General features: G+C 59.5%; 59 protein-coding genes (2 of these 59 running past the window's edge). 12 read left to right on the top strand and 47 right to left on the bottom strand.

The genetic code is table 11. The features are described 5' to 3' along the window. From IC37_RS06235 to IC37_RS06220, 4 genes are all read left to right on the top strand, one after another. Positions 1 to 656, top strand: partial view of an HD domain-containing protein gene (locus IC37_RS06235; protein ID WP_030131989.1) — the 3' portion only. 7 nt of this gene lie to the left of the window's left edge; only the last 656 of its 663 coding nucleotides appear in the window; its start codon lies off the left edge, out of view; it ends in the stop codon at positions 654 to 656. Between the two features lie 87 nt (positions 657 to 743). After that, a complete protein-coding gene (locus IC37_RS06230) occupies positions 744 to 1058 on the top strand; it encodes a hypothetical protein (RefSeq protein ID WP_030131988.1) in 315 nt (104 codons plus the stop codon). Between the two features lie 54 nt (positions 1059 to 1112). Further along, positions 1113 to 1367 (top strand): hypothetical protein, encoded by a 255-nt coding sequence (locus IC37_RS06225; RefSeq protein WP_030131987.1) that lies wholly within the window; start codon positions 1113 to 1115, stop codon positions 1365 to 1367. A gap of 97 nt (positions 1368 to 1464) precedes the next feature. Continuing rightward, positions 1465 to 1845 carry a Rho termination factor N-terminal domain-containing protein gene (locus IC37_RS06220; RefSeq protein ID WP_030131986.1) on the top strand — a complete coding sequence of 127 codons (381 nt, stop codon included), beginning with the start codon at positions 1465 to 1467 and terminating at the stop codon, positions 1843 to 1845. Between the two features lie 113 nt (positions 1846 to 1958). On the opposite strand, the gene IC37_RS06215 is transcribed toward IC37_RS06220, so the two are convergent. From IC37_RS06215 to IC37_RS06170, 10 genes are all read right to left on the bottom strand, one after another. Next, on the bottom strand, positions 1959 to 2888 hold the full coding sequence (locus IC37_RS06215; RefSeq protein ID WP_030131985.1) for a PfkB family carbohydrate kinase: 930 nt from the start codon (positions 2886 to 2888) through the stop codon (positions 1959 to 1961). Further along, complete coding sequence (locus tag IC37_RS06210; protein WP_030131984.1) at positions 2881 to 4347, bottom strand: cytosine permease; 1467 nt, start codon at positions 4345 to 4347, stop codon at positions 2881 to 2883. The genes IC37_RS06215 and IC37_RS06210 overlap by 8 nt, the downstream gene beginning before the upstream one ends. A 220-nt stretch (positions 4348 to 4567) precedes the next feature. Then, complete coding sequence (locus IC37_RS06205) at positions 4568 to 5566, bottom strand: ADP-ribosylglycohydrolase family protein (RefSeq protein ID WP_030131983.1); 999 nt, start codon at positions 5564 to 5566, stop codon at positions 4568 to 4570. After that, entirely contained in the window at positions 5563 to 6276 is a 714-nt protein-coding gene (locus IC37_RS06200) for a GntR family transcriptional regulator (RefSeq protein WP_030131982.1), read from the bottom strand. Before IC37_RS06200 ends, IC37_RS06205 begins: the two co-directional genes overlap by 4 nt. A 220-nt stretch (positions 6277 to 6496) precedes the next feature. After that, the gene (gene araH / locus IC37_RS06195; RefSeq protein WP_030131981.1) at positions 6497 to 7465 is read right to left on the bottom strand and encodes an L-arabinose ABC transporter permease AraH; all 969 of its coding nucleotides are present in this window, start codon (positions 7463 to 7465) and stop codon (positions 6497 to 6499) included. Between the two features lie 9 nt (positions 7466 to 7474). After that, positions 7475 to 9019, bottom strand: coding sequence for an L-arabinose ABC transporter ATP-binding protein AraG (gene araG, locus IC37_RS06190; RefSeq protein ID WP_030131980.1), 1545 nt, complete (start codon positions 9017 to 9019; stop codon positions 7475 to 7477). Positions 9020 to 9086: 67 nt separating this feature from the next. Then, a complete protein-coding gene (locus IC37_RS06185; RefSeq protein ID WP_030131979.1) occupies positions 9087 to 10091 on the bottom strand; it encodes a substrate-binding domain-containing protein in 1005 nt (334 codons plus the stop codon). Between the two features lie 130 nt (positions 10092 to 10221). Next, positions 10222 to 11040 (bottom strand): SDR family oxidoreductase, encoded by an 819-nt coding sequence (locus tag IC37_RS06180; RefSeq protein ID WP_030131978.1) that lies wholly within the window; start codon positions 11038 to 11040, stop codon positions 10222 to 10224. Positions 11041 to 11313: 273 nt separating this feature from the next. Next, entirely contained in the window at positions 11314 to 12189 is an 876-nt protein-coding gene (locus tag IC37_RS06175; protein WP_030131977.1) for an SMP-30/gluconolactonase/LRE family protein, read from the bottom strand. 367 nt (positions 12190 to 12556) lie between these two features. Continuing rightward, a complete protein-coding gene (locus IC37_RS06170; RefSeq protein ID WP_030131976.1) occupies positions 12557 to 13273 on the bottom strand; it encodes a FadR/GntR family transcriptional regulator in 717 nt (238 codons plus the stop codon). 250 nt (positions 13274 to 13523) lie between these two features. Between IC37_RS06170 and IC37_RS06165 the strand changes: the two genes are divergently transcribed. Then, positions 13524 to 14396 (top strand): triacylglycerol lipase, encoded by an 873-nt coding sequence (locus IC37_RS06165; protein ID WP_030131975.1) that lies wholly within the window; start codon positions 13524 to 13526, stop codon positions 14394 to 14396. A gap of 58 nt (positions 14397 to 14454) precedes the next feature. On the opposite strand, the gene IC37_RS06160 is transcribed toward IC37_RS06165, so the two are convergent. The 17 genes from IC37_RS06160 to IC37_RS06080 form a co-directional block, all read right to left on the bottom strand. After that, on the bottom strand, positions 14455 to 15015 hold the full coding sequence (locus IC37_RS06160) for a DUF1285 domain-containing protein (RefSeq protein ID WP_030131974.1): 561 nt from the start codon (positions 15013 to 15015) through the stop codon (positions 14455 to 14457). A gap of 16 nt (positions 15016 to 15031) precedes the next feature. Beyond that, complete coding sequence (locus IC37_RS06155; protein ID WP_030131973.1) at positions 15032 to 15637, bottom strand: DUF4823 domain-containing protein; 606 nt, start codon at positions 15635 to 15637, stop codon at positions 15032 to 15034. Between the two features lie 245 nt (positions 15638 to 15882). Further along, positions 15883 to 16851: a GTP 3',8-cyclase MoaA gene (locus IC37_RS06150; protein WP_030131972.1), complete on the bottom strand. Its 969-nt coding sequence runs from the start codon at positions 16849 to 16851 to the stop codon at positions 15883 to 15885. A gap of 139 nt (positions 16852 to 16990) precedes the next feature. After that, positions 16991 to 17629: a TetR/AcrR family transcriptional regulator gene (locus tag IC37_RS06145; protein ID WP_007942012.1), complete on the bottom strand. Its 639-nt coding sequence runs from the start codon at positions 17627 to 17629 to the stop codon at positions 16991 to 16993. A 401-nt stretch (positions 17630 to 18030) separates the two neighbouring features. Continuing rightward, positions 18031 to 18816, bottom strand: a complete 786-nt coding sequence (locus tag IC37_RS06140) for a TatD family hydrolase (protein WP_030131971.1) — start codon at positions 18814 to 18816, stop codon at positions 18031 to 18033. A 14-nt stretch (positions 18817 to 18830) separates the two neighbouring features. After that, positions 18831 to 19187, bottom strand: coding sequence for a PilZ domain-containing protein (locus IC37_RS06135; protein ID WP_008014345.1), 357 nt, complete (start codon positions 19185 to 19187; stop codon positions 18831 to 18833). Between the two features lie 43 nt (positions 19188 to 19230). Continuing rightward, positions 19231 to 20217: a DNA polymerase III subunit delta' gene (locus IC37_RS06130; RefSeq protein WP_030131970.1), complete on the bottom strand. Its 987-nt coding sequence runs from the start codon at positions 20215 to 20217 to the stop codon at positions 19231 to 19233. Continuing rightward, positions 20210 to 20842 (bottom strand): dTMP kinase, encoded by a 633-nt coding sequence (gene tmk, locus IC37_RS06125; RefSeq protein WP_030131969.1) that lies wholly within the window; start codon positions 20840 to 20842, stop codon positions 20210 to 20212. Before tmk ends, IC37_RS06130 begins: the two co-directional genes overlap by 8 nt. Before the next feature lie 19 nt (positions 20843 to 20861). Further along, on the bottom strand, positions 20862 to 22064 hold the full coding sequence (mltG, locus tag IC37_RS06120; protein ID WP_030131968.1) for an endolytic transglycosylase MltG: 1203 nt from the start codon (positions 22062 to 22064) through the stop codon (positions 20862 to 20864). A gap of 3 nt (positions 22065 to 22067) precedes the next feature. Beyond that, positions 22068 to 22883 (bottom strand): aminodeoxychorismate lyase, encoded by an 816-nt coding sequence (gene pabC / locus IC37_RS06115; protein ID WP_030131967.1) that lies wholly within the window; start codon positions 22881 to 22883, stop codon positions 22068 to 22070. Next, entirely contained in the window at positions 22883 to 24127 is a 1245-nt protein-coding gene (fabF, locus tag IC37_RS06110; RefSeq protein WP_030131966.1) for a beta-ketoacyl-ACP synthase II, read from the bottom strand. Before fabF ends, pabC begins: the two co-directional genes overlap by 1 nt. Positions 24128 to 24235: 108 nt before the next feature. Further along, a complete protein-coding gene (acpP, locus tag IC37_RS06105) occupies positions 24236 to 24472 on the bottom strand; it encodes an acyl carrier protein (protein WP_003442511.1) in 237 nt (78 codons plus the stop codon). A 191-nt stretch (positions 24473 to 24663) separates the two neighbouring features. Then, complete coding sequence (fabG, locus tag IC37_RS06100) at positions 24664 to 25407, bottom strand: 3-oxoacyl-ACP reductase FabG (RefSeq protein ID WP_007942004.1); 744 nt, start codon at positions 25405 to 25407, stop codon at positions 24664 to 24666. A gap of 16 nt (positions 25408 to 25423) precedes the next feature. Continuing rightward, entirely contained in the window at positions 25424 to 26362 is a 939-nt protein-coding gene (gene fabD / locus IC37_RS06095) for an ACP S-malonyltransferase (protein WP_030131965.1), read from the bottom strand. Between the two features lie 125 nt (positions 26363 to 26487). Next, positions 26488 to 27498 (bottom strand): phosphate acyltransferase PlsX, encoded by a 1011-nt coding sequence (gene plsX / locus IC37_RS06090; protein WP_081729408.1) that lies wholly within the window; start codon positions 27496 to 27498, stop codon positions 26488 to 26490. Positions 27499 to 27501: 3 nt separating this feature from the next. Further along, a complete protein-coding gene (gene rpmF / locus IC37_RS06085) occupies positions 27502 to 27684 on the bottom strand; it encodes a 50S ribosomal protein L32 (protein ID WP_003179396.1) in 183 nt (60 codons plus the stop codon). 13 nt (positions 27685 to 27697) lie between these two features. Next, complete coding sequence (locus IC37_RS06080) at positions 27698 to 28225, bottom strand: YceD family protein (protein ID WP_004371317.1); 528 nt, start codon at positions 28223 to 28225, stop codon at positions 27698 to 27700. Between the two features lie 104 nt (positions 28226 to 28329). Here IC37_RS06080 and IC37_RS06075 point away from each other — a divergent pair, with 104 nt between their 5' ends. After that, positions 28330 to 28908, top strand: coding sequence for a nucleoside triphosphate pyrophosphatase (locus IC37_RS06075; protein WP_030131963.1), 579 nt, complete (start codon positions 28330 to 28332; stop codon positions 28906 to 28908). A gap of 62 nt (positions 28909 to 28970) precedes the next feature. On the opposite strand, the gene sppA is transcribed toward IC37_RS06075, so the two are convergent. From sppA to rluC, 3 genes are read right to left on the bottom strand one after another with little or no spacing between them, the layout of a single operon-like run. Beyond that, complete coding sequence (gene sppA, locus IC37_RS06070) at positions 28971 to 29960, bottom strand: signal peptide peptidase SppA (protein WP_030131962.1); 990 nt, start codon at positions 29958 to 29960, stop codon at positions 28971 to 28973. Positions 29961 to 29986: 26 nt separating this feature from the next. Then, a complete protein-coding gene (locus tag IC37_RS06065) occupies positions 29987 to 30649 on the bottom strand; it encodes an HAD-IA family hydrolase (protein WP_030131961.1) in 663 nt (220 codons plus the stop codon). Further along, positions 30636 to 31598 (bottom strand): 23S rRNA pseudouridine(955/2504/2580) synthase RluC, encoded by a 963-nt coding sequence (rluC, locus tag IC37_RS06060; RefSeq protein ID WP_030131960.1) that lies wholly within the window; start codon positions 31596 to 31598, stop codon positions 30636 to 30638. Before rluC ends, IC37_RS06065 begins: the two co-directional genes overlap by 14 nt. A 701-nt stretch (positions 31599 to 32299) precedes the next feature. On the opposite strand from rluC, the gene rne reads away from it, so the two are divergent. Further along, positions 32300 to 35512 (top strand): ribonuclease E, encoded by a 3213-nt coding sequence (rne, locus tag IC37_RS06055; RefSeq protein ID WP_030131959.1) that lies wholly within the window; start codon positions 32300 to 32302, stop codon positions 35510 to 35512. 185 nt (positions 35513 to 35697) lie between these two features. On the opposite strand, the gene IC37_RS06045 is transcribed toward rne, so the two are convergent. From IC37_RS06045 to IC37_RS05990, 12 genes are all read right to left on the bottom strand, one after another. Next, positions 35698 to 36291 carry an NTP transferase domain-containing protein gene (locus IC37_RS06045; protein ID WP_030131958.1) on the bottom strand — a complete coding sequence of 198 codons (594 nt, stop codon included), beginning with the start codon at positions 36289 to 36291 and terminating at the stop codon, positions 35698 to 35700. Next, positions 36288 to 37271 (bottom strand): XdhC family protein, encoded by a 984-nt coding sequence (locus IC37_RS06040; RefSeq protein ID WP_030131957.1) that lies wholly within the window; start codon positions 37269 to 37271, stop codon positions 36288 to 36290. The genes IC37_RS06045 and IC37_RS06040 overlap by 4 nt, the downstream gene beginning before the upstream one ends. Beyond that, on the bottom strand, positions 37271 to 39601 hold the full coding sequence (locus IC37_RS06035; protein ID WP_030131956.1) for a xanthine dehydrogenase family protein molybdopterin-binding subunit: 2331 nt from the start codon (positions 39599 to 39601) through the stop codon (positions 37271 to 37273). Before IC37_RS06035 ends, IC37_RS06040 begins: the two co-directional genes overlap by 1 nt. Then, positions 39598 to 40068 carry a (2Fe-2S)-binding protein gene (locus tag IC37_RS06030; RefSeq protein ID WP_030131955.1) on the bottom strand — a complete coding sequence of 157 codons (471 nt, stop codon included), beginning with the start codon at positions 40066 to 40068 and terminating at the stop codon, positions 39598 to 39600. Before IC37_RS06030 ends, IC37_RS06035 begins: the two co-directional genes overlap by 4 nt. A 236-nt stretch (positions 40069 to 40304) precedes the next feature. After that, positions 40305 to 41324, bottom strand: a complete 1020-nt coding sequence (gene murB, locus IC37_RS06025; RefSeq protein ID WP_030131954.1) for a UDP-N-acetylmuramate dehydrogenase — start codon at positions 41322 to 41324, stop codon at positions 40305 to 40307. Then, a complete protein-coding gene (locus tag IC37_RS06020) occupies positions 41321 to 41785 on the bottom strand; it encodes a low molecular weight protein-tyrosine-phosphatase (RefSeq protein WP_030131953.1) in 465 nt (154 codons plus the stop codon). The genes murB and IC37_RS06020 overlap by 4 nt, the downstream gene beginning before the upstream one ends. Beyond that, positions 41785 to 42549: a 3-deoxy-manno-octulosonate cytidylyltransferase gene (gene kdsB, locus IC37_RS06015; RefSeq protein ID WP_030131952.1), complete on the bottom strand. Its 765-nt coding sequence runs from the start codon at positions 42547 to 42549 to the stop codon at positions 41785 to 41787. Before kdsB ends, IC37_RS06020 begins: the two co-directional genes overlap by 1 nt. Continuing rightward, positions 42546 to 42731 (bottom strand): Trm112 family protein, encoded by a 186-nt coding sequence (locus IC37_RS06010; protein WP_003179363.1) that lies wholly within the window; start codon positions 42729 to 42731, stop codon positions 42546 to 42548. Before IC37_RS06010 ends, kdsB begins: the two co-directional genes overlap by 4 nt. A 25-nt stretch (positions 42732 to 42756) precedes the next feature. After that, a complete protein-coding gene (gene lpxK, locus IC37_RS06005) occupies positions 42757 to 43767 on the bottom strand; it encodes a tetraacyldisaccharide 4'-kinase (protein ID WP_030131951.1) in 1011 nt (336 codons plus the stop codon). Then, complete coding sequence (locus IC37_RS06000) at positions 43767 to 44195, bottom strand: biopolymer transporter ExbD (protein WP_030131950.1); 429 nt, start codon at positions 44193 to 44195, stop codon at positions 43767 to 43769. The genes lpxK and IC37_RS06000 overlap by 1 nt, the downstream gene beginning before the upstream one ends. Then, the gene (locus tag IC37_RS05995) at positions 44192 to 44827 is read right to left on the bottom strand and encodes a MotA/TolQ/ExbB proton channel family protein (protein ID WP_008067747.1); all 636 of its coding nucleotides are present in this window, start codon (positions 44825 to 44827) and stop codon (positions 44192 to 44194) included. The genes IC37_RS06000 and IC37_RS05995 overlap by 4 nt, the downstream gene beginning before the upstream one ends. Positions 44828 to 44924: 97 nt before the next feature. Continuing rightward, entirely contained in the window at positions 44925 to 47159 is a 2235-nt protein-coding gene (locus IC37_RS05990) for a DNA internalization-related competence protein ComEC/Rec2 (protein ID WP_030131949.1), read from the bottom strand. Positions 47160 to 47294: 135 nt separating this feature from the next. On the opposite strand from IC37_RS05990, the gene IC37_RS05985 reads away from it, so the two are divergent. After that, positions 47295 to 47810, top strand: coding sequence for a DUF2062 domain-containing protein (locus IC37_RS05985; protein ID WP_030131948.1), 516 nt, complete (start codon positions 47295 to 47297; stop codon positions 47808 to 47810). A gap of 188 nt (positions 47811 to 47998) precedes the next feature. On the opposite strand, the gene IC37_RS05980 is transcribed toward IC37_RS05985, so the two are convergent. From IC37_RS05980 to IC37_RS05965, 4 genes are all read right to left on the bottom strand, one after another. Then, positions 47999 to 48778 (bottom strand): ABC transporter permease, encoded by a 780-nt coding sequence (locus IC37_RS05980; protein WP_030131947.1) that lies wholly within the window; start codon positions 48776 to 48778, stop codon positions 47999 to 48001. After that, on the bottom strand, positions 48775 to 49707 hold the full coding sequence (locus tag IC37_RS05975) for an ABC transporter ATP-binding protein (RefSeq protein WP_030131946.1): 933 nt from the start codon (positions 49705 to 49707) through the stop codon (positions 48775 to 48777). Before IC37_RS05975 ends, IC37_RS05980 begins: the two co-directional genes overlap by 4 nt. Before the next feature lie 133 nt (positions 49708 to 49840). After that, positions 49841 to 50464: a glutathione S-transferase family protein gene (locus IC37_RS05970; RefSeq protein WP_030131945.1), complete on the bottom strand. Its 624-nt coding sequence runs from the start codon at positions 50462 to 50464 to the stop codon at positions 49841 to 49843. A gap of 43 nt (positions 50465 to 50507) precedes the next feature. Beyond that, positions 50508 to 51167, bottom strand: a complete 660-nt coding sequence (locus IC37_RS05965; RefSeq protein ID WP_030131944.1) for a transglutaminase-like domain-containing protein — start codon at positions 51165 to 51167, stop codon at positions 50508 to 50510. 248 nt (positions 51168 to 51415) lie between these two features. Between IC37_RS05965 and IC37_RS05960 the strand changes: the two genes are divergently transcribed. Together IC37_RS05960 and IC37_RS05955 are read left to right on the top strand one after the other, a co-directional pair. Continuing rightward, on the top strand, positions 51416 to 53863 hold the full coding sequence (locus tag IC37_RS05960) for an acyl-CoA dehydrogenase (RefSeq protein WP_030131943.1): 2448 nt from the start codon (positions 51416 to 51418) through the stop codon (positions 53861 to 53863). Between the two features lie 131 nt (positions 53864 to 53994). Continuing rightward, complete coding sequence (locus tag IC37_RS05955) at positions 53995 to 54402, top strand: PA2817 family protein (protein WP_007905217.1); 408 nt, start codon at positions 53995 to 53997, stop codon at positions 54400 to 54402. A 60-nt stretch (positions 54403 to 54462) separates the two neighbouring features. Here the strand turns inward: IC37_RS05955 and IC37_RS05950 are convergent, their stop codons facing one another. After that, positions 54463 to 55404, bottom strand: coding sequence for a LysR family transcriptional regulator (locus tag IC37_RS05950; protein WP_030131942.1), 942 nt, complete (start codon positions 55402 to 55404; stop codon positions 54463 to 54465). A gap of 90 nt (positions 55405 to 55494) precedes the next feature. On the opposite strand from IC37_RS05950, the gene IC37_RS05945 reads away from it, so the two are divergent. Together IC37_RS05945 and IC37_RS05940 are read left to right on the top strand one after the other, a co-directional pair. Then, positions 55495 to 56121, top strand: coding sequence for a serine-tRNA(Ala) deacylase AlaX (locus IC37_RS05945; RefSeq protein ID WP_030131941.1), 627 nt, complete (start codon positions 55495 to 55497; stop codon positions 56119 to 56121). 4 nt (positions 56122 to 56125) lie between these two features. Beyond that, on the top strand, positions 56126 to 56364 hold the 5' portion of the coding sequence (locus IC37_RS05940) for a hypothetical protein (RefSeq protein ID WP_256580674.1). Its footprint extends 139 nt past the window's final position; 239 of the gene's 378 nt are visible here — the first part of the coding sequence; its start codon is at positions 56126 to 56128; its stop codon lies off the right edge, out of view.

The following is a 56364-nucleotide window of genomic DNA, read 5'->3' as shown; positions in this document are numbered from 1 at the left end:
CCGCCACTTTCGCGCCGCTGCACAATCTGGCTTCTGAACTGCTGCCTCATGCACTGGAACCTGGCGAGGATGGCGCCCATGATCTATCGCACTTGCAGCGGGTGTGGCACAACGTGCGCACGCTTCATGCCGAAGAAGGCGGCGATCTTGAGGTGCTGCTGGCAGCCGTGCTGTTGCACGATTGCGTGGCGGTGGAGAAGAACTCGCCGCTGCGCTCACAGGCCTCACGGCTGGCGGCGCAGAAAGCTTCGACAGTACTGATAGCAATGGATTGGCCTGGCGCAAAAATCACAGCAGTCGTCCACGCCATCGAAGCCCATAGCTTCAGCGCCAACATCATGCCCATCACCCTCGAAGCGAAAATCATCCAGGATGCCGACCGCCTCGACTCCCTTGGCATGCTCGGCGTGGCGCGTACCTTCTACATCGCCGGGCGCATGGGCAGTGCGTTGTACGACCCGTTGGACCCAGAGGCCAAAGAACGGGACTACGACGACAAACACTTTTGCCTCGATCATTTCCAGACCAAGCTGCTGCATCTGGCAGACGGTTTCCAAACGACCGCCGGTCAACGCCTGGCACAGATTCGCCACGAACGCCTGAAGGGTTTCATGGAGCTGTTCAAGGAGGAAATCGGCGTCGACCAACAAGCTTGAGCGACACCACTCGTCGTTCATCAGGCACCAATCCAGGTCGGGAAGGACCAATATCGGGTAAGGACTCTAATCAACGGAGACGACACCATGATCACGTCCCGACTGACCGCCCTCGCTCTCACCACATTGCTCACCTCTGTCGCGTTCGCCGCGACCAGCTCTTCCGGGACCGACCCGACCGATCCAATCGAAAGGCCCGAATCTGCGGCCACCCAAGGCATCGACAGCGGCCGGTCGCCTTCTCCGACGGCCACAGACCCACGGATTTATCACGATGACGCGGGCGCTCAGGGCGGGATGAATACACCCGGCCCCCAGACTCCCGACAACGCCGGAACCGGCGTCGGCTCGAAAACCACCACCGGTGGCTCGGGCTCCGAAGGCCGTAGCGTCAATCAATAAAATCGCCGATGCGAGCGACATGTAATACCTATCCATCCTAACGAAGAGGTAATCATGAACGTCGATAAAAACCTGGAAAAAGAAGTCCTGACCCGCCTGCTGCACGCCCACCCAAGTGGCTTGGGCAAGGAGGTTCTGGACAATTACCGGGGGGAGAAAGTTGTGGCCAGCACCCTCGCCACGCTGCAGGAGCGCGGGCTGATCCAGCATGGTCATGTGACCTGCAACGAAGCCGGCGAGCACTCGCTGAACCTGCCGATCAAACTCAGCGCCGCAGGGGTTGAAGCGGCGCGCAAGCTGGATATCTAACCGCGTAGGAGCTTCCGCAGGCTGCGATTTTTTGCCTGTGTGTTTGAAGAGCAAAAGATCGCAGGCTGCGCCGGCTCCTACAGCCAGGAGAAATCCCATGCCTCATGGAAGCAAAGACAAATACACCGCCGAGCAAAAACGCAAGGCTGAACACATTGAAGAAAGCTACGAGCACAAAGGCGTGTCGAAAGATGAAGCCGAAGCTCGCGCCTGGGCCACGGTGAACAAGCAGTCGGGGGGCGGTGAACGCGCCGGCGGTTCCGGGCGCAAGAAGCCGGCCAGCGCCAAGTCTGCAGATCGCAAGGAATCAGCCCGACGTGCGGTGGCCACCCGTGAGGGCAAGCCGCGCAATAGCAAGGCTTCGCGCGATACGCAGGCGGTGGACAGCCTGATGAAAGAAGCCCGGGCGAAGAAGATTCCAGGGCGCTCGAGCATGCGTAAGCAAGCGTTGATCGAGGCGTTGCGCAAGGCGGGTTGAATCTGAATTGATGGTGAGTTTGAGGGCCTCATCGCGGGCAAGCCCGCTCCCACAGAGGGGTGTGTCGTTAACAAATCCCCTGTGGGAGCGGGCTTGCCCGCGAAAGCGGTGGATCAGACGCCGAAAGTCTCGCGAATCAACGCATCCACCTCAGCCGCCCCTGGCGAAGTCGCCGGCCCCCGGCGAGTGACCGCCAATGCCGCAGCCGCATTCGCCCGCCGCGCCGCTTCGACTGCCGATAATCCGTGCGCCAACCCGGCGACAAAAACGCCCGCGTGAGCATCCCCCGCGCCGTTGCTGTCCACCGCCACGACCTTGAAGCCCGGCACATGCTGGTGATCGCCACGCTGGCTGATCCAGCACCCTTGCGGCCCATCGCGTACCACCGTCAACACCTCGGTCGGCAGATGATCCGCCAACCGATTCAATGCCGCTCCGATGTCCGTCGCCCCGGTAAACCGCAGCGCCTCGACACGGTTACCGGTCCACAGATCGATGCGCGGCAACAAGGCCTTCATCAGCGGCGCGTCCGGCGAATCCACCAACGGCCCCGGATCGAACACCACCTTGATCCCGTCCGGCAAATCCAGCACCCAATCCACCAGCGCCTGAGCCTTGCCGCCATGCATCAGGCTATAGCCGCTGACATAGACAAAGTCGCCCGCCTCGGCTGGCACACTCGTCAGGTCTTCGGTGGTCAATTCGCCTTCGGCACCGATGTAGGAAATGAACGTGCGCTCGGCCGAGGCTTCGGTCAGCGCGACGCACAGCCCGGTGTCGCGCTCAGTGCTCTGATCGATGCCAATCCGAATGCCTTCAGCCGTCATCGCCTCTCGGGCCAGGTCGCCGAAACGGCCCTTGCCATGACCACCGAGGTAGACCACCGGCAAGCCGTTTCGCCTGGCTGCGGCCATCACATTGAAGCCACCTCCGGCCTCGAAACGCGCGGATTGCGCCAGCACGTCACCGCCCGAATGAGGCAATTTATCCACGGCCATGACCAGGTCGATCATGACCTGGCCGGTGTGCAACAGCTTAGGCATGAGCAGGCTCGAACGATGCGGCGCGACGGTCCTTGGCACCGCCGAGTACCCAGTAAATGCCACCGGCCACCAGGAACGTCACGATCCAGCCCAGGCCGTTGTGGCCCAGCCAGGAGTCGGACAAAAAGCCCCGAAACCAGACATCTTGTTCAGTAGTGCCAATGGTGGTGAAACTGAAACCCAACACGATCGCCACTGCCCACGCACCGAAGGCGCGCCACTCGACGCCACCGCGATACCAGTAGGCGCTGCTCGGGCTGACGTCCAGTAAATCCTTGGGGCTGTAGTAATGACGATGAATCAGGTCGACCACAAAAATCCCGACCCACGCCGTGATCGGCACGGCCAGCAAGGAAATGAAGGTGATGAACGGGCCATAGAAGCTCTCGGCGATCAGCATGAAGTAGATCGAGCCGGCGAAGATCGCGACGATGTCGAGCACCACGGCATAAACGCGCTTGACTTTCAGGCCGAGGGTCAGGGTGGTCAAACCGGCGGAGTACACCGACAGGTTGTTCGACAGCAGCAACCCGCCGAACGCGGTGATCAGGTACGGCACGGCCATCCAGGTCGGCAGCATGTCGCGGATCGCGACAATCGGGTCAGTGGCCGAGGCCAGATCATTGTTGCCCACTGACAGCAGACCGCCGAGGGTGATCAGCAGCACCAGCGGAATCCCCGCACCGAACGCCGCCGACGCCACCAGACGCGCGGCTTTGACACTGCGGTGCTGGTAGCGCGACATGTCGGCACCGGCGTTGGCCCAACCGATCCCGGTGCCGGCGGCCATGGTGCCGATGCCGATGATCATCGCGCTCAGGGGCGCTGGCGTGGCGTTGAATACGGCGCTCCAGTCGATGGTCGCGCAGAGGAAACCGCCGACCAGGATGTTCAACGCACCGAACACGTAGGTCGCCCATCTCTGGATCACCAGCAACGTGGCGTGACCGAGGCCGGACACCGACAACGTCAGCAGCACAAAAATCGCGATGAACACCAGGGTCAGTAGCGGCGCGCTTTTGGCTTCCACCGGCGAGCCGAACAATATCGAGCACAGCGACAACAACACGAATGCGGCGGTGGTGGTGTTGACGGTTTCCCAACCCAGACGCGACATCAGCGAGACCAGCGTCGGGCCGATATTGCCGCGCACACCGAAGATAGCTCGCGACAACGTCAGGCTCGGTGCGCGACCACGACGACCGGCAATGGAGATGATCCCGACCACTGCGAAAGAGCCGGCGGCACCGAGGATCGCGACGATGATCGCCTGCCAGATCGCCAGGCCGCGAAAGGCCACCAGCGTGGCGCCCAACGGTAAGCCGAGGATGGAAATGTTGGCGGCAAACCAGACCCAGAACAGTTGCAGCGGATGACCATTGCACTCCCCTTCCGGCACCGGCTCGATGCCACGGGTTTCCAATTGCCCGGCACTTTGCCCGGTGTTCGATGAACTCATGAAAACTGCTCCTGTTGCCATTGTTGTGATTGTGGGCAATTCGGAAGTCGACATAACTTTCCGGCGGTCCTGGCCATGTTTGTGCGCTCCATTGCGGTGAAAAATCTCAAATGTGCGTTGCGCCCTTCGCGAGCAAGCCCGCTCCCACAGGTTCGATGTGAACCATGAGAATTGCGCCATCCCTGTGGGAGCGGGCTTGCTCGCGAAGACGTCAGTACAGTCAACGCAAGGCCAACAGCCCCTGCACCAACGGTTCCAGCTGCAAATCATTTACCGCTTTAACCTGCTCGATCATCGCCACCGGCCAACTCTCAAGCCCCAGACAAGCCCCAAGCATGGCGCCGAGAATCGCCGCGATGGTGTCGGTGTCACCGCCCAGGCTGGCAGCCATGCACAACGCTTCGAAGGCCGTCATCTGCCCGATAGCCACTTGCTGAGCCAGGGCAAACGACACCACCACCGATTCCTGTGAGGCGACTGAAGTGCCGATCACGTCGTACAGCACGTCCGCCAGCAACGCCTTGTCGCAGTCGATGCTGATGCTCTTCGCCCAACTGATGCGCGAGGCGATACGCCCGCCAGCGACCCAGTGGCCATGACTTTCGGCTTGCTGAGCGATTTGCTGGCCCAGGCTCAACGCCTCGCCCAGGTCCATGCCGTTGATCCCGGCAGAAACCACCGCCGCCACCGCCGCCGCACTGGCAATCCCCAGCGTGGTGTTGTGGGTCACCTGACAGGCCTGCACCACGGCGCGGATGAAACGCTCAGGATCGGCAACATCGGCCGCAATCCCCACCGGCGTGATGCGCATCGCCGCGCCATTGGTGGTGCCGTAGCGGCCTGCCTCTTCCAGCGAGTGACCGGCGAGGATCATCTCGATCGCGTGTTTGGTCGAGGGGCCGAGCAAATCCTGCGAGCCCTTGGCCTGCATCCCGGCCTCCCATTCGATCAAGCGTTGGGCCAGCACTGCCGGTTCGATCCGGCCTTCGCCTTCAATCAACAACTGACTGACCAGGATCGCCTGTTCGGTATCGTCAGTGATCGAACCTTTGGGCATGTTCGCGGCGATCGGTTGATCCGGGCCAGCGTCTTGCAGATCGCTGATTTCGCCAAAGCGCGCCTTGATCTCGGCACGGCTCAGGGATTGGGTGGGCATGCCCAACGCATCGCCCAGGGCCAGCCCATAGAAGGCGCCCAACGCACGGTCGAGCGCGGTCATTTTGAAGTTCCAATTTGCAGGTGCAGACGAAAATGCACCGGATCTAGCAGGCTTTCGACCTGTTCCATGAAGCGGTTCTGACGGTCGTAAGTGGTGCGCAGGGCCTTGAGGAACACCGTGCCCACCGGGCGCCCGAGCAATTCGGCGTCTTCGGCGTTCAAGGGCTCGGCGCCGATCCACTGATCCCCGTGATCGCCAATGTAGCCGTAGGCGGCCAGCGTAATGGTCAGGGAGTCATCGATCAGACCGACTCGCGGCAGGCCTTCCAGACCTCCGGTGGCGGGCATCAATGAACGTTCAAGGGACACCAGCGTGCCATCGGTGCCGCGACGGCGACGGTCGAGTGTGATGAACTGATCAGTGCCGAAACGTGGTAGCAGGTCAGGGCGGGTCACCGCCTCCAGCCGCAGCACTTCGGTATTGATCAGCGCCCCATTGTCGGCCAGCGCCTGGGCCCAGCCGCTGCGCTGATCGAGCACCACACCATCGTAAGTGACGATGGAGCCCACCGCGCCTTGCGTCGCTATGGTGTGGCGTCGTTTCAGTTCGGCCAGGGCTTCACGCAGCGTGCCTCGGCTGACCTTGAATGCTTGAGCCAACTGATGTTCGCCCGGCAATAGAATGCCGTCCTCCATGAGGCCGTTTTCGACGCGCCGGATGAGCTCGTCGCCCACCTGTTGTTTGTTGTCAATTCGTACCGGTCTAATCATGCACACCTCGGGTGTACCGTCATAGCTGAAACGGGTTGGAGCGAGCAAGGGATATTTTGTGAAAGTGGGTGAAGGATCCTCCAAATGATCGTTCCCATGCTCCGCGTGGGAATGCCTCAATGGACGCTCTGCGTCCGCTGTTGGGACGCGGAGCGTCCCGGGCTGCATTCCCACGCAGAGCGTGGGAACGATCGGTGACAGCCCACTCCCACAAGGAAAATCAGCGTTGTTTCAGTCGGTCAATCACCACCGCCAGCAACAGAATCGACCCACGAATCACATACTGATAAAACGTATCGATATTCTTCAAGTTCATCGCATTCTCGATGATCGCCAAAATCAGCACCCCGGCAATCACATGTCGAATCATCCCGATGCCGCCACTCAACGACACCCCGCCGAGCACGCAAGCCGAGATCACTGTCAGCTCGAAACCCTGACCAATCATCGGCTGACCGGACGTCATGCGCGACGCCAGAATCACCCCGGCCAACGCACCGATCACACCGTGCACGGCGAAGATGATGATCTTGGTCCGGTCAACGTTGACCCCGGCCAGCAACGCCGCTTCCTGGTTACCGCCGATGGCCATGGTGTTGCGCCCATAGGTGGTGTAATTCAGCAGCCAACCGAAAATCAGGAAGCAGACGATGGTGATCAGAATCGGCACCGGCACGCCGAACAACTGGCCGTTGCCGAAGACAAAGAACTGTTCCTGGGAAACGCCCACCGCTTTGCCGTTGGCAAAAATGTAAGCCAGACCTCGCACGATCTGCATGGTCGCCAGCGTAGTGATCAACGCATTGACCCGCAGCTTGGCGATCACGATCCCATTGATCAGCCCGACAACCAGCCCCATCACCAGCGCCGCACTCACGCCAAGGAACACACTGTCGGTGTCACGCATCACCACCGCCGCGACCACGCCGGCGCAGGCAATCACCGAGCCCACCGACAAGTCGAAATGCCCGGACGCCAGGCAATACAACATGGTGCACGCGGCAATCCCTGTCGTAGAAATCGCCAGGCCGAGCCCGCGCATATTCAGCGGCGACAGGAAGTTATCGATTAGCAAGGTGCAGAGCACAAAGATCCCGACGGCCGCCAGCAGCATCACCCAGTCATCGAGAAAGCGCCGCAAGTCCAGAGGTTTGCGTGGGGTTGGCAAAGCATTGTTTTGGATGGTCATAGTCACCTCTCAGTTCGCCACGTCGGCAGCGCGTTGGCGTGGCAACGCCAGTTGCAGCAGGTTGGATTCATTGGCTTGTTCGCGGGTCAGTTCGCCGCGCATTGCGCCTTCGCAAAGCACCAGGATGCGGTCGGAAATGCCCATGACTTCCATCAGGTCGCTGGACACCACAATCACCGCGATGCCGCTGGCGGCCAGGTTATGGATGATCTGGTAGATCTCGGCTTTTGCCCCGATGTCGATGCCGCGAGTGGGCTCGTCGAGCAGCAAAACTTTCATCGGCATTGACAGCCAGCGACCCAGAATCGCCTTCTGCTGATTGCCGCCAGACAGGTACATGATTTTCTGCGCCGCGTTGGGCGTCTTCACCTTCAGCGCCTTGATCTGCTTGTCGGCATTGTCCTTTTCCCACAAGCCGCGCAACAGGCAGCCGAAGGTGGAATGGGCGCCACGAGCGCTGATGTTGATGTTCTCGGCGACGCTGGCAAGCGGCAGGATGCCTTCCTTCTTACGGTCCTCGGGGCACAACAGAATCCCCGCCGCGATGGCATCGCGGGGCGAATGCAATTTCAGTTCACGACCGCGCAACTCCAGGCGCCCGGCGGTGTTGCGCGTGAGCCCGCTGAGCATCCGGAACAGTTCAGTGCGCCCGGCCCCGACCAGGCCGAACAGCCCGAGTATTTCACCCTTGTGCGCCTCGAAACTCACCGGCTCACGCAAGCCCGGCCCCAGTAACCCGCTGACCTTGAGCGCCACTGCGCCGCGGGGACGACTGCGGTAATCGTAGATATCCTGAATGTCGCGACCGACCATGCACGTCACCAACTGGTCATGGTTCAGCGCACTCATGTCCTCGAAGGTGCGCACGAAGCGACCGTCCTTGAACACTGTCACCGCGTTGCAGATACGGAACACTTCTTCCATGCGATGGGAGACGTAAAGCACCACTTTGCCTTCGTCACGCAAGCGCCCGATGATCGCCATCAAACGATCGATTTCCCTTGCCGACAGGCTGCTGGTGGGTTCGTCGAATGCAATCACATGCGCGCCACGGGACAAAGCCTTGGCGATTTCCACCAGTTGCCGCTGGCCGAGGGACAAGCGCCCGACTTTCTCTTGCGGATCGATTTCATCGGCCAGGCCTTTAAGACAGGCCAATGCCTGTTGCCGCAAAACGCCGCGATTGATCAGGCCGAAACTCGCCGGCAGATGCCCGAGAAACAGGTTCTCGGCGACGGTCATTTCCGGCACCAGGTGCAGCTCCTGATGGATCACCGCTACCCCGCTGCCAATGCTGTCGGCGGTGGACTTGAAGACCCTCTTCTGCTCGCCGATCTGCAAGTCGCCGCTGCTCGGCGTGTAAGCACCGCCCAGGATTTTCAGCAGCGTGGATTTACCGGCACCGTTCTCGCCCATCAAGGCGTGAACCTGCCCCGGATGGGCGACGAAGCTGATGCCGTCCAGCGCCTTCACCCCGGGAAAGGTTTTGCCGATCCCGTTGAAGCGCAGGCTGCCGCTAATGCTCTGTTGATCTGTCTGTACTTGTGCGTGCATAACCCCACCTCATCACACCGGTCAGGCAGCCCCCGTCGCCAGGGCTGCCGATGAAATCAACCGCGCCTCAGTTCCACAGGCCGATTTTTTCCAGTTCCTGCTTGAAGTTGTCACGCGTGATCAACGTCACGTCGTCCATCGCGGTGTATTTCGGCGGTTCTTTGCCGGTGGTGACCCACTCGTACATCATGCTCGCGGTGTTGTAGCCCTCGATGTGCGGGCTCGGCAGCATCGAGCCGAAGAAGCCGCTGTTGGGTTTCTTCAGTTCGCCGATGGCATCGGTGCCGTTGATGCCGATGCCGATCACGTTGGCCGCGGCAAAACCGGCACTCTCGGTAGCGCGCACGCCGCCCAGCACGGTGTTGTCGTTCATGCCGCCGATGATCAGGTTTTTCGCCGCGCCCGGAAGCTTCACCAAGGCCGAGTTGGTGGCGTCCATGCTGCCCGGTACGTCGAGGGTTTTCAGCGCCGAGAAGAGGATGTGGTCTTTCGGCATACCGGCGTCTTCCAGCGCTTTGACAGAACCGTCAGTGCGTTTCTTACCGGTGTCGAGTTCGTTGTAGGTGTTGATCACCGCGTAGGTGTCTTTCCAGTCCCAGCCGCGTTTTTTCGCTTCGGCGGCCATGGCGGCGCCCTGCTTCTGGCCGACTTCGAAAGCGGCCATGCCGAGGTACGGCACGTTCTCCATGAACTTGCCGCTGGCATCGACGAAACGGTCATCGACGGCAATCACTTTCAAACCGTTGAGCTTGGCCTTGGCCATTATCGCCGGGCCGAGGGACACGTCCGGCGGGCAAATCACGAAGCCCTTGGCGCCGTTGGCCGCCAGGCTGTCGATGGCCGAGAGGGTTTTCTCGCCATCAGGCACGGCGATCTTGATGACGGTGAAGCCTTTGTCCTTGCCGGCCTTTTCGGCGAAGGCCCATTCGGTCTGGAACCAGGGCTCTTCCGCTTGCTTGACCAGAAAACCGATCTTCACTTCCTCGGCCGCCAGCAACGTACTGCTCAGGCTGACCGCGGTAACCGCCAAAGCGGCACAGCACAGGGAACGGATCCCACGACGACGTTTCATAAGCTGACTCCTTGTTATTTTTTTTGAGCGTTATTTGAAAGCCAATACAGCGGTCGAAGCATGCAGCCAATAGTCATATCGTATGATGATTGGATTTCAGGCGTAGTTTCGCGCTTGAAACCCGAGTTATTCAGTCGTGGTACATGACCGAGCGCCCACCATCGATGGTGATGCATGAAGCGTTGATGAACGGCGCTTCATCGCTGGCCAGGAACACGGCGGTCATTGCCACTTCAATCGGTTGACCGATGCGCCGCGGTGGATGCAGGTCGAAGGCCCGTTGACGTTCGGCATGGGGGTCGGCAAAACCGTTCCAGTAATCGACGTTCAGTTGGGTTTCGATGTAACCCGGCGCGATGGCGTTGACGCGAATGCCTTTGGGCGCGTATTCGATACCCAAGGCGCGGGTCAGCCCGAGCAAGCCATGCTTGGCCACCGGGTACGGGAAGCAGCCGGGAATGATGTGAGTGGAATGGGTCGAGGCAATGTTGATGATGCTGCCGATGCCCTGCTCGATCATTTGCGGCAACACGGCTTTGCAGCCATACCAGGCGCCGTCCAGGTCGATAGCGAAGCAGCGATGCCAGTCTTCTTCGGTCATTTGCAGCGGGTCGCGGAACACGTTGACCCCGGCGCAGTTGACCAGCACGTCGATTCGACCGTGAAGTTCGATGGCCAATCTGGCCATGGCATGCAGGTCTTGCTGGCGCGACACGTCGGCCTTGATCGCCACGACATCCGCGCCTTGTTCACGCCAATGCGCCGCGACTTTTTCAACTTTCTCGGCCTGGATATCGCTGATGATCAGCTTGGCCTGCTGAGAGGCGAAGGTTGCGACAATCGCCTCGCCAATACCCTGAGCGGCACCGGTCAGCAGCACGACCTTGTTTTTCAGGCGCTCACCCTTGGGCGGTTCGGGCACCGGTGGCAAGGAAAGAGGTTCAGCCATGGATCAACACTCCTGTTCGAAGGCACAACGAAAACCGGGCATCTGTCGATGTCCGGTTAAAAAGCTGTTGGGAATAGGCAGGCAGGCGCGAAAAAGCCTGGGCGCCGAAGCGGCCTGAAGCACTGACTCCGTAAGGGAGTACGGTGGAATATCGCTGCATCACTTCACCTGTTTTGTTTTTTTAAGTGTGAGTGCGTGTAACTGATGGAGCCGACTATAAACCCGGCCGCCAAATAATCTCAATATATAATTTTACATCCCATATTTAGGGATTTATCCAGCAAACCGCTGACAGGTTTTTCCGGGCACATCCACTCGAATCGATAACAGCGCGCCGTCCAACGGATGATTGAGCGGGCTTGCTGCGCTGGTGATGTAAAGGGTTTTGAAGTCTTCGCCACCGAATACACAACTGGTGGGACGGCTGACCGGCAGTTCGATCACCCGATCTACATGACCTTCGGGGGTCAATCTGAGCAGACAACTGCCATCCCATCGGGCATTCCATATATAGCCCTCGGCATCCATCGCCGAGCCGTCGGGGCCGCCACGTTCGTGGGGGCCAAACCAGACATAGGCGGTGTCCAGATTGCCGTCGGTATGGATGAAATGCCGATAAAGCGTTTTGTCGAGGCTGTCGGCGAAATACAGGGTCGTGCCGTCATCGCTCCACAGCAACGTGTTGGGAATGCCTAACCCTCGAAGCAGCGGCGTGACCCGAGCATCGCGGTCGATGCGAAACAGGCCACCGGAGCGGCGCACGACGGGAAAATCTTCGCCCTTATCACCGATGTTGTTCTGCATGGTGCCCAGCCAGAGCCGGCCCTGGGCATCGCAACGGGCTTCGTTGGGGCGATTGCCGGGTTGCGGATCGGCGACGCAGAACAAGGTGAGCCGAGGTTCCAGGCCTGGAGAATCCAGATCCAGCCGATAAACCCCACTGCTCAATGTCACCAGGGCATCGCCGCTTTCGCAGGGGATGAACGCGGACACGTGCTCCGGCATCTGCCAGATTTCCACATTGGCGCCGATCAGCCTGAGCGCTTGTTTACCGGCGATATCTACCCAATACAGCGCCTGGGTCGGAGCATCCCAGAACGGGCCTTCGCCGAGTTGCGCACGGTGTCCGGTAACCGCAGTCCACGTCATGAAACCTCCTGCATTGTTCTTGTTTTTTATGTGGGTGCGAGCCTGTGTGGCGAGGGGGCTTGCCCTAATGTCAGTCAGTTAAGCGCAATACATGTGGGAGCGGGCTTGCTCGCGAAGACGGCGGCATAGTCAACATTGATGTCGCCTGACACGCCGCTTTCGCGAGCAAGCCCGCTCCCACAGGTATCGCACCTTAACTGACTGGCATTAGGGCTTGCCCCCGTTCGACTGCGAAGCAGTCGTAAAACCAGTCACTACTTTCTAAATTCAAGATCGTGGTGACTGTTGTTAGGGGCGCTTCGCCCCCCCCCCAACGGGGGCAAGCCCCCTCGCCACACAGCCCGCTCCCACAAGGGGTTCTTTATTGTTAGCTGGCCTTTTTGTCGGCCATGACCTGTGGGTAGAAGCGTTTGATCGCCAGGTCCGCGTTATCGATCAGGGTCATGCAGGCCCACACACCCCGCGCGGCATCCCGGGCGGCGATGGCCTCGGCCATGTCTTTGTGGATTGGCAAGGTCCGGCGCAGTTCGTCCGGGTCGGCGGCAGACACTTCGAAAGACACTGCCAGCAACGCGCCGAGGGCCGGAACCATTTGTTCGATGAATTGATTGTGGCTGGCGGCAAGGATGCACTCGTGGAAAAACTGGTCGGCGCGGTTGTAATCGATGCCGCTGTCCACTGCCCGTTCCAGCGCGTTATAGGCCTGGAGTACGGCTTGCACTTGTTCCACCGTCGCCCGCTCGCACGCCCAGCGCACTGCCATGGGTTCGATGGTGCGGCGCAGGTCGAGCAAGTCGTCGACGAAGTTTTCCGGCAAGCCGCTACGCGACAGCCAGCCGACGACTTGTGGATCGAAGAGATTCCAGCGCCGCACTGGCAATACGCGTGTGCCGACCTTCGGCCCGACTTCGAGCATGCCTTTGGCGACCAGGGTTTTGATGGCTTCGCGGATGACCGTACGACTGACACCGAGCTGCTCGCCCAGATCGGCTTCGACCTTGATGGTTTCGCCGGGCTTCACCTGGCCGGCAGCAATCCAGCACCCCAGCCAGTCGACCGTCGACGCATGAAAACTGCTGGACATGGGTACCTCGTCGACCGGTGATAAAAAAACAAACGACACAAAGCCGTTCGCGATGGGTGTCCACGCTAATCATCATATGATTGAGTGTCAATTGGATTTTCAGGTGACCTGCCAATACGAACATGGCTGTTCGTCCGAATCCTGCCCGAAGCGCTTTGATCCCATCCACTTTGTAAACTACGGTTAGCCGCAGCAGATCGCGCTGTCAGCGATCTGCTCCCCTTTAAATCCGCTATTGATAGGTATGAACATGGACATGGATGCGTCTACGAAATACCCCATTGTGTTGGTTCACGGTCTTTTCGGCTTCGATAAAATCGCCGGTTATCCCTACTTCTTCGAAATCGAGGAAGCCCTGGAACGCGCTGGCGCTCAGGTGTTTGCCGTCAATATTCCAGCCGTCAACGGTAATGAGGAACGCGGTGAAAAACTGCTCGAACACGTCAACCGCATTTTGCTGGAAACGGGAGCGGACAAGGTCAATCTGATCGGCCACAGCCAAGGCCCCCTGGCTGCACGCTACGTAGCAGCGCTGCACCCGCAAAAGGTCGCGTCGGTCACCTCGGTCAGTTGCCCCAATCATGGCTCCGAGATTGCTGACCAATTGCATAAGGCACTGACGCCCGGAGAGTTGCCCGAAGCGTTGGTACTGGCCCTGCTGGGCGCAGTCGGCACCTTCATTTCGTTGATCAGCGGCCATCCGGAAAACCCGATTGACGCTGAAGCGGCTTTCGAATCGCTGACCAGCGCGGGATTGGCTGCCTTCAATCGCAAGTACCCGCAAGGGGTGCCAAAGGTTTGGGGTGGTGAAGGCAACGAAATTGAAAACGGTGTGTATTACTACTCCTGGAGCGGGATCGTGCAGAACTTCCAAAGCCTGCAACCGCTCGACCCGAGTCATTTGAACTCTATCGTGCTGTCGAAGTTATTTTATAAAGAGAAGCGCGCCAATGATGGGCTGGTCGGCCGCTACAGCTCGCACCTGGGCAAAGTGATTCGCTCGGATTACCCGATGGACCATTTTGACGCCGTCAATCAGATGGCCGGGATCACCAGCTGGAACGTGAGCCCGGTGAGGCTCTATCTGGAACATGCTGAGCGACTCAAGAGCAAGGGTTTGTAAGCCAATAAAAAACGGCCCGTTGCAATAACGGGCCGTTTCGTTTCCAGCGCTCAGCCCCTTACGGTTCAAGCCCGATAGGGAAGAATTCGCCACCGCTCCATACGCCCAGCCAACGCTGCCCCTCGATCTCGCGGCTCACCGCCAGCTCCACCAGTTGGTAGAACACATTGCGGTGAATCAGTGCTTCAAGATTGGTGCGCACATGCACGTACGGCGCGGGTTCCTGAGTCACCGGGTCGATCACCACGCGCATCGGGTGCTCGATGCCGGCATCGGCTGTTTCATCGACATTGGTGGTAAAGCGCAGGATCTGGGCTTCACCCTCGCCTTCGACCTCCACGGCAATCGCCACGAACGGCGCGTCGTCGACCTTGATGCCAACCTTTTCGACCGGGGTAATCAGAAAGTAATCATCGCCGTCGCGGCGAATGATGGTGGAGAACAGCTTGACCATCGGCTTGCGCCCGATCGGTGTGCCCAGGTAATACCAGGTGCCATCGCGGGCGATGCGCATGTCAATGTCGCCGCAGAAGTCGGGGTTCCACAAGTGGACCGGCGGCAAGCCTTTGGTTTTGGGGATTTGCCCCAACAGGTCGTTGGCTTTTTGCGGGCCACTCATGGCGTTCTCCTTTGAATTACTGGTCGCTGAGCCCCAGCAGGCTACGAGCGTATTGCTCCAGCGGCGGGCCCAGCAAGTCTTCTGGCTTGTTGTCGTGGAACGTCAGTAAACCGCCACGAGTCTTGATACGTGCAGTATCAATCAAATACTGGGTGCTGGTCTCGATCAACATGATCTGAATCACGCCATTGTCGATGCCGAGGCGATCCACGTGTTCCTGGTCGAGCCATTCGTCCGAGTTACCGATGCGGTCGTCGGCCTTGGCGAAACGGGTGTAGAGCAGGTAATGAGCGCCGGCGGCACGGGCTTCGCCCATGGCAGCGTCGAGGCCTTCCGGGGCGCGGGCGCGGCGGACCATCGGGAAATATTCGATAAAGCCGTTGAAGGCCTCTTCGGCCACCACGTTAGGTCGCGGGTAGGCACTGCCCGGCGGTGCGAAGGCGCCTTGGGCGATGTAGATGAACGAGTCCGGTTGAATGCGCAAGTTATTCACGCGACGACTGTCGCTGTGGTCCAGCAGCCCCGCGTCGCTCATGTGGTAGCGGGTCCCTTCAGCCATATCGCTGACATTCATGCAGCCACCAAGCGCCAAAACGGCCAGCAGCAAAACCAGGCTACGCATCCTACCCTCCAGAGGCCGGTGACGGAAAACCGGCGAATGGCCATGGGATGCAGCTTCCGCGCCAGCTCAGACCCTGAACATTTGAGAATACAGAACCTGTGGCGAGGGAGCTTGCTCCCGTTCGGCGGCGTAGCAGTCGTAAGTTCAAAAGGAACGCGGTGCGTTTGATAATTTCAGGGTCGCTTCGCGCCCCAGCGGGAGCAAGCTCCCTCGCCACAGCAAGCTCCCTTCGCCACAGGGCCCGATCAGCCGCCAATAATCTTCATGATGGTCACGCCACCAGAGAACGCAACTTCCTGCTTGTCCCCCAACGCTTTGACCAGCAGTCGCTGCAACGCCGGCAGCGCCTGGTGACGAGGTTTGTCCAGCAGGTCGCCGACATAGTGGCGATTGCTTGACGACAGGCAGCCATGCAGCCAACCAGTGGACGACAAGCGCAGACGCGAACAGGTGCGGCAAAACGGAACGCTTTCGTTGGCGATCACGCCGAAGTGGCCCAGCCCCGGAATCTGGTAACGCACCGCCGTGGCATCGACCGGCGCATCGGCCTGAAGATACTCATAGCGCTCGCCGATCAGGCTCAGTAACTGCTGGAGGCTGACGAATTGCTGCAGGAAGGCATTGGAGTCGCTGGCCAGGTGGCCCATGCGCATCAACTCGATGAAGCGCAACTCGTAGCCGCGTTCCAGGCAGTAGTCGAGCAGTGGCATCACCTGATCGAGGTTCTGCCCACGCAGCGGCACCATATTGACTTTGATCTTAATGCCGGCCGCCGCGGCCTGGTCCATGCCGTCAAGGACGGTCGCCAGATCACCGCCGCGCGCAATGCAGCGAAAAGCGCTGGCATCCAGGGTATCGAGGGAAACGTTGATGCGCCGAATGCCGGCATCCACCAGCAATGGCAGCTTCTTCGCCAGCAACTGACCATTGGTGGTCAGGCTGATATCCGCCAGGCCCATCTGCCCGACGGCGGTCATGAAGGCTTCGAGTTTGGGACTGACCAGTGGCTCACCACCGGTGATGCGCAAACGCTCGATTCCCGCGGCCTCGATCAGATAGGCCACGCCGCGTGCCATAGCCTCCGCCGACAACTCATCCTGCGCAGCCACCAGCCGCTTGCCATTGGGCACGCAGTAGGTACAAGCATAGTTACAGGCTGAGGTCAGACTGATCCGCAAATTGCGAAAACGCCTGCCTTGACGGTCAACGATCATGGATCACTCCGGCGAAAGAAGATTCGAACGCGCAAAACCTGACTAACAAATCAAGTTTTAGCAAGCCCTACGCCTGAGTATATTCCTGCGGTACTGCGCCATGTAGCTAAATCATGGCGCAATAAGGCAACTGAATGGTTCAGCTGCTCGGTGTGTCGGTATCGCGTTTGCGCTTGTTGCCCATGCGCACGCCGATGTCCATCAGGAACTGGAAGAAACCTTCCTGATCTTCCAGCACATTGCTCCAGAACGGCGAGTGATACAGCGCCACGGCGCCGTGTACCAGCGCCCAGGCCGCGCAGTAATGGAAGTATGGCGGCACGTCTTCGAGCTTGCCTTCGCTGATCCGGCCCTTGATCAGCAGGGTCAGGCGCTCGAAGTTCGAGGCGCGGATCTTGTGCAGCTCCTCGACCATCTCCGGCACCTGGTTGCCCTTGACCACCTTTTCTTCCAGGCGATCGAACAACCGATAGCGTTGCGGATCGCGCATGCGGAATTCGAAGTAGGCCCGCGACAGGGCTTCCTTGTCCTTATCGACATCGGCGGAATGCAACAGCTCGTTCAAATCGCGCTCGTAATCGAGCATCAGGCGCAGATAGATCTCCGCCTTGGATTTGAAGTGCTTGTAGATCGTGCCTTTGCCGATACCGACGGCATCAGCAATCATCTCGACGGTGACACTGTCTTCACCTTGTTCGAGGAACAGCTTGAGCGCGGTATCGAGAATTTCTTGCTCGCGGCGACGAAACTCACGGACCTTACGAGGTTCTTTATGCATAAGAAAAGGTCTGTAGGGGTCAAAATTCGAAGCCGCGTATTATGCCTAACTTACGCCAAAATGCACGGATCATCCGACCATATATGTGTTTCTTGATGAATTCGCGCCACTTCGCGGGTTAATGAGAACTCAACTGAAGCGCGCGTATTCCAAATTTGTTTAAAAACCCGACCAGCTAAACTGGACTCGGCGCAATACTGATCAATACTTCAACTGTCGGCGAGGCATCTCCCCCAAGTGTCGCGCCGATGAAGGTACCAAAGGATTGCGTGCCTTTGTTTTACTCCTAATGGTCTTAACCCGGATTCACCCCCCAGAACCCGGGTTTTTTTTGCCTGCGATTCAGCGGTCCAAAACCCCATAGGAGCTCCCGAAGGCTGCGATCTTTTCTAACGTTACACCTATGTCCTGACGTGCGCCAACGGGAACAAACGCTTGAAATTCTCGGTGGTCTGCTCGGCAAATCGCTCGTAGGACTCACCTCGCAACATTGCCAGAAATTCCGCTACCTCGCGCACGTATTGCGGCAGGTTCGGTTTGCCGCGATAAGGGATCGGCGCCAGGTACGGCGAGTCGGTTTCCACCAGCAACCGGTCAGCCGGCACCTTGCTGGCCACATCCCGCAGGGCATCGGCATTGCGAAAAGTGACAATACCGGACAAGGAAATGTAATACCCCATGTCCAGCGCAGCCTTGGCCATCTCCCAGTCTTCGGTGAAGCAATGCAGCACACCCGCCTGAGGCAGCGCCGCTTCGCGCAGCAGTTCAAGGGTATCGGCCCTCGCACCACGGGTATGGATGATCACTGGTTTGCCGGTCTGCCCCGCCGCTTGCAGGTGCAGGCGGAACGATTCCTGCTGCAACGCTGCCGCTTCCGGCTCGTAGTGATAATCCAGGCCGGTTTCACCAATCGCCACCACCCGCGGATGATTGAGTTCGTGCAACAGCCAATCCAGCGCCGGTGCGGCACCCGGCTGCACATCGAGTGGATGCACGCCGACCGAACAGTCGACATCGTCGTAACGTTCGGCCAGCGCTTTGACGTCGGCGGCATTATCGGCGCTGACGCCAATGCACAGAAAGTGCCCTACCCCGCGCTCACGGGCTGCATCGAGTGCAGCATCCAGGGAGCCGTCGTGGGCGGTGAGGTCGAGGCGATCAAGGTGACAATGGGAATCTACGAGCATAAAAGGGCTGCAACTTACATCGTATGAGTGGGACGGTCGGACTTCAGGGCTCCGGCCAGATGGGTTTCGATTCGACTGCGCGCGGTGTTGTCGCCTTCATTGAATTGCACGCCAACCCCGGCGGCGCGATTGCCTTGGGCACCTTTAGGGGTAATCCAGGTGACCTTGCCGGCGACCGGAATCTTTTCCGGTTCATCCATCAGGTGCAGCAGCATGAAGACCTCATCGCCCAACTTGTAGCTTTTGTTGGTCGGAATGAACAGGCCACCGTTCTTGATGAACGGCATGTAGGCCGCGTAGAGCACGGCCCTGTCCTTGATGGTCAAGGACAAAATGCCATTGCGCGGCCCCGGACTGATGGGTTCGTTCATGCTGACCTCCACTGTCTGATGATCAGAGTCTAGTGTCAGACGGTCACTTCTGGGTAGGCAAGGATACCCATTGCACCAACAGCGCCTCCAGCAACAACGCCGGATTGAGGTTGGCTTTGCTCATCACTTTCTGCCGCTGGGCGAGAATCCAGTCCTGGATATTCAGGACTTTGTCCTGAGCGGATTTCTGCGCCAGGTATTGAATCACCTTACGCATGTCTGCCAGCCCCAGCCCCGCTTCATCCTGAGTCAATTGATAACGCAGGATCAGGCTCGACCAGTCGCAGAACCAGTCGAATAGCAGCAACATGGGAATGGTTTTCCACTCCTCGGCCAACTGGGTCGGCGATTGCTGGTGCTTGAGCAACTTCTTCACGCCCTCGACCACCAGCGCCCGCTGTTCACGCACGCCCTGGGCCTGCAATTTGACCGCGGCCAATGGCGAACCGGCAGCAAGGGTCAGCAGTTCAATGCGCTCTTCTTCCGAGCAGTCCGGCAAAGCACTGACCAGCCAGGCCAGACTCATGGCTTCGCTTGGCAATGGACAGGCTTGCTGCACGCAACGGCTCTTGATGGTCGGCAGCAGACGGCTGGTCTGGTGGCTGACCAACAGCAAAACGGTATTGCCGGACGGCTCTTCAAGGCTTTTCAGCAAGGCGTTGGCGGCATTGATGTTCATCGACTCGACTGGCTCGATCAGCACCACTTTGCGCCCGCCCATTTGCGCGGTCTGAACCACGAAGCTGACCAGATCACGCACCTGATCGACCTTGATCGCCTTGTCTGCTTCTTCCGGCTCCAGGATGTAGTTGTCGGGGTGACTGCCGGCCTTCAGCAACAAGCAGGATTTGCACTCACCGCAGGCGTCTTGGGAGGTCGGGTGCTGACACAACAAATGGGCCATCAGACGCTCGGCCAGCGCACGCTTGCCGATCCCGGCCGGGCCATGTAGCAAATAGGCATGGGCGTGCTGGGCACGCCCGGCCAATTGCTGCCAGAGACTGTCCTGCCATGGATAGCCTTCAGCCACGGGTCAGCTCCAGCAGACGTGGCAACAAGCCATCCAGAGACTGCTGAACCTGCGCCAGCGGCTGAGCGGCATCCACCAGGACATAACGCGCAGGATCCGCTTTGGCACGCTCGAGGAAGGCAGTGCGCACTGCATCGAAAAACGCTCGGCCTTCGAGCTCGAAGCGGTCCAGCCGACCGCGGGCGCTAGCGCGGGCCAGGCCCACTTCTACCGGCAGATCAAAGATCAGCGTCAAGTCCGGGCGCAGATCGCCCTGGACGAATGTTTCGAGGGCCGCGATGCGCTCCAGCGACAAACCGCGACCACCGCCCTGGTAGGCATAAGTCGAATCAGTAAAGCGATCGCACAAGACCACCGCGCCACGGGCCAGCGCCGGGCGGATTACCTCGGCCAGATGCTGGGCTCGCGCGGCGAACACCAACAGCAGCTCGGTGTCGGGGTTCATCACCTCATCGACCGGCGCCAACAGCACGTCGCGAATCCGTTCAGCCAAGGGCGTGCCGCCGGGCTCCCGGGTCAACACCACCTCGATCCCGGCAGCGCGCAGACGTTCGGCCAGGTATTCGCGATTGGTGCTCTTGCCGGCGCCTTCCGGGCCTTCCAGGGTAATAAACAAGCCAGTCACAGGCAGTCCTTAGTCAGAGTCATTGCGGGCTTTGCGGCGCGGGCGCATCCGCTTCGGGTGCTGGCGCAGCTTCTTGTGCAGGCTCTTGTGCAGAGCCTTGCGGCGCTACTGGCGGCATGTCTTCGGGCGCAGTATCGGGCGAAGCCGCCGGGATCGGGGCCTGGCTATCCTCCGTCGACGGCGTAACAGTCGGCGCCGGGCTGGACCGGTAATCGGCACGTCGATTGATCTGGTACTCGCGCACCGCGTTATTGTGGGCATCCAGATCATCGGAGAACACGTGGCTGCCATCACCGCGCGCGACAAAATACAGGCTGTTGCCGTCCGCCGGGTTCAGCGCCGCATGGATCGCTTCGCGCCCCACCATCGCAATCGGCGTCGGCGGCAGGCCAGCAATCATGTAGGTGTTATAGGGCGTCGGCTCCTTGAGATGAGCGCGGGTCAACTTGCCATTGTAACGATCACCCAGGCCATAAATCACGGTCGGATCGGTCTGCAACAGCATGCCCATTTCCATGCGCCTCACGAACACGCCGGCGATCTGCCGACGCTCCTGCGGCACACCGGTTTCCTTTTCCACCAGCGAGGCCATGATCAGCGCCTGATAGGGCTCGGTGTAAGGGACGTCGGCAGCGCGCTGGTTCCATTCCTTGAGGAGGACCTCATCGAGGCGGTCGTAAGCTTTCTTGAGCAGATCGGCGTCGGTCATGCCCCGCACGAAACGATACGTGTCAGGGAAGAATCGTCCTTCGGGGAAAATCCCGCTGTGCCCAAGCTTGTCCATCACTTGGCTGTCGCTCAGACCGTTGAGGGTCTGCTCGAGTTTTTCATCCTTGGCCAGGGCTGCGCGAACCTGATGGAAATTCCAGCCTTCGACCAGCGTCAGGCTGTATTGCACCATTTCCCCGCGCTTCCATAGGTCGATCAGCCCGTTGACTGTCATACCTGGCACCATGCGGTATTCGCCGCTGTGCAGTGGTTGCCCTGCCAGATTAAAGCGCCAATACACGCGCAGCCAGAAAGCGTCCTTGATGACACCATCGGCTTCAAGTCGAAAGAAAGTGCGGTTTGGCGTAGTGCCTTTGGGCACTTCCAGCAGCTCTTCCTGGGCGATGTTCAGCGGCTGTTCCAGCGCCGAATCGATTTTCCAGGCACAAGCGCCCGCGAACAGCCCCGCCAGAACCAATCCGGTTTCCAGCAGCAGCAAGAATTTACGTCTCACGAATCAAGCATCCAGTAGCGCACGAGCAATGGTTTGGAGTTTACGGGTGAGCGGCCCAACCGGCCAGCTCAGTGCGGCATAGGCGCGCACCGGCCAAACGCCATACACGCTGTTGCAGACAAAGACCTCGTCAGCCCATTGCAGCTGCTCGAGGGTGATATCGGTGATTTGCGTGGGAATCCCCAATGACTCGGCTTGAAACAATAATTCGGCACGCATCACGCCCGCCACGCCACAGCGTTTGAGATTGGCCGTAACCAGCACGCCATCGCGCACCAGGAACAGATTGCTGAACACGCCTTCGATCACCCGCCCGACCTGATCCAGCATCAAGCCTTCGGCATGTTCGGTGTCCTGCCATTCGGAACGGGCGATCACCTGTTCCAGACGGTTCAAATGCTTGAGACCGGCGAGCACTGGCTGTTTGGAAAGCCGTGTCGCACAAGGAAACAGCCGAACGCCCTGCTCCGTATGAACAGCCGGATAAGCAGCAGGAGGATTGCCTTGCAGAATACGTCGAGCCTGAGCCGAGGGATCGGCGGCGTAACCGCGCAGGCTGTCGCCGCGGGTGAGGATGAGTTTGAGCACGCCCTCGCCCAGCGCGGCGGCGTAGGCCAGCAGCTCCGCGCGGATCAATTCATGATCGGTAGCAATCGCCAGGCGCGAACACCCCTCCGACAGACGCGACAAATGTCGATCCAGCAGCAGCGGCTGCCCGCCCTTGACCGCAATGGTTTCGAACAGACCATCACCGTAAGCCAGGCCGCGATCCTTCAGCGACAAAGCGTCAGCCGGTTGACCGTCGACCCAGCTGTCCATCAGTCAGCGAACCGGCGGAACACCAGCGAGCCGTTGGTACCGCCAAATCCGAAGGAGTTGGACAGCACCACGTCGATATCCATGCCACGCGCGGTGTGGGGTACGAAGTCGAGGTCGCAGCCTTCGTCCGGCTCATCGAGGTTGATGGTCGGTGGTGCTACCTGGCTGTTGATTGCCAGCACACTGAAAATCGCCTCGACCGCACCCGCCGCACCCAACAGGTGACCGGTCATGGATTTGGTCGAACTGACCGCCAGCTTGTAGGCGTGATCGCCGAACACGGATTTGATCGCACAGGCTTCAGCGAGGTCGCCAGCCGAGGTCGAAGTGCCATGGGCGTTGATGTACTGAACCTGATCGCTATTGATCTTCGCATCGCGCAAGGCATTGGTGATGCAACGCGCAGCGCCCGCGCCATCGGCCGGTGGCGAGGTCATGTGGTAAGCATCGCCACTGGTGCCGAAACCGATCAACTCGGCGTAGATGGTCGCGCCACGGGCTTTGGCGTGTTCCAGTTCTTCGAGAACCAGTGCGCCGGCGCCGTCGGACAGCACGAAGCCATCACGGCCCTTGTCCCATGGACGGCTGGCGCGAGTCGGCTCGTCGTTGCGAGTCGACAGTGCGCGGGAGGCACCGAAGCCGCCCATGCCCAGACCACACGCGGCCATCTCGGCGCCACCGGCGATCATGACGTCGGCTTCGTCGTACATGATGTTGCGTGCCGCCATGCCGATGCAGTGCGTACCGGTGGTACACGCCGTGGCGATGGCGTAGTTAGGCCCCTGTACCCCCAGATGGATGGACAGGAAACCGGAAATCATATTGATGATCGAGCCAGGCACGAAAAACGGAGAAATCCGCCGTGGGCCGGAATCATGCAGCGTGCGGCTGGTGTCTTCGATATTGGTCAGACCGCCAATACCCGAACCCATGGCCACGCCGATGCGCTCGCGATTGGTGTCGGTAACCTCAAGGCCTGCGTTACGCACGGCTTGAAAACCTGCAGCCAGACCGTATTGAATGAACAGGTCGAGTTTGCGAGCTTCCTTGACCGACAGGTATTCCTCGACATTGAAGCCCTTTACCGAGCCGCCAAAACGGGTGGAATAGGCAGAAAGGTCGGTGTGTTCGATCAGACCAATGCCACTGCGGCCAGCCAGAATGCCCTGCCAGCTGCTCGGCACATCCGTGCCCAGTGGCGACAACATACCCATACCGGTGACTACGACGCGTCTACGCGACACAGCACTCTCCTTTTTCAAATGACGACTTTGCATCAGGCCTAAAGAAAAAACCGCACGCCATGATGGCAGTGCGGTTTTTCCATGACAGCAAGCAACGATTACAAGCTATTAAGCCTGGTGGTTAGTAACGTAATCGATTGCGGCTTGTACAGTAGTGATCTTCTCAGCTTCTTCGTCAGGGATTTCGGTCTCGAATTCCTCTTCCAGAGCCATCACCAGCTCAACGGTGTCAAGGGAGTCGGCACCCAAGTCTTCAACGAAGGAAGCAGTGTTGACCACTTCTTCTTCTTTAACGCCCAGTTGCTCGGCAACGATTTTCTTGACGCGCTCTTCGATGGTGCTCATACCTTGTTTTCACTCCTAATGGACAAATTCAGGCAGCTGGCCGGTGGGTAAGTGTATAGAAAGACTTTTCAGTTTTTCAACTGAAAGCTTCACTCCTCAAACCCGGCGACCCTCTGTCTATAAATAGATTGCAGCTTTATAACGGATTTTAGACAGCTCGTATGACATTTTTTTGAAGCAATCCGTCACATTTAACTCATGTACATCCCGCCGTTCACCGGGATTGTAGCCCCAGTTACGTAAGCCGCACCGTCGGATGCAAGAAAAGCGACCACGGAAGCGATCTCTTGAGCTTGCCCCAGACGACCCAGCGGAATCTGCGTCTGCAAGGCTTCACGCTGCGCCTCGGGCAGTTCACGGGTCATATCGGTGTCGATGAACCCAGGGGCCACCGAGTTTACCGTAATCGAACGCGAACCGACTTCACGCGCCAGTGCACGGCTGAAACCTTCCAGACCGGCCTTGGCGGCAGCGTAGTTTACTTGGCCTGCGTTGCCCATGGCACCCACAACCGAGCCAATACTGATAATTCGTCCCCAACGGGCTTTGGTCATGCCGCGCAAAACACCCTTGGACAGGCGGAACAGACTGTTCAGATTGGTATCGACGACGTCATGCCATTCGTCATCTTTCATGCGCATCATCAGGTTATCGCGGGTGATACCGGCATTATTGACCAGGATCGCCGGCGCACCGAACTGCTCCTGAATGCTCGCCAGTACGGCGGCTACGGACTCGTCGCTGGTGACATTGAGTTCCAGACCAGTGCCCTGAATACCATTTTCTTTCAGGGTAGCAGCGATACGCTCTGCCCCCGAAGCGGAAGTCGCAGTGCCAACAACAATGGCACCCTGACGACCCAATTCCAGAGCGATAGCCTGGCCGATACCACGGCTGGCACCGGTGACCAGTGCAACTTTACCTTGCAGACTCATGCAAGCTTCTCCTTGTTCAGGCCAACGCTGCACGGGCGGCAGCGAAAGCGTCTGGGGTATTGAGGTTAGAGGTCGACACGCCTTCGGCGCAACGTTTGTTCAAACCGGCAAGTACTTTGCCAGGGCCGCATTCGACCAGTTCGGTCGCGCCTTTGGCAGCCAGCGCCTGGACCGACTCGACCCAGCGTACAGGCTTGTAGAGCTGTTCAAGCAGATCGCGCTTGAGGGTTTCCAGATCGGCCGGCACGCCAGCGCTGACGTTCTGTACCACAGGGATCTGCGGTGCCTGCCAGTCGATCGCGGCGATCGACTCGGCGAACCGTTCGGCGGCCGGGCGCATCAATTCGCAGTGGGACGGCACGCTGACCGGCAATGGCATGGCGCGCTTGGCACCACGCGCCTTGCAGCCTTCGATGGCGCGCTCGACCGCCGCCTTGGCGCCGGCGATCACTACCTGGCCCGGGGAGTTGAAGTTGACCGCGCTAACCACTTCGCCTTGCGCCGCTTCAGCGCAGGCTGCCAGTACGTCGGCATCGTCCAGACCGAGAATGGCAGCCATGCCACCCTGCCCGGCTGGAACGGCTTCCTGCATCAACTGACCGCGACGCTCTACCAGTTTCACCGCGTCGCCCAAGCTCAGACTGCCCGCAGCCACCAGGGCGCTGTATTCACCCAGGCTGTGACCGGCAACGTAAGCCGGACGCGCACCACCTTCAGCCAGCCACAAACGCCACAAGGCGATCGAGGCGGTCAGAATGGCTGGCTGGGTTTTATCGGTTTGATTGAGTTGTTCTTCCGGCCCTTGCTGGGTCAGTGCCCACAGGTCGTAACCCAGAGCATCGGAAGCTTCTTTGAATGTTTCGAGGATCACCGGATGTTGCGCGCCCAACTCGGCCAGCATGCCGAGGGACTGCGAACCCTGTCCTGGAAAGACGAATGCGAGGGAAGCAGACATGTAACAAGCCCCTAATGATCTTGTCGTCGAAGATTTGACGTCCCGTTTGTGGAACGCAAGAAACTCACAGTTGGATGGCCCATTGAACTGAGCGGTCACATTTAAGCATTGTCCGACGAAAACACCTAAGGCAACAAATCTTCCAGGCGCCCATGAAGCCGCTCCGGCAAGTTTTCCTGGATCTCGATCAACGCGCGTTGAATCGCACTCTGAAAACCCTGTACCCCCGCCGAACCGTGGCTTTTCACGACAATTCCCTGCAAACCGAGGAAACTTGCGCCGTTATGGCGTGCCGGCGCCAGTTCGGCCTGCAAGCGTTTCATCAGCGGCAGCGCCAGTGCGCCCACCACTTTCGACGCGAAATTTTTCTTGAACAACGCCTCAATGCGCCCGGCAATCATGGTCGCCAGGCCTTCGCTGGACTTGAGCAGGATATTGCCGACAAAACCATCACACACCACCACATCCGCCTCGCCACGGTACAAGCCATCACCTTCGACAAACCCGATGTAGTTGATGCCGCGAGCACTCTGCAACAAGGTGGCCGCCAGCTTGACCTGCTGATTACCCTTGATGTCTTCGGTGCCGATGTTCAGCAAGGCGACCCTTGGGCGAACGATGCCCAGGGTTTCTGCCGCGACCGAGCCCATCACTGCAAACTGCAACAAGTGCTCGGCACTGCAATCGACATTGGCGCCCAGATCAAGCAACTGGCAGTAGCCCTTCTGCGTCGGAATGGCTGCGATCATTGCCGGCCGATCGATGCCCGGCAAGGTCTTGAGCACAAACCGTGACAACGCCATCAGCGCACCGGTGTTACCAGCACTGATGCAGGCCTGGGCCTTACCGTCGCGCAGCAACTCCAACGCCACACGCATCGACGAATCGGGTTTGCCGCGCAAGGCCTGGGCAGGCTTTTCGTCCATAGTGATGACTTCGGATGCCGGCGTAATCGACAGGCGCGCGCGATCCACAGCCGATTGGCTGGCGAGCAGTTCTTCAAGAAGGGAGGGTTGACCGACGAGGGTCAGGTGCAGCGAGGGTGTAGCAGACAGACAAGCAAGGCTGGCCTGAACAATGCTGCGGGGACCGAAGTCCCCGCCCATTGCGTCAATCGCGATGACTTGAGCGGACAAGGATTACTCGTCAGCGCCCTTGTCGATCACTTTACGACCACGGTATACGCCTTCTGGCGATACGTGGTGACGCAGGTGAACTTCACCGGTGGTTTTTTCTACAGACAGAGTGCTAGCCTCGAGAGCGTCGTGCGAACGACGCATGTCACGGGCAGAGCGGGATTTTTTGTTCTGCTGAACAGCCATAATTGATTAACTCCTAAACGTTTGGGTCACGCTTTAACTGCGCCAATACACTGAACGGGTTGGACCGCGTTACCTCGTCCTCGCTCGGTTCGGGCTCATCGAGACCCGCCGGCTGCTGGCATTCTTCCGGATGATGAGCAGGCACAATGGGCAAGGCGAGCAAAAGCTCCTCCTCGATCAGTGACTGCAGATCCAAAGGATCTTCGCCCAGTTCCAGCACGTCATAACCTTTCGGCAACGACTGGGTATTCGCACCCTCCTTCACCACAGCATAACTGCATTCGCTATGGATCGGCAGGGTGACCAGCTCAAGACAACGCTGGCAAACCATTTTGACTTCGGTGTCGATAAAGCTGTGAATTACCACAGATTTACGTTCATCTCGTTCAAAAACGAATTTAGCCTGCACCGTACCGACAGTATCGGAAAGCGGGTCGCAGAGTCTCTCCAAATCGGCCAGCAGCAGTTCACCTTGAAGGGTGGTGCCACGGTCAGCCAATTTGCGCGGGTCAACGTGAGGTGGAATCGGGTCATTCAACATAGGCGCAGCATTATAGGGATGCCCCCAGCCATGTCAAAGGAAATTCAGCCCTGTCCGTCACTTGAGCCTGCGCTAGAATTCGCCCCTGCCCTTTGGAGATGCGCATGCTGCCTTTATTACTTGCTTCAAGCTCGGCCTATCGCCGGGAATTGCTGGCCCGCTTGCAGCTGCCGTTCACGTGCAGCTCGCCGGATATCGACGAAAGTCATCGCCCGGACGAGTCAGCCGTCGAACTGGTAAAGCGCCTCGCCGAAGAAAAAGCCCGCGCACTTGCAGGCAGTCATCCAGCCCATCTGATCATCGGTTCGGATCAGGTCGCCGTACTCGGCGAGCGGATTATCGGCAAACCTCACACCTTCGAAAAGGCCCGAGAACAACTGCTGGCATCCAGCGGCGCCAGCGTGACCTTCCTGACCGGCCTGGCACTGCTCAATAGTCAAACCGACCACTGCCAGGTCGATTGCGTACCCTTTACCGTACACATGCGCACACTCGACACAGCGCGCATCGAACGCTACCTGCGTGCTGAACAGCCCTACGACTGCGCTGGCAGCTTCAAGGCCGAAGGTTTGGGGGTGAGCCTGTTTCAAAGCACCGAAGGCCCTGACGCCACCAGCCTGATCGGCCTGCCGTTGATTCGCCTGATCGATATGCTGCTGGCTGAAGGTTTGCAGATACCCTAAAGATCTTTTGATCTGAAAAAAAACCGGCCACGCAGGCCGGTTTTTTTTATGCAGCCAGGCGATCAGCGCAGCGAAGGCCCCTGAAAGCCCATCCACATCGCCAAATGCTCAGCCACGCTGGCACCGAGCTTTTTCGAGAAGCGATCGAATGGCGATTCCTCAACAGTGAAATCCACCAGCTCTTTCTCACCGATCACATCACGCGCAACCGAACTGGCATTACCCAGACCATCGATCAAGCCCAGCGACAGCGCCTGCTCACCCGACCAGATCAGCCCGGAGAACAGCTCCGGATGCTCTTTATCCTTCAGCCGATCACCCCGGCCCTTCTTGACGCTGCTGATGAACTGCTGATGAGTGGTATCGAGCACGCTCTGCCAGAACTGAATTTCCGCGGGCTTCTGCGGCTGGAACGGATCGAGGAACGATTTGTGCTCGCCGGAGGTGTAGGTACGGCGCTCCACACCCAACTTCTCCATGGTCCCGACAAAACCGTAACCGGCCGCCGTCACACCGATGGACCCCACCAGGCTCGCCTTGTCGGCGTAGATCTGATCCGCTGCGCTGGCGATGTAATAGGCACCGGAAGCGCCCAGATCCGAGATCACCGCGTAAACCTTGGTATCCGGATGCAGGCCGCGCAAACGACGGATCTCGTCGTAGACATAACCCGACTGCACCGGACTGCCGCCAGGGCTGTTGATCCGCAGAATCACACCCTTGACCTTCTTGTCCTCGAAGGCTGCCCGCAGACTGGAGACGATATTGTCGGCACTGGCCGGTTCTTTGTCGGCAATCATACCCGTTACATCGATCAACGCCGTGTAGCCGGAACCGAGGGTAGCGCCTTTCTCCCTATCCATCAGGGGCGATAACAAAATCAACACGCCGAACAGGTACAAAAAGGTCAGCGACTTGAAGAATATCCCCCAGCGACGGGACCGACGCTGCTCCTGCACCCCAGCTAGCAAGGTTTTTTCCAGAAGCTTCCAGCTTTTCTCGTCACCGCTTTCTGCACTCGCCTTGGCGGGCGCTTTCCATTCGTCGGTCATGCCATGTACCCCAGCAAAAAAACCAATTAAACCCGCTGACTCAGCCAGGCGTGCAACTCTGAAAAACGATCAATGGTCAGTCTCGGCTCAAATAGCTTCAAGGCGTCGATCGATTGAGCGCCATAGCTGACCGCCACCGAATCCATGCCCGCATTGCGCGCCATCTGCAGGTCGAACGACGAATCGCCGACCATCAGTGCTTGCTCCGGACGAACTTCGCAATGGGCGAGAATCTGCTCAAGCATCAATGGATGGGGTTTGCTGGCGGTTTCGTCAGCAGCACGGGTGATATCGAAATAATCTTCCCAGCCGTGAGACTTCAGCACCCGATCCAGCCCACGACGAGCCTTGCCGGTCGCTACTGCAAGATGATACCCCTCGACACGAAATGCTTCGAGGGACTCGACAACCCCCTCAAACAGCGGGGAAGGCACGGCCTCCGACGCAATGTAGTGATCCGCATAGTGCTGACGGAACGCTATCAGCTCGGCGTCACCAATCTCGGGATACAGCGTGCGAATCGCTTCCGGCAAGCCCAGGCCGATAATGCCTTTGACGGCAAAATCATCATGCAACTGAAAACCGGACCGCTCGGATGCGACATGCATCGCTTCGACAATCCGACCAATGGAGTCAGCGAGCGTGCCGTCCCAATCGAAAATCAGCAGCTTGTAATCAGTAAGGTGCACTCAAGCGCTCCACGGTTTTGGTCCACATCTCGTCGACCGGTGCTTGCAACTTGAGCTCACCACCATCAGGCAGCGGCACAGTCAGCATGTAGGCATGCAGGAACAGGCGCTTGCCGCCAAGATCACGAATCTCTTTGCTGAAACCCTCATCGCCGTATTTGGTATCACCCGCGATGCAATGTCCGGCATGTAGAGTATGGACGCGAATCTGGTGAGTACGACCAGTGATCGGCTTGGCTTCAATCAGGGTAGCGAAGTCGCCAAAACGACGCAGCACCTTGAACACGGTCACAGATTCCTTGCCCTCATCCTCGTCCACCTCGACCATGCGCTCGCCGGAGCGCAGATTGCTCTTGCCCAGCGGCGCACGGACTTGCTTGATCGAGGCCGCCCAGTTGCCGCGTACCAGCGCCATATAGCGCTTATCGACGCCATCGCCGCGCAATGCCGTGTGCAAGTGGCGCAACATGCTGCGCTTTTTGGCAATCATCAGCAGGCCGGAGGTATCACGATCGAGACGATGAACCAGTTCGAGCTCCTTGCAATCCGGACGCAACTGACGAAAGGCTTCAATCACGCCGTAGGTCAAGCCACTGCCACCATGAACCGCAATGCCGCAAGGCTTGTTGACCACGATCAGCGCCTTGTCTTCGTAGACAATCGAGGCCTCGAGCCGCTGCAACAGACCCTGGGCCAGCGGCACAGGCTCGTCGCGCTCAGGCACGCGAACCGGCGGCACGCGCACGATATCGCCCGCCTGCAGCTTGTATTCGGGCTTGATCCGTCCCTTGTTCACTCGCACTTCGCCTTTGCGCAAAATGCGGTAAATCAAGGTCTTGGGCACGCCTTTGAGCCGAGCGAGAAGGAAGTTATCAATACGTTGGCCGGCATATTCCGGCGAGACCTCAAGCAGTTGTACGCCTGGGGTCGAAGGGGCAGTAGTCGTCATGGCGCGGATGATAACAATTTTTTATGGAATTGAAGCACTTAATCATTGCTGCTATAGTCGCGAACGCCGCCAAAAGCGGCCTGGACAGCGGACCAACGGTCAAAAACCGGCCCTGACCAACGCAATTCACCAGGACGCGAGGCCGTCCTACGGGGCTTTCGCTACGTAACGGTGGAGTTTGCAGGTGTAACGAGCGCAGGTGACATGAGGCCTGAATCATGCGGCAAAGCAGAGTTTTCACTCGCCTTGCGAGCAAATATTCACGGCCAGTTCACAAAGTGCAGTCAGCTACGAACGACCCCGAGCGAACGCTTCGGAAACAACGCCTAAATTAGCCATGATGCGTGACCTCCCCCTTCGGAGCTCACGGTAAATGCCAACCCGCTGCGGATTCTGCGCGCGGCAGCACCCGAATTATCAGGGATACGTGTAGGGTGGAGATGCACAACCGCTGGACTGTGTAGCAATAGGCTTTATCAAGACGCTTCATCTCGTCCACAGCCGCCGGTTGATTCCTCCTCCTGACTGAGTGCTTAAGTAGCCACAGCAAGCAGGACGCGTACGTCGCGATGAAGGCCCGCATTGGCCGGACTTCGCTGGACACGGGAATGGCCAACCATTCCCGACGCACCTGACACCGACCATGAGAAGTCGTGTGTGCCGAACGCCGTTTCCGGCAGCCCGGAAACCGACGGTACTACATGAAAAGAATGCTGATTAACGCAACTCAACCCGAAGAGTTGCGTGTTGCACTGGTAGATGGCCAGCGCCTCTACGACCTGGACATCGAATCCGGTGCACGCGAGCAGAAAAAGGCCAACATCTATAAAGGCCGGATTACTCGCATCGAACCAAGCCTTGAGGCTGCCTTTGTCGATTTCGGCTCTGAGCGCCACGGCTTCCTGCCCCTCAAAGAAATCTCCCGCGAATACTTCAAGAAAGCCCCCGAAGGCCGCGTCAACATCAAGGACGTCCTGAGCGAAGGCCAGGAAGTCATCGTTCAGGTCGAAAAAGAAGAACGTGGCAACAAGGGCGCAGCCCTGACCACCTTCATCAGCCTGGCCGGTCGTTACCTGGTTCTGATGCCGAACAACCCGCGTGCCGGCGGTATCTCCCGTCGCATCGAAGGTGAAGAGCGCAACGAACTGCGTGAAGCCCTGAACGGTCTGGTTGCCCCGGCCGACATGGGTCTGATCGTTCGCACTGCCGGCCTGGGCCGCAGCAGCGAAGAAATGCAGTGGGACCTCGATTACCTGCTGCAACTCTGGACCGCCATCAAAGAAGCTTCGCTGGATCGTTCCGCGCCGTTCCTGATCTACCAGGAAAGCAACGTGATCATCCGCGCCATCCGCGATTACCTGCGCCAGGACATCGGCGAAGTGCTGATCGACAGCGTTGAAGCCCAGGACGAAGCCCTGACCTTCATTCGCCAGGTGATGCCGCAGTACGCCAGCAAAATCAAACTGTACGAAGACAGCGTTCCGCTGTTCAACCGCTTCCAGATCGAAAGCCAGATCGAAACCGCCTTCCAGCGCGTTGTCGAACTGCCTTCCGGCGGCTCCATCGTTATCGATCCGACCGAAGCCCTGGTGTCCATCGACATCAACTCGGCGCGCGCCACCAAAGGCAGCGACATCGAAGAAACCGCACTGCAGACCAACCTTGAAGCCGCCGAAGAAATCGCCCGTCAGTTGCGCTTGCGCGACATCGGCGGCCTGATCGTCATCGACTTCATTGATATGACCCCTGCCAAGAACCAGCGCGCCGTGGAAGAGAAAGTCCGCGAATGCCTGGAAGCCGACCGCGCTCGCGTGCAAGTCGGTCGCATCTCGCGCTTCGGCCTGCTGGAAATGTCCCGTCAGCGCCTGCGTCCATCGCTCGGCGAAAGCAGCGGCATCGTCTGCCCGCGTTGCAACGGCACCGGCATCATCCGTGACGTTGAATCGCTGTCGCTGGCGATCCTGCGCCTGATCGAAGAAGAAGCCCTGAAAGACCGCACCGCCGAAGTTCGCGCACAAGTGCCGATTCCGGTTGCAGCTTTCCTGCTCAACGAAAAACGCAACTCGATCACCAAAATCGAACTGCGCACCCGTGCACGCATCGTCATTCTGCCGAACGATCACCTCGAAACGCCGCACTTCGAAGTTCAGCGTCTGCGCGATGACAGCCCGGAAGCCAGCATCAACCAGTCCAGCTACGAAATCGCTGCTGCCGCTGCTGAAGTGGAAGAAGTCCAGCCAGCCGCCGCGACCCGTACTCTGGTTCGCCAGGAAGCTGCGGTCAAGACGGCTCCGGCCCGCGCCAACGCTCCGGTTCCGACCGAAGTCGTCGCCGCTCCGGTAGCTGCACCGGTTGCCGTGCCAGAACCAAGCCTGTTCAAAGGCCTGGTGAAGTCGCTGGTCAGCCTGTTCGCGACCAAGGAAGAGCCTGCTGCTCCGGTTGTGGTTGAAAAACCTGCGACTACCGAGCGTCCGGCCCGCAACGAAGAGCGTCGCAACGGTCGTCAGCAGAGCCGCAACCGTAACGGTCGCCGCGATGAAGAACGCAAGCCTCGTGAGGAACGTGCACCGCGTGAAGAACGCGCACCACGTGAACCACGCGAAGAGCGTCAACCACGCGAAGCCCGCGAAGAAGCGCCAGTAGTGGCCCAGGAACGCGCTCCGCGTGAAGAGCGTGCACCACGCGCCCCTCGTGAAGAACGTGCACCGCGCGCCCCGCGTGAAGATCGCAAGCCACGTGGCGAGCGCGAAGAACGCCCGGTTCGTGAACTGCGCGAGCCTCTGGATGCCGCTCCTGCCGCCGCTGCCAACGCTGAAGAGCGTCCAGCCCGTCAGCCACGTGAAGAACGCGCTCCACGTCCACCGCGTGAAGAACGTCAGCCACGTACCGAGCAAGCCACTGCTGCCGTTGCCGAAGAAGAGCTGCCAGCCAACGAAGAGCAACTGCAGGAAGACGGTCAGGAAGGCGCCGAAGGCGATCGTCCACGCCGCCGCTCCCGTGGCCAGCGTCGTCGCAGCAACCGTCGTGAGCGTCAGCGCGATGCCAACGGCAACGTGATCGAAGGTTCGGAAGAGTCCGAATCGGCCGAAAACGCCGAAGCGCCAAGCACTGCCGATCTGGCCGCCGGCCTGGCTGTTACGGCAGCCGTTGCCAGCTCCGTGATCAGCGCGCCTGCCGAAGCACAAGCCAACGAGCAAGCTGAACGCGCCACTGCCGCCACGCAGGAAACCGCTCCGGTCGAAGCGCCAGTCGTTGAAGCGACCACGCCGGTAGAAGTCACTGCTTCTCCGGAAATCGAAGTAGCACCGGTTCGCGAAGCCCAGCCTGAAGTTGAAGCTGCCGCTGAACCGTCCGTCGTCGCTGAACCAGTAGTTGCTGCAGAGCCTGTGGTTGAAGCGCCGGCTGAACCGGCACGTGAAGTTCGCGAAGAACAAACCGCGTTCAACTGGGTTGCCGAGCCATCTGTAGCTGCCGAAGCTCCAGCGCCAGTCGCTGAAGCTCCGGTTGCTGATGCCATGGTCTCCGAGCCAGTGGTGGCTGCGGCCGAGCCTGCTCCAGCGGTTGTTGAAGCGCCGGTTGTTGCCGAAGAGGCTGCAGCGATGGTTGAAGCCGCCCCTGTCAGCGCTCTGACCCCAAGTGGCCGTGCGCCGAACGACCCGCGTGAAGTACGTCGTCGCAAGCGTGAAGAAGAGCGTCTGCAGAAGGAAGCCGAAGCTGCTGCTGCGACTCCGGCCGCTGCCGAGCCTGCACCGGTTGCTGCTGAAGTTGTCGAGGCAGCCCCTGCCCCGGCCGCTGAAGTCCCTGCCGAACCGGTTGAATCCGCGATCGACGAAGCACCGCGCTCCGTTCAGGAAGCGGTAGAGCAACACGAGCAAGCCCTGGAAAAAGAGCACGAGCCTAAACCCCTCGTCTGATTCCATCGGCCACTAAAAAGCCCCGTCTGGTGATCCCAGGCGGGGCTTTTTTTATGCCCGAAACCAACACACATCCCCTGTGGGAGCGGGCTTGCTCGCGAAAGCGGTGGGCCAGCTTGCATAGATGTTGAATGTTAAACCGCTTTCGCGAGCAAGCCCGCTCCCACATTGGATCTGCGCCAAGGCTACTTAAAGGTCAATGCATCAGGCACATCCACATCCCACAACACACCCGGATCCTCCACCGCCACCTCGACCACCCTCGCCTGTGCGAACAGCGACTTGGCGCCGTGATCACCGGTCAACGCCATCAATCCGGAACCAAAACTTCGCCCAAACCCCACCGGATGCCCATATTGCCCTTCATACACCGGCACGCTGATAGCATCCTCCGCAATATTCGCAACAACCTGCTCGATGCTGGACGGCAGGATAAACGGCATATCCCCGAGCACGATCAGCCAGCCGCCGAGTTGCGAGCACGCCGCCACACCCGCCGCAATGCTGTCGCCCAGGCCGGTCGACTCGATCCGCACAATCTCGCAACCATAAGCCTGAGCCATGCGAATGACTTGCGGACGATCCGCCGTGGTCACCAGCACGCGCTTCTCAAGCACGGTGGGCAAATTCACCAGCACCTGTTCGATCACCGAATGCACGGTCACGCCGTCACGAGCCGTGCAGTCCACCAGCAGCTTGTCCTTATCGTCACCCGCTACCTGTCGAAACCGACTGCTCTGCCCGGCGGCCAGAACGATAACGCCGATGGGGTCGCTCATACATCCTCCTGCAACGGCCTCTTCAGTTTCAGCTCGACGCCGTTCTTGATCGCCACAATCTCGGCCAGCAGCGACAAGGCGATTTCCGCCGGCGTATGGCTGCCGATGTGCAAACCGATCGGGCCGTGCAAACGCTCGATGGCCTGTTGTGACAAGCCTAGCTGAGCCAGGTTGTCCCGGCGCTTCTGGCTATTGACCCGCGAACCCAACGCACCGACATAAAACGCCTTGGAGTCCAGGGCCGTGAGCAGCGCCATGTCATCCAGGCGCGGATCGTGGGTCAGGGCGACAATGGCCGTGCGCTCGTCGGTCTGGATGCTCAGCACCGCTTCATCGGGCATGCCCGGGACGAAGCGACCGTGCTGCTCTTCCCAGCCGTAGACGAACTCGGTGCGTGGATCACAGATCAGCACTTCGAAATCCAGCAGCCGCGCCATTTCGGCAACGTAGCGCGACAATTGGCCGGCACCGATCAGCAACAGCCGCCAGCGCGGACCATAAATGGCGCGCAAGGTCTGCCCGTCAAACACCAGCGCATCGGTCTTGCTCGCCGCCTGCAAAACCACGTCACCGGTCGTCAGATCCAGCTCACGCGCAACGATTTCATGGGCCTCGCAGCGCGCCAGCAATTCGGCGACCCACGTGGGATCGCCGACGCGCTCTTCGGTCAGGCGCAATGTGCCGCCGCATGGCAAACCAAACCGTGCGGCCTCCTCACGGGTGACGCCATAGGTAATCAACTGCACCGGCGGCCCATCGGCCGGGATACGGCCATCGTGCAGCCGGGCAATCAGGTCATCCTCGACACAGCCACCGGACACCGAGCCAATCACCACGCCGTCTTCACGCAAGGCCAGCATCGCGCCAGGTGCCCGGGGCGCGGTGCCCCAGGTCTGAACCACGCTGTACAACATCACCCGCTGACCGGCGCGGCGCCATTCCAGCACGCTGCGCAGGACGTTCAGATCGACGCTGTCCATCAGGCGTGCGCCTTCTGCCAGCCTTGCAGCTGATAGCGCACCGGCAGGTTACGGATACGCTTGCCGGTGGCAGCAAAGATCGCGTTGCACAGCGCTGGCGCAATCGGTGGCACGCCCGGCTCACCGACACCGCCCAACGGCACGTTGCCCGGTGGCGTGACCAAGTGCACGGCGACTTCTTTCGGCGCCAGGGACATGCGCGCCACTTCGTACATGTGGAAATTGTCCTGCTGAACCTTGCCGTCCTTGAAGCTGATTTCCCCCAGCACCGCGTTGCCCAGGCCCATGACGCAGGCACCTTCGAACTGCGAGCGAATCCGCTCAGGGTTGATCTGCGGGCCGCAATCCACGGCGATGTCGGCCTTGTGCACGATCAACGTGCCATCGTCTTTGACTTCAACCTCGATCACCGCCGCCACATAAGTGACAAAACTGTAATGCACCGCCAGGCCCAAGCCTCGACCTTTGGGCATCTCACGCCCCCAACCGGCCGCTTTGGCGGCGGTTTCCAGCACGGTGCGCATCCGTGCGGTATCGATAGGATAACGCTCGGGAGATTCGCCGTAGTTCCACTCTTCACTCAAAGTGCGCGGATCGATCGATCTGTCCGGGCCGAGCAGTTTGATCTGGTACTCGAGCGGATCCTGGCCGGCCTTGTGTGCCAGCTCATCGACAAAGCTCTGAATCGCAAAGCCGTGGGGAATGTTCGACACCGAGCGATACCAGCCGACCCGGGTATGGACCGTCGCTTCAGGGTTTTCCAGGCGCACGTTGGGAATCGCGTAAGCCATGTTGGTGAAGCCCAGGCCCAGCTCGAAAGCCGCCTGATGGTTCATCCCCGGTGCAAACAGCGCAGTGATGCTCGGCGCCACCGTGCGGTGCAGCCAGCCGGACGGCAAGCCATCCTTGTTCAGGCTGGCCTTCAGGTATTCGGCCGACACGGTGTGGAAATAGGAATTGTGGATGTCGTCTTCACGGGTCCATTGCACCCGTACTGCCTTACCGGGGAACTCCTTGGCCAGGATCGCCGCTTCGATGATGAAGTCCGGCTTGGATTTGCGACCGAAACCGCCGCCGAGCAAGGTGACGTGGAACGTGACGTTATCGAATGGAATGCCGAGGCGCTCACCAATCCGTTCGCGGGTGACTTGCGGGGCCTGGCTTGGCGCCCAGGCTTCGCATATGCCGTCCTTGAAACGGGCGATGGCGACCATCGGTTCCATCGGCGATTGCGCCAGGTGCGGCAGGTAGTAAGAGGCTTCGAGGGTGCTGTCGGCACTGCTCATGGCCTGGTCGATGCTGCCAGTATTGCGCACCACTTTGCCGGGTTTGAGAGCGGCGGCTTCAATTTCCTTGCGGTAGGCGATCGAGTCGTAACTGGCGTTGGGGCCGTCATCCCACTCGATTTTCAGCGCGTCGCGGCCCTTGATTGCAGCCCAGGTATTGCTGGCTACCACGGCCACACCACCCAGCGGCTGGAATTCGGACGGCATTGGACGGCTTTCGACTGGCAGGACTTTGATTACGCCCGGGACTTTCATCGCAGCGCTGGCATCGAAGGATTTGACCTTGCCGCCATAGACCGCTGGACGCGCGATGGTGGCGAAGAGCATGCCGTCAAAATGTACATCGGCGCCGTAAACTGCACGGCCGTTGACGATGTCCGCACCGTCGATAGCCTTTGTGCCTTCCTTGCCGATATAACGGAATTCCGATGGCTGCTTGAGTCGCAGGCTGTCGCGGGCCGGTACTGCCAATGCGCTGGCAGCAGCGGCTAACGCGCCGTAGCCCAGTTCACGACCGGTCGGTTGGTGAATGACTCTATGCAATTGGGCACGGCACTCGCCGACCGGCACTTTCCATTGCGCGGCGGCGGCTTGCTCAAGCATGGTCCGCGCGGCAGCACCGCAACGGCGCATCGGCTCGTACCAATGACGCATGCTGCGCGAACCGTCGGTGTCCTGATTGCCGAAACGCACTTCGTCGCCCGGCGCCTGTTGCACTTTGACCAGCGCCCAGTCGGCGTCCAGCTCATCGGCTACTACCATGGTCAGACTGGTGCGCACGCCCTGGCCCATTTCCGAGCGGTTGCAGACCACGGTCACGCTGCCATCGGCGGCGATGCTGACGTAAACCTTGGGATCATCGATCCAGCCGTTGGGCATGCCGTCAGCGCCGAACTTCTTGTCTTTTTCGGCGGCAAGCGCATCCTGCCAGCCCCAACTGGCGGCCAGCACCAGCGCACTGGTAGCGCCCACACCTTTGAGGAAACCGCGGCGGCTGAGGTTGCTCAGATTGCTCAGCGCAAAATCATTCGGTAGCTGACTCATGCCTTGACCTCCTTCAGGTGAGTGGATGCCTGACGAATAGCGGTCTTGATTCGATTGTAGGTGCCGCAACGGCAAATGTTGCCGACCATCGCCTCTTCAATCTGCGCGTCGCTGGGGTTCGGGTTGGTTTTCAGTAACGCAGTGGCCGACATGATTTGCCCGCCCTGGCAATATCCGCACTGCGCCACGGCGCTGTCGAGCCAGGCTTGCTGAACGACTTTGCCAACCGGGTCGGCGTGAAGGTTATCGATGGTGGTGACATTCTGGCCGACTACCGAGCCGATCGGCGTGATGCAACTGCGGGCAGGCGCGCCATCGATATGAATGGTGCAGGCGCCACACAGGCCCATGCCGCAACCGAATTTGGTGCCGTTGTAACCGGCCACGTCACGGATCGCCCAGAGCAGCGGCATGTCCTCGGTGACATCGAGTTGATGATCTTGTCCATTGAGTTTCAGGGTAATCATGGGCACGCCCGCATAGTTATAGAGGTTATGGGGTCGAGCAATCTGCCGCGTGGGTTCCTTCACGCAGATCGACTCAGGCTAATGGGCTCTCTTATGCGGACAGCAACGTCTGCACCGGGCCTTTGGTGGAGCAAATGCTTGCATCGTTAGGTAGCTAAGTTAACCCAGCATTAACAAAAAAGCCCTGCACATTTGAAGATGTGCAGGGCTTTGGAATCAGCCGTGAAAGCGTAGCCTCAATACCGATTGGGCTCCATTTCCAGGTCGACGTGGAAACGTTCTGAAATGTCTTTTTGAATGCGTTGTGCCAGGTTCAGCAATTGCAGGCCCGTTGCGGCGCCGTAGTTGACCAGCACCAGTGCCTGTAATTTGTGCACACCGGCATCACCGTCGCGAAAGCCTTTCCAGCCGGCCCGTTCGATCAGCCAGCCCGCCGCCAGCTTCATTTGCCCATCGGGTTGCGCATACGCCACCAGATCCGGGTATTCACCCTTGAGTTGCGCCACGAGTGCGGCTGGTATCAACGGATTCTTGAAGAAGCTGCCGGCATTGCCGAGCACCGCCGGGTCCGGGAGTTTTTCGTTGCGAATGCTGCAAATGGCCTGACTGACATCGGTGGGCGTCGGGTGATCGATGCCCAGCGACGTCAGGCGCTGGCGAACCGGGCCGTATTCCAGATGCAGGTGCGCGGTGCGATTGAGGGTGAAACGCACCCGCAGGATCAACCAACGCCCCGGCTCCTGTTTGAACAGGCTGTCACGGTAGGCGAAGTTGCACTCGGCCAGCGTGAAGTCCCGCAACTCGCCGGTCTGGCGATCGAGCGCCGTCAGGCCCGCAAAAACGTCTTTTATCTCGACGCCGTAAGCGCCGATGTTCTGCATCGGTGCCGCGCCCACGGTGCCGGGAATCAGGCTGAGATTTTCCAGCCCCGACAACCCTTGCGCCAAGGTGTGTTGCACAAACGGATGCCACGGCTCGCCCGCCTCGGCTTCGATCACCACCTGGTTGCCGTCATCGCTCAGTACACGAATCCCGCGTGTGGTCATGCGCAGCACCAGTGCCTGGACATCAGCGGTCAGCAGCAAATTGCTGCCGCCACCAATCACCAGCACAGGTACATCATGTTCCACCCCATAGGCCAGGGCTTCGCGCACGTCGGCATCGCTATGGGCCTCGGCAAACAACCGGGCCTGAACGTCCACGCCAAAACTGTTGAACGGCTTGAGCGAAACCTCGGATTGCACCTGCAAACTCATAACCGGCCCTTCAATTCGATCACCAGCAAATCGCTGGCGCGCTCGATCATGTCCAGTACCGTTTCGAACCCTTGGTCGCTGTCGTGATAAGGATCCGGCACTTCATCGATTTGCGACTGGTAGCGACGCAGGAACAGGTCCAGTTCGGCCTTGCTCTTGGCCGGTTGCAGGGCCTTGAGGTGGCGCAGGTTGCTGTTATCCATCGCCAGAATCAGGTCGTAGGTGGCGAAATCGGCACGGCTGACTTGCTGCGCGCGCTGGGCGGACAGGTCATAACCGCGCAACTTGGCCGCGGCCTGGCTGCGCTTGTCCGGGGCCTTGCCGACGTGCCAGTCACCGGTGCCAGCGGAAGCCACCTCGACTTGATCGGCCAACCCTGCCTCACGCAGTTTGTGCCGCAACACGCCTTCGGCCGTGGGGGAACGGCAGATATTGCCCAGGCAGACGAACAGAACCCGCATCAGGCCTCCAGCAAGCGACGAACGCGCTCGAGGTCTTCAATGGTATCGACGCCGGTGGGCGGCGCGATCAATGCATCAGCGACATGAATTCGCACGCCATGCCAGAGCGCCCGCAGTTGTTCCAGAGACTCGGTGTTCTCCAGCCAGCATGGGCCCCAGGAGACGAAGTCCTGCAGGAAACCGGCGCGATAAGCATAAATTCCAATGTGACGGCGATACGGCACGCCTTCCGGCAATTGCTCGCGGCTCTTGGCGAACGCATCCCGGGCCCACGGCAAGGTGGCACGACTGAACGTCAGCGCCAGACCATTGAGGTCGCTGACCACTTTGACCACGTTGGGATTGAACAGGGTTTCCACATCTTCAATCGGCTCGGCCAGGGTGGCCATGCGCGCCTCGGTGTGGGTCGCCAGATTGGCAGCAACCTGATCGATCACGCTCGGCGGAATCAACGGCTCGTCGCCCTGAACGTTGACCACGATGGCGTCCGGGGCCAGGCTCAGTTTCGCGGCGACTTCGGCCAGACGATCTGTGCCGGAATTATGATCTTCGCGAGTCAGCACCACTTCGGCACCAAAACCTCTGCAGGCCTCGATGATGCGCGCATCGTCAGTGGCCACAACGATTCGTTGGGCGCTGCTTTTGCTCGCCTGTTCCCAGACGTGCTGAATCATCGGCTTGCCGGCGATCAGCAGCAGGGGTTTGCCCGGCAAACGGGTGGAGGCAAAACGCGAGGGAATGACAACGGTAAAAGGTGTAGTCATTTGTCCAGACGCTCGTCGGTGGTCAGGGTGCGCGCTTCGCTTTCGAGCATCACCGGGATGCCGTCGCGAATCGGGTACGCGAGGCCGGCGCCCTTGCTGATCAGCTCGGTTTTGTCGGCGCTGAGCTTGAGCGGACCTTTGCAGACCGGGCAAGCGAGGATGTCGAGCAATTTGGTGTCCATGTACATTCCCTGGATAGAAACGGAGTTAAGGCAAAAGACGAGCCGGCACCAGGCGCATCAACTGCGTATCGAACCAGGCCACGAAGGCCGGCGATGGCACAGCATCGACCGTCAGGTACCACCAATCGGCGGCGGCGAAGGCACGGCACTTCACCGCGTCCTTTTCCGTCATCACCACTGGCAATGACGGGGTGAAATTCAACGCCTGCACGCTGTACTCGGCGTGGTCGGCAAACGCATGGGGCACTGGCCGCCAGTGTAGCGTTTCGAGGGTCGTGAAGAAACGCTGGGGATTGCCGATGCCCGCCACGGCATGCAGCGCCTGACCTGCGGGAAAGTGCTCGAGAGACCGGCGTTCGCCGCTTTGCAAATTGACCAGCGCCGTGGGTTGCAGCTGGAAGGCAAAACCGTCGATGCGGTCGGCCGTAGCGCCGTTGTAAAGCACCGCATCGACGCTTTGCAGACGCTCGATCGGTTCGCGCAATGGCCCGGCCGGCAGGCAACGCTGGTTGCCCAGCCCTCGGGCGGCATCGATCAGCACCAGTTCCAGATCCCGGGCCAACCGGTAATGCTGCATGCCGTCGTCGGAGAGGATCAGGTCCAGCGGCTCACTCGCCAGCAAGGCTTTGACCGCGCGGCTGCGGTCCGGGTCGATCATCAGCGGCACGCCGGTGCGCTGAACGATCAACAACGGCTCATCGCCCGCCACATCCGCGCCTTGATCCGCCTCGACTCGCCACGGCAATTGTGATGGTTTTGCACCGTAACCACGGCTGACCACCCCGACCCGCAGACCGTTGCGCTGGCAATGCTGGATCATCCACAGGATCAACGGCGTCTTGCCGGTGCCGCCCACCGTGATGTTGCCGACCACGATCAGCGGCACCGGCGGTTGGTAGATCTCGCCCTCGCCCGCCAAAAAGCGCTTGCGCTTGCCGGTGACCACACGCCGATACAGCCATTCAAGCGGCTGCAACAGCTTCAATGCCGGATGGCCTTCGTACCATGCAGCGAGCAATCGATCGGACATGGCCATCAGGACGCCGGCGCCGCCTCGACAGTGGTCATGCGCAAGTGACTGAAACCGAGCTTGCCGGCAGCGTCCATCGCAGTGATGACGGACTGATGGGGGGTCTTGCCATCAGCGCTGATGGACAGCGGCATATTGGTGTCGCCATTGGATTCTTTCTGCAGCGCTTCCATCAGGCTGGTCAGGTCATTCTTGGGCAACAAGTGGTTGTTGACCGAGAACACCCCCTCGGCGCTGATGGCGATGTCTAGTTGCTTGGCCTGCTGGTCCTCGGCCGGGGAACCGCTGACTGCTTCCGGCAAGTCGACGCGCAACTGGGTTTCACGGGTGAAGGTGGTGGTCACAACGAAAAACAGCAGCAGGATAAACACTACGTCGATCAACGACGCGAGGTTGATGTCTATCGTTTCCCGCGGTTTACGACGGAATTTCACGCTTTACCCTCAGCCAGATCCACGTCGCGATCGCCCTGTACCACTTCGACCAACTTGATCGCTTCCTGCTCCATGCCCACCACCAGCTCATCTATGCGGCGTTGCAGGAAGCGGTGGAAGAACACGGCCGGTATGCCGACCATCAGACCTGCGGCGGTGGTGATCAGCGCCTTGGAAATACCCCCGGCCAGCACCGAGGCGTTGGTGCCCATGCCCGTGCCCATGAACGCACTGAAAATATCGATCATGCCCAGTACCGTACCCAGCAAACCCAGCAACGGGGCCATGGCGGCAATGGTGCCGAGGGCATTGATGTAGCGTTCGAGCTCGTGAATCACCCGCGCTGCGGCCTCTTCGATGCACTCTTTCATGATCTCACGACCATGCCTGGAGTTCGCCAGACCGGCGGCCAGGATCTCGCCCAACGGAGAATTGGCGCGCAGTTCCTTGAGTTTTTCTTTATTGAGTTGTTTGTCCTTGATCCAGACCCAGACCTGCCCGAGCAAGTGCTCCGGGGTCACGCGGCTGGCACGCAGGGTCCATAGACGCTCGGCGACGATCGCCATGGCCGCGATGGAACTCAGGATGATCGGCAGCATCATCCAACCGCCGGATTTGACCAATTCCCACACAGTGACAGTCCCCTCGAAAAAGTGCGCCACTCTAACATAGGGGGTGGACGCACCGAAGACCGCGATGTCGCATCCGGTCGGGCTTCGATAGTTCGGGTTACTGGCTGGATGGTGGCGGATCGCGCCAGAAGCGCCGTTCTTGAAGCATCGTCCACGGCGGCGCGAAGCGTCCCAGTTGCAGACGAATGGCACCTTGCTTGGCGCTGTCGTAGATCGCCACACCGCGTTTTTGATACCTCGCCACGACCGTGGGATGGGGATGGCCGAAAGAATTGCCGTTACCACGGGAGATCAGCACCGCTTTGGGCTGCAAGGTGCTGAGCAACGCCATCGAAGATGAACTGCGACTGCCATGGTGCGGGGCCTGCAGCCAATCCGTCGGCACCGCCAATGGACCGTCGAGCAGCGCCCGCTCGGCTGCGGCATCGATGTCGCCGGTCAGCAGCAATCGCTCGCCGTTGGCTTCGATCTGCAACACGCAGGATTTCTGATTGCTGTCGCTGGCAGACGGCCACTGCCAGAGTTGAAACCTCACCCCGTCCCAGGTCCATTGCTGACCGCTCTCGCAACCCTCGGCGTGCAGTTCGCCTGGCAGGGCCAGGTGATCGCCACTCAATACTTGCTTCACCGGTATTGCGCTGGCAATTGCTCGCGCACCGCCGGCATGATCGGCATCGGCATGGCTGATCAGCATCAGATCGAGTCCGTTCACGCCCAGTTTGCGCAAGGATGGCAGCACCACCCGCTCCCCCAGGTCGATGTCGCCGAACCGTGGGCCGGCGTCATACAGCAAAGTGTGATGGCGGGTGCGCACCAGGATTGCCAACCCTTGGCCGACATCCAGCTGCCAGACCTCGGCCATGCCTTCAGGCAACGTGTGCCGGGGCGCAAAAACCAGCAACAGCAACATCGGCCAGCCCAACGGTTGTAATGGCACGCCTCGCGGCAGTAATAGCACAAAGGCCCCCAGCGTACCGATCGCCCATACCCACAACGGTACCGCCACCGGCACCCACGCGGGCAATTGCCCGGCTATCAACGCCAACCCCTTGAACAGAAGGTCGATCAGACCGCCGGCCAACCACAACAACCCTTCGCCCACATAAGGAACGGGCAACAACAGTGTCCCGAGCAAGGCCGGCGGCAGGACCACCAGACTGATCCAGGGCACCGCCAGCAAATTGGCCAGCGGCCCGCTGAGACTGATCGGCAACCCCAGCACCAACAGCAGCGGGCACAGACCGATCGCGATCAGCCATTGGGCACGGGTCCAGGTTTGCCACCAGCGCCACGGCCCCAATCGCCCGCCAAAAGTGAAAATCAGCACCGCGACTGCCGCAAAGGACAACCAGAAACCCGGTTGCAGGCTCGCCAGTGGGTCCAGCAGCAGAACACCATCAAGCGCCAGCAACAGCGGCCACCATGCGCCGAGGTGACGAAACCGTAGTCGCCACAACAGCACCAGCCCGATCATCAGGCAGGCCCGCCGCACCGGCACTTCGAAGCCGGCCAGCAGCCCATAACCGAGCGCCGCCGCGAACGCCAGTCCGCACGCCCATGGCAGCCACGGCAAGCGCTGGGGCCACAAACCATAACGCGCCAATCCGGCAATCAGCAGATACACCACTCCCGCCAGCAAACCGATGTGCTGTCCGGAAATCACCAACAGATGCACGGTGCCGGTGTCTTGCAGCACCTGCCAGTCCTCACGACTCAGCCCGGCGCCATCCCCCAGCACCAACGCCGTCAGCGCCCCCGTTCGCCCCTGGGCATCCACGGCCTGCAGACGCTGACGGATGCCATCACGCCAGGCCCACTGCGCTTCCCTGATTCGCTGGCCGTCCTTGACGTTCCCGGTGGCACCGATGCGTTGGGCCAGTAACCAGGCGTCGTAATCGAACGCATGCGGGTTGAGCAACCCGGCAGGACGCTTCAATTTGACAGCCAGCCGCCAATGCTCGCCGCTGTTGACCGGAGGCCCGCCATACCAGGCCAGGCGCAGGTGCCGAGGCAGATTGGTGCGACGCGACTGACTGCCCGTCAGCTCGAAACGCACCACCCCCTCGGCCTGCTGCGGCAACCCGGTCACACGACCTTCGAGCCAGCGAGTCTCGCCATCGAGATTCAGCGCCAGGCGATCATTCAGTGCCCACTGTGCATTCGCGCATGCCCAACTGAAACCGAACAGCAAAAATGCCACGGGAAAGGTGCGAAACGGCAGCAACATCAAACCCGCTACCGGTAACAACAGCCACAACCCTGTCGGCGGTAATGCCGGTAAAAAACGCAGGGCCAGCAGACCCAACGCCAGCGCCATCATCCCTGTGCGCATAAGCCCGTCCTTGAGAGTCCCTTCCTATGCTTAGCCGGTGTACCGCACGTACGTCGTTATCAATTGTCACAAAGTCTGAATGGGCGGTTCGTAGAATCCAGACATACTTGTCGCCTGAACCGACCGAGAAGCCTTATGCCCCGGCGCTTATTCAAACGTTACATGCCAGACCCGACCAGCATCAGGGAACACAAATCCTTACGCTTTCTCGGCACCCTGCTGCATGACCCGAACCTCTGGCATCTCAATCGCCACTCCGTCGCGCGGGCCATGGCGGTCGGCCTGTTCGCGGCGTTCCTGCCGATTCCATTGCAGATGCTGGTGGCGGCCATCCTTGCGATTGTGGTGCGCGGCAACATGCCGATTGCCGTCAGCCTGGTCTGGCTGACCAACCCGATCACCATGCCGGCGGTGTTCTTCTGTACTTACCAGACCGGCGCATGGTTGATGGATGTTCCCGCCCGCAGCCTGCCGGATGAGTTGACCTGGGAATGGATCAGCGGCGAACTTTCGAGCCTGTGGCAACCGTTCTTGCTCGGCTCGGTGGTCATGGGGTTGGTGTTGGGAGCTCTCGCTTATTGCCTGGTGATGATGTACTGGCGCTGGTGGGTGAGTCGGCAGTGGAAGCGGCGCAAGAAAAGTCGAATGTAAGAATGTAAAACGGCCTCCACTTGGGAGGCCGTTTTTTGGAGAGGTACTATTTATTCCGGGTGCCTGGACTGACGCCTTCGCGAGCAAGCCCGCTCCCACATTAATTCGCTGGTGCTCATAGATAATGTGTTCGCAGCAGATCCAGTGTGGGAGCGGGCTTGCTCGCGAAGCAGGCGACTCGGTCGCCTTTAGGTACGCATCCCACGCCCACTCACCAGCAACCGCGCACAGCCGATGTACAACACAACAGTCGCAATCAGCATAAAGGTGATCGCCACACTGATCCTGATGTCCGACACACCAAGAATGCCGTAACGGAAGGCGTTGACCATGTGCAGCACCGGGTTGGCCAGCGACACGGTCTGCCAGAACGGTGGCAGCAAACTGATCGAGTAGAACACCCCGCCCAGGTACGTCAGCGGCGTCAGCACGAACGTCGGGATGATCGAGATATCATCGAAGTTGCGCGCAAATACCGCGTTGATGAAACCCAGCAACGAGAAGATCGTCGCCGTCAGCACCACCACCAGAACGGTCACGCCCAGGTGATGCACCTGCAATTGAGTAAAGAACAGCGACAGCAGGGTCACGATGATCCCGACCATCAACCCGCGCAGCACACCGCCCAGGGTGTAGCCGATCAGAATCGTATGCGGCGACACCGGCGATACCATCAATTCTTCGATGGAACGCTGGAACTTGCTGCCAAAGAAACTCGATACCACGTTGCCGTAGGAGTTGGTGATCACCGACATCATGATCAGCCCCGGCACGATGTACTCCATGTAAGTGAAGCCACCCATGTCGCCTATCTGTCGGCCGATCAGATTGCCGAAAATCACGAAGTACAAAACCATGGTGATGGCCGGCGGTAGCAGGGTCTGCGGCCAGATCCGGGTGAAGCGCTTGACCTCACGGTAGACGATGGTATTGAGGGCAACGAGGTTGGGTTGCAGCTCGGAACTCATACCGCCACCTTCGACAGATTCTTCTCCACCAGGGACACGAACAACTCCTCGAGGCGATTGGTTTTGTTACGCAGGCTCAACACTTCGATGTTCTGCTGCGCCAATTGGGTGAACAGCGCGGTAATGCCCATGGCCTTGTCGACCTGAACTTCCAGGGTATGACTATCGATCAGTCTGGCCGGGTAACCGAGCAACTGCGGAGCCACTTGCAAGGTGTTCTTCATATCCAGCAGGAAGGTTTCGACATGCAGTTGGCTGAGCAACTGCTTCATGCTGGTGTTCTCGACAATGGTGCCGTGGTCGATGATGCCGATGTTGCGGCACAACTGCTCAGCCTCTTCCAGATAGTGGGTGGTGAGGATGATGGTGATGCCTTTTTTGTTCAGTTCGGTGAGGAAGGTCCACATCGAGCGACGCAATTCGATGTCCACCCCCGCCGTCGGTTCGTCGAGGATCAGCAGGCGCGGTTCGTGAACCAGCGCTCGGGCGATCATCAGTCGGCGCTTCATGCCGCCGGACAGGGAGCGCGACGGCACATCGCGCTTGTCCCACAGGCCTAATTGGGTCAGGTACTGCTCGGCGCGTTCCTTGGCGATTTTCGCCGGGATGCCGTAGTAGCCGGCCTGGGTCACGACAATGTCGAACGTCTTTTCGAACTGGTTGAAATTGAACTCCTGAGGCACCACGCCGATGGAGCGCTTGAGCTGCGCAGGATTCCTGTCCAGGTCGTGACCGAAGATATTCACCGTTCCGCTGGTCTTGTTCACCAGGGTCGAGAGAATGCCGATGGTCGTGGATTTGCCGGCGCCGTTAGGGCCGAGCAAGGCGAAAAAGTCACCTTCGGCGACGTCCAGATCGATACCACTCAAGGCCTGGAAACCGTTGCCGTAGGTTTTGGTTAGCTGCCGGATGGACAGAGCGGAACTCATATCGGATTTACGCACCAAGAAGGGAAGAAAGGAATAAATAAGGGCGGGCGGCGAGCAATGCAACCGCGGCGCATGAGCGCAATGGTGCTTGTCGCTGCCGCACAAGTACAGTCAAGCGTGTCGATAGTGAGTATTAAGTCAACGCAGTCATGACGGCTTTGCGATACGCCGGACGCTGTTTCAGGCGCTCGTACCAGGCCTGCAAATGAGGCTGCGGCGCGCGCTCGATCGGCATCTCGAACCAGGCATAAATGAAACTGCCCAGGGGAATGTCGCCCATGCCGATTTCATCGCCGGACAGGTACGGTTTGGCCGCCAGCGCTTGATCGGCCATCGACAGCAGATCGTCGCACTCCGTGATCGCGGCCTTGATGGCCTGCCAGTCCTGCTGGTCTTCCGGGGTGCGCAACACGCCCCAGAACACCGTGCGGAACGGGGCGGCAAAACTTGAGGTGGTCCAGTCCATCCACTTTTCGGCAGAGGCACGGGCCTGCAGGTCTGTCGGATACCAGGCCGTATCGCTGACATGACGGGCCATCAGATAACGGACGATGGTGTTGGATTCCCACAGCACAAAACCGTCGTCTTCGATCACCGGCACCCGGCCGTTGGGATTCATCGCACGGTACTCAGGCGTGTCGACCACGCCAAAGGCGCCGCCGGCATCGATGGCTTCATAGGCCAGGCCCAGTTCTTCGGCCGCCCACAACGGCTTCCTGACATTCGACGAATTTTTCCGACCCCAGATCTTCAGCATGACCGCCCCTTTTTGGATGAATGCGCAGGCAGCATACGCCGGATCAGGCGCGACTCAAATCGCTCTGCATGTCACCCAGCAGCACCGGCAGTTGCTCGTCGAACAGATGCGGATAGCACTTTTCCAGGTGTTCAAAAAAGAATGCTTCAGGCACATCGGTGAACTGGCCGTGATCGATCAGGTATTCCATCAACTGCTCGCCGTCACGGTTGAAGGGATGGAACACGCTGTCGTTGATCCCGTCGAATTCCAGCGGCGCGACATTGAACAGTTCGCAGAGTTGTTGATTGAACGCCGGTGTAGCTTTGACCCAACGATCGTTCAGATAGAACTCGGTGTAACCGTGCATGGCGAACACATCGCTTTTGAGCAATTCGAGCAGACGCGGCGTCGACAGGTGATTGCGCACATCTGCCAGACCGATACGCGCCGGGATCCCGCAATGCCGGGCTGCACCTGCGAGCAGCGTGGCTTTGGGCACGCAATAACTCTCCCCTGCCGCCAGCGCATAGCTGCCGCGCAAGGTCTCTGGATCGCGGCTGAAGGTGTAAGGGTTGTAGCGCACGGCCTCGCGCACCGCGTAATAGAGATTGATTGCCTGCTTGAGCGGATCGCGCCCGACGCCACGGTGTTTTTCGGCGAACTCCACCACCGAGGGATGGTCACTGTCGATGAAGCGGCCGGGGCTCAGACATGCGTGCATGGGAACAATCTCCTGGGGGAAGCGACGAGTCTAGCGACACCTTCAGCACAGAGATAACGACGTTTCGGCCAAATATCAGCGTTTGCCGCGCTGTCTACAAAAGCACTTAACCGTCCGCCCTCGAAATAACTGACGAGTTTCAACCGTTGCTTCCTACAAACACAGACCTATCGGTCTGCCCCCCACTTTTATGGATGCCGTCTAAGCTCTGAAAGTGGTTTTGCCCTTGGCTTCATGGAGAATTGAATATGCTGCTGTTGTGGATACTGGTTCTGGTGGTCGGGATTGCCTACCTGGCACATCGCCGCACCGCGCCTCTGCCCGCCTTGGCCATCATTGCGGCCTATCTGCTGGCGATGGGCATCTTCAGCCATGCCCCCATCTGGCTAATGCTGATTTTCTGGGTGGTGTTCGCGGTGGTGACCGCTTTCCTGTTGCTGCCGGATCTGCGCCGAAAACTCTTCACGGCACCAATATTCGGCTGGTTTCAAAAAAACCTGCCGCCGATGTCGCAAACCGAACGTGAAGCCATTGAAGCCGGCACGGTCTGGTGGGACGGCGAGCTGTTCAGCGGTCGGCCTGACTGGAACAAGTTGCTGTCCTATCCCAAAGCGCAACTGAGCGAAGAGGAACAAGCGTTCATCGATGGCCCGACCGAAGAGCTCTGCGCCATGGTCAGCGATTGGCAGATCGCCCAGTTGATGGATCTGCCGCCCCAGGCTTGGGATCACATTAAACAACATGGCTTTTTTGCCCTGATCATCCCCAAAGAGTACGGTGGCAAAGGCTTCTCGGCCTATGCCCACTCCCAAGTGGCGATGAAACTGGCCACCCGCAGCGGCGACCTGGCCTCGACCGTCATGGTGCCCAACTCCCTCGGCCCGGCGGAACTGCTGCTGCATTACGGCACCGACGAACAGCGCAATCATTACCTGCCACGGCTGGCACGCGGCGACGATATCCCCTGCTTTGCCCTGACGGGTCCGATGGCGGGCTCCAACGTCGGCGGGATGACCGACACCGGGGTGATCTGCAAAGGTGAATGGGAAGGCAAGGAAACCCTCGGCCTGTGTCTGAACTGGGAAAAACGCTATATCACCCTCGGCCCGGTGGCGACCTTGATTGGCCTGGCCTTCAAGGCTTATGACCCGGACCATCTGCTGGGCGACAAAGTCGACCTGGGGATCAGCCTCGCCTTGGTCCCAACCCAGACCCCCGGTGTAGAAATCGGTCGCCGTCACCTGCCGTTGGGCGCTGCCTTCATGAACGGTCCGAATGCCGGCAAGGACGTGTTCGTACCGCTGGAATTCATCATCGGCGGTCAGGAGATGCTCGGCGAGGGTTGGATGATGCTGATGAACTGCCTGTCGGTCGGGCGTTCCATTTCGCTGCCTGCCATCGGTACCGCTGCGGGCAAGTTCAGCAGCCTGGTGACAGGCCAATATGCCCAGGTTCGCGAACAATTCAACGCACCGCTGTCAGCCTTCGAGGGTATTCAGGAAGCACTGGCGCGGATCGGCGGCAGTACCTGGCTGATGGACAGCGCACGGATGCTCACCGCCAACGCGGTCGACCTCGGCGAAAAACCGTCGGTGCCCTCGGCCATTATCAAATACCACCTCTCCGAACGCGGTCGCGAGTGCATCAGCCACGCCATGGATGTTCACGGCGGCAGGGCCATCATGATGGGGCCAAACAATTACCTGGCGCGTGGCTGGCAAGGTGCGCCCATTGCCGTCACGGTCGAAGGTGCGAACATCCTGACACGCAACTTGATGATCTTCGGCCAGGGCGCTATTCGCTGCCATCCGTTCGTGCTCAAGGAAATGGCCCTCGCCCACCGCGAAGACAAACAACAGGCATTGATCGAGTTCGACGCACTGCTGCTCGACCATATTGGTTTTGCCGTGTGCAACGCCGCCAGCACCCTGGTGCTGAACCTCGGCCTCGGGCATTTCGAACACATGCCCGGGGACAAGCTCAGCCAATGCTACTTCCGCGCCCTCAACCGTCAAGCCGCGGCCTTTGCCCTGCTTGCAGACCTGAGCATGATGCTGCTGGGCGGCGAACTGAAGCGCCGCGAACGGCTGTCCGCACGTTTGGGTGATGTGCTCAGCTACCTGTATCTGGCCTCCGCCGCACTCAAGCGTTACCACGATCTCGATTCGCCCGAGCATATGCAGCCGCTATTCGCCTGGGCCATGGAAGAGAGCCTCGGCCAGTCCGAACGTGCGCTGGACGAACTGCTGACCAACTTCCCGAACAAGGTACTCGGATGCCTGCTGCGGGTGATGGTGTTCCCGTTCGGTCGTCGCCACAGAGGTCCGTCGGACAGATTGGCGGCCAACGTCGCAGCCGTCATCGGCCGTCCCAAGGGCGATCCAACGCTTGAGGAATTACTGGGAGGTTGCTATCGCCCACAATCACCAGAAGATTCGGTCGGCGCCCTGCAGCACGCTTGCGACTTGTTGAACGCTGCCAAGCCGCTACAGAAAAAACTCAATACGGCACTGAGAAGTCGCCAGGTCAAACCCTCTCTCGGAGAATCTGCCATCGATGCCGCCCTGGAGGCTGGCGTCTTGCAACCGCTTGAAGCCCAGACCTTGCGCGAGTCAGAAGTGGCACGACGCAAAGTGATCGATGTCGATGATTTCGATCCAAAGGAGTTGGTATTGGCCAAAGGCAAGGTTCGCTGATCCGGCGGACCCTGTGTCTTGCATGGGGCTCTTTTACATGTGGCTCTTTACCATGTGGCTCTTTACCATGTGAAAAAGGGGCGCAGGAGATTTATACTCTCGCGCCCGTTTTGCTCTTGAGGACTTATCTCGTGTCCAATGTCGTTGCCGATCATCTCGTCTTGCTCGACCACCTGCGCAGCATCCTGGTCGCCGTAGGTGAGGCCGAACAGGTTCCCGAAGAAAGCCATGCCTTGTTCCTGGAGCGCTTCGACGAACTGCGTGCACTGCTGCCGGTCGACCCGATCGAAAGCCAATACCTGGGCCAGGACATTCTGTGTCAGGTGATCACTCGTTATCCGCAAATCGCCCACCTAGTCCCGCGCGACCTGCTGTGGTACTTCGCTGGTGACTGCCTGCATTACATGCCCGATGATGAAATCGACTTGTACCAGGCCCTTGAAGAGCGTCGCTTCGAAGCCGAACAGAACGATGAACCGTTCGACTGGAATCAGGAAAAACAGCTGCTGGCGATGTCGAACCAGGACAGCAAGCACTGATCCCACAGTCAGTAATGCAAAAGGCCCGCATGGTTGAATATGCGGGCCTTTTTTTTTGCATTATGGCTTGCCCGGTCTTCTCAGCGTCGGCTCCTTCTCCTGGCATTCCACCAGATAATCGATAAACACCCGTAACTTGGGCGGTAGATAGCGGGTTGGCGAATGCAGCAGCCAGGCGCCTCCGTGGTAGGACGCCAGAAAAGTCCAGTCCGGCAGGACTTGCACGATCAGCCCTTGTTCCAGCGCATAACGGGCAGTGAAATACGGCAGGCTGCCGATTCCGATGTGTTGCAATACTGCGCCTAGTCGCACGCCCGTGTGATTGGCGGCATAACGTCCACGCACGCCGACAGTCACAGCCTTGGTGCCCTTCTTGAATTTCCAGCGCGCATCACTCGGGGTTTCGCCCAGATAGATGCAGCTGTGGTTGAGCAAATCGTGGGGGTGAGTCGGTGTGCCGTGCTCGGCCAGGTACTGCGGCGTTGCACAGAGCAAATGATCGATGGTCAACAACTGCCGCCCCACCAGCCCCGCGGGTGGGCGATCGGTAATACGGATCGCCAGGTCGACGTTGTCGTCGATCAAATCTACCTGGCGGTCCTCGAGCAGCAACTCCACGTTCACTTTGGGATAACGCCGCAGAAATTCCGGCATATGCGGATGAATCACGAATCGCCCGACGGCCTTGGGCACGCTGACACGCACCAGTCCTTCTGCTTCATCGGTAAATTGACCGCTGATTTCCATCACCGACTTCGCGGCGCTGACCATCTCCTGGCAACGCTTGAACACCTCTTCGCCACCGTCGCTCAGACGTAGCTTGCGTGTGGTTCGTTGCAGCAGGCGCATGGCGAGCGCCTTCTCCAGCCGCGAAATGCTGCGACTCACCGCCGAGGGTGAAGAGCCCAATTGGCGTGCCGCTTCGGAGAAACTGCCGGTCTCGACAACCTTGACAAAAATCGCCATTTCACCGAGCAGCGGCAGGGGAAGATTTATGCTCACAGCGCAACAGTCCTTTGATGGTTGAACGGATTATCACGCAATTTCAGGGTTCATATAATAAAGACAGAAATTTTAACAAGAGCATGAAATATGACGTTCCGCCTCTTTTTCCATAGTGATGACCTCAAGGCCGATGTGGAAGTCCTGGATTGCACGCCCCACGAGAACGAATTCGCCGTGGTGCTGCACTCCACCCTGTTTCATCCCCAAGGCGGCGGGCAACCCTGGGATATCGGTTGGATTGGCGAAAGCCAGGTACTGCGCGTGGTCCAGGATCCGGACCGGATCATCCATTTCGTCGACCACCCGGTAAAACCCGGCATGACCCGGATTCGGGTCGACGAGCAACGCCGTCGGTTCAATACGCGTATGCATTCGGCGGGGCACCTGATTGGTCATTTCGTCCAGGCGATGGGCTGGATGCCGACCAAGGCTCATCACTGGCCGGACGAAGGACGTGTGCAGTTCAAACCGGGCGACGGTGCGCAGGAGGTCGATACCCAGACGATTCAGCACGGCATCGAACAATGGATCGCCCATGATCTGCCGCGCCTGACATCGTTGCGCGAAGGTGCCCGGGAAATCGGCTTCGGTGAATTGCCCGCCTACGGCTGCGGCGGCACCCATGTACAGAGCCTGAAAGATTTGGGCACGGTCACGATCACTTCCCTTTCACAGAAAAAGGGAACGCTGTCAGTCCACTACAGCGTGGACTGAGCATTTGGGCGATGACGACGAACCTGCGTTCGCGGGTTCTATTGACTATCTGACGTGGTGCGACATGGCCGTTCTGTATCTCGTAGCATCGCCGTCAGCCCCGCCGCTGAGCATCCTTACCGAGGAATTCCCGGCCAGGTTGGCGGTCTTTAACGGCCTGACCCGCGACATGCGTGACGCAGGCATTGCAATCAAAGCGTTAGTGCTTTCGGACAACACGATTTTCGTCGATTGCAAAAGCCT

The organism is Pseudomonas sp. QTF5, assembly GCF_000512695.2.
Classification (GTDB): domain Bacteria; phylum Pseudomonadota; class Gammaproteobacteria; order Pseudomonadales; family Pseudomonadaceae; genus Aquipseudomonas.
This window is presented reverse-complemented; position numbering and strand designations above follow the sequence as displayed.

What these genes read in the sequence shown, in the direction of transcription:
- pabC (WP_030131967.1), bottom strand. Translation starts at nt 22,883, where the DNA reads ATGGACAGCTGGGTCGACGGTCAACCGGCTGACGCTTTGTCGCTGAAG.
- IC37_RS06020 (WP_030131953.1), bottom strand. Translation starts at nt 41,785, where the DNA reads ATGCGGGTTCTGTTCGTCTGCCTGGGCAATATCTGCCGTTCCCCCACG.
- sppA (WP_030131962.1), bottom strand. Translation starts at nt 29,960, where the DNA reads ATGACCGACGAATGGAAAGCGCCCGCCAAGGCGAGTGCAGAAAGCGGT.
- IC37_RS06165 (WP_030131975.1), top strand. Translation starts at nt 13,524, where the DNA reads ATGGACATGGATGCGTCTACGAAATACCCCATTGTGTTGGTTCACGGT.
- IC37_RS06215 (WP_030131985.1), bottom strand. Translation starts at nt 2,888, where the DNA reads ATGCCTAAGCTGTTGCACACCGGCCAGGTCATGATCGACCTGGTCATG.
- rluC (WP_030131960.1), bottom strand. Translation starts at nt 31,598, where the DNA reads ATGACGACTACTGCCCCTTCGACCCCAGGCGTACAACTGCTTGAGGTC.
- IC37_RS06220 (WP_030131986.1), top strand. Translation starts at nt 1,465, where the DNA reads ATGCCTCATGGAAGCAAAGACAAATACACCGCCGAGCAAAAACGCAAG.
- IC37_RS06035 (WP_030131956.1), bottom strand. Translation starts at nt 39,601, where the DNA reads ATGAGTCAGCTACCGAATGATTTTGCGCTGAGCAATCTGAGCAACCTC.
- IC37_RS06200 (WP_030131982.1), bottom strand. Translation starts at nt 6,276, where the DNA reads ATGATTAGACCGGTACGAATTGACAACAAACAACAGGTGGGCGACGAG.
- fabD (WP_030131965.1), bottom strand. Translation starts at nt 26,362, where the DNA reads ATGTCTGCTTCCCTCGCATTCGTCTTTCCAGGACAGGGTTCGCAGTCC.
- IC37_RS05975 (WP_030131946.1), bottom strand. Translation starts at nt 49,707, where the DNA reads ATGAGTTCCGCTCTGTCCATCCGGCAGCTAACCAAAACCTACGGCAAC.
- IC37_RS06160 (WP_030131974.1), bottom strand. Translation starts at nt 15,015, where the DNA reads ATGAGTGGCCCGCAAAAAGCCAACGACCTGTTGGGGCAAATCCCCAAA.
- IC37_RS06180 (WP_030131978.1), bottom strand. Translation starts at nt 11,040, where the DNA reads ATGGCTGAACCTCTTTCCTTGCCACCGGTGCCCGAACCGCCCAAGGGT.
- IC37_RS06155 (WP_030131973.1), bottom strand. Translation starts at nt 15,637, where the DNA reads ATGCGTAGCCTGGTTTTGCTGCTGGCCGTTTTGGCGCTTGGTGGCTGC.
- IC37_RS06010 (WP_003179363.1), bottom strand. Translation starts at nt 42,731, where the DNA reads ATGGACACCAAATTGCTCGACATCCTCGCTTGCCCGGTCTGCAAAGGT.
- IC37_RS06135 (WP_008014345.1), bottom strand. Translation starts at nt 19,187, where the DNA reads ATGAACGAACCCATCAGTCCGGGGCCGCGCAATGGCATTTTGTCCTTG.
- murB (WP_030131954.1), bottom strand. Translation starts at nt 41,324, where the DNA reads ATGAGTTTGCAGGTGCAATCCGAGGTTTCGCTCAAGCCGTTCAACAGT.
- araH (WP_030131981.1), bottom strand. Translation starts at nt 7,465, where the DNA reads ATGACCATCCAAAACAATGCTTTGCCAACCCCACGCAAACCTCTGGAC.
- IC37_RS06030 (WP_030131955.1), bottom strand. Translation starts at nt 40,068, where the DNA reads ATGATTACCCTGAAACTCAATGGACAAGATCATCAACTCGATGTCACC.
- IC37_RS05945 (WP_030131941.1), top strand. Translation starts at nt 55,495, where the DNA reads ATGACGTTCCGCCTCTTTTTCCATAGTGATGACCTCAAGGCCGATGTG.
- IC37_RS06185 (WP_030131979.1), bottom strand. Translation starts at nt 10,091, where the DNA reads ATGAAACGTCGTCGTGGGATCCGTTCCCTGTGCTGTGCCGCTTTGGCG.
- IC37_RS06075 (WP_030131963.1), top strand. Translation starts at nt 28,330, where the DNA reads ATGCTGCCTTTATTACTTGCTTCAAGCTCGGCCTATCGCCGGGAATTG.
- IC37_RS06210 (WP_030131984.1), bottom strand. Translation starts at nt 4,347, where the DNA reads ATGAGTTCATCGAACACCGGGCAAAGTGCCGGGCAATTGGAAACCCGT.
- IC37_RS06045 (WP_030131958.1), bottom strand. Translation starts at nt 36,291, where the DNA reads ATGAGCGACCCCATCGGCGTTATCGTTCTGGCCGCCGGGCAGAGCAGT.
- rne (WP_030131959.1), top strand. Translation starts at nt 32,300, where the DNA reads ATGAAAAGAATGCTGATTAACGCAACTCAACCCGAAGAGTTGCGTGTT.
- rpmF (WP_003179396.1), bottom strand. Translation starts at nt 27,684, where the DNA reads ATGGCTGTTCAGCAGAACAAAAAATCCCGCTCTGCCCGTGACATGCGT.
- kdsB (WP_030131952.1), bottom strand. Translation starts at nt 42,549, where the DNA reads ATGACTACACCTTTTACCGTTGTCATTCCCTCGCGTTTTGCCTCCACC.
- IC37_RS06150 (WP_030131972.1), bottom strand. Translation starts at nt 16,851, where the DNA reads ATGATCGTTGACCGTCAAGGCAGGCGTTTTCGCAATTTGCGGATCAGT.
- IC37_RS06225 (WP_030131987.1), top strand. Translation starts at nt 1,113, where the DNA reads ATGAACGTCGATAAAAACCTGGAAAAAGAAGTCCTGACCCGCCTGCTG.
- IC37_RS05990 (WP_030131949.1), bottom strand. Translation starts at nt 47,159, where the DNA reads ATGCGCACAGGGATGATGGCGCTGGCGTTGGGTCTGCTGGCCCTGCGT.
- IC37_RS05985 (WP_030131948.1), top strand. Translation starts at nt 47,295, where the DNA reads ATGCCCCGGCGCTTATTCAAACGTTACATGCCAGACCCGACCAGCATC.
- IC37_RS06145 (WP_007942012.1), bottom strand. Translation starts at nt 17,629, where the DNA reads ATGCATAAAGAACCTCGTAAGGTCCGTGAGTTTCGTCGCCGCGAGCAA.
- IC37_RS05980 (WP_030131947.1), bottom strand. Translation starts at nt 48,778, where the DNA reads ATGAGTTCCGAGCTGCAACCCAACCTCGTTGCCCTCAATACCATCGTC.
- IC37_RS05965 (WP_030131944.1), bottom strand. Translation starts at nt 51,167, where the DNA reads ATGCACGCATGTCTGAGCCCCGGCCGCTTCATCGACAGTGACCATCCC.
- IC37_RS06175 (WP_030131977.1), bottom strand. Translation starts at nt 12,189, where the DNA reads ATGACGTGGACTGCGGTTACCGGACACCGTGCGCAACTCGGCGAAGGC.
- lpxK (WP_030131951.1), bottom strand. Translation starts at nt 43,767, where the DNA reads ATGGCCATGTCCGATCGATTGCTCGCTGCATGGTACGAAGGCCATCCG.
- IC37_RS06170 (WP_030131976.1), bottom strand. Translation starts at nt 13,273, where the DNA reads ATGTCCAGCAGTTTTCATGCGTCGACGGTCGACTGGCTGGGGTGCTGG.
- IC37_RS06140 (WP_030131971.1), bottom strand. Translation starts at nt 18,816, where the DNA reads ATGCTCGTAGATTCCCATTGTCACCTTGATCGCCTCGACCTCACCGCC.
- IC37_RS06040 (WP_030131957.1), bottom strand. Translation starts at nt 37,271, where the DNA reads ATGGACAGCGTCGATCTGAACGTCCTGCGCAGCGTGCTGGAATGGCGC.
- IC37_RS05970 (WP_030131945.1), bottom strand. Translation starts at nt 50,464, where the DNA reads ATGCTGAAGATCTGGGGTCGGAAAAATTCGTCGAATGTCAGGAAGCCG.
- acpP (WP_003442511.1), bottom strand. Translation starts at nt 24,472, where the DNA reads ATGAGCACCATCGAAGAGCGCGTCAAGAAAATCGTTGCCGAGCAACTG.
- IC37_RS05960 (WP_030131943.1), top strand. Translation starts at nt 51,416, where the DNA reads ATGCTGCTGTTGTGGATACTGGTTCTGGTGGTCGGGATTGCCTACCTG.
- IC37_RS06230 (WP_030131988.1), top strand. Translation starts at nt 744, where the DNA reads ATGATCACGTCCCGACTGACCGCCCTCGCTCTCACCACATTGCTCACC.
- IC37_RS06080 (WP_004371317.1), bottom strand. Translation starts at nt 28,225, where the DNA reads ATGTTGAATGACCCGATTCCACCTCACGTTGACCCGCGCAAATTGGCT.
- araG (WP_030131980.1), bottom strand. Translation starts at nt 9,019, where the DNA reads ATGCACGCACAAGTACAGACAGATCAACAGAGCATTAGCGGCAGCCTG.
- IC37_RS06205 (WP_030131983.1), bottom strand. Translation starts at nt 5,566, where the DNA reads ATGACCGCGCTCGACCGTGCGTTGGGCGCCTTCTATGGGCTGGCCCTG.
- fabG (WP_007942004.1), bottom strand. Translation starts at nt 25,407, where the DNA reads ATGAGTCTGCAAGGTAAAGTTGCACTGGTCACCGGTGCCAGCCGTGGT.